Below are 40816 nucleotides of genomic sequence, written 5' to 3'. Positions count from 1 at the left end.
AAAGAAAAACTAAAAGGACTTAGTCCTGTTCAGTACAGAACTAAATCCTTTCAATAATATTTTTTGTCTAACTTTTTGGGGTCAGTACATATCTAATATTCTTTTCTAACAATAAGTATCAATAAACTATAATTAAATAAAGATTAAAAAAATTAACAGTTGTTGTAATTATAACACATGTTTTTATAATTTAGAATATCTTTTTATATAAAATTAAACTAATGTTAATGTAAATGTGATTCTAAAATCTATATGATTATTAGTATATATAATACAGAGGACGAGCTATGACTGATATACTAGAAAACATTAGCAATCAAATCAGAGAAATAAGAATACGCAAAAGAATCACACAACAAGAATTAGCAGATTTAACAAATATGAGTGTTCCATATATTAGCCAAATCGAAAATAATCACAGAAAAATTTCACTAGATACTTTCATTAAAATTGTAACTGCACTTGAAGTACCTTTGAGTGATTTCTTCTTACCATACTCAGTTAGTCAAGATAAAGAAGTAATTGAATTACTTTTAAAAATTCAGCATCAACCGCACCATAGAGAGATATTGAAAAAATTCACAGAAATATTAGAACTTTCCCAAAAGGATTAAAACACCCAAAAAGCACCTAATTATAGCTCTCGCTCATAGTTAGGTGCTTTTATTCTATTTACAATGTTTTTCTATAAATTCCAATAAATTTATTTCTCGCCCGTATTTGACGGAAGCCCGCTTGTCTTTCTCCAAAATGAACTTGGTTAAATCTAGTTGATTCACCGCTGCCAAGGCTACAGCATAGTGAATAACGTCAGCTAATTCTTCTGCCAGACGAGCAGAGCTGTCGTCTTCACCATCCATCATCTTGCGGCCTGCACGCTTGTTCAGCAGCTCTGCCACTTCACCGATTTCTTCCACTAATTTCATAAAGAGACTTTGCTCTGGAACTGTCGTCCCATAGTGGTCACGCAAGTATTCTTCCAAAACACTCACCGTCAACTCCGCCATCTTCGTTTCTCTCCAAATCCTAAAATTGTAGTATAATGATTATACCATAAATGCACTGAAAGGAAGCCTATGCCAGCCAATCTCGCTCTTCGTATGCGGCCCAAATCCATTGATGAGGTCATCGGTCAGGAACACCTGGTCGGCCCTGGAAAGATTATCCGTCGCATGATTGATGCCAATATGCTGTCGTCTATGATTCTCTACGGTCCACCGGGAATTGGCAAGACCTCGATTGCATCCGCTATTGCTGGTACGACCAAGTATGCCTTTCGGACCTTTAATGCCACGACCGACAACCAAAAACGCCTGCAGGAAATCGCTGAAGAAGCCAAGTTTTCTGGCGGTCTGGTTCTCATGCTCGATGAAATCCACCGCCTCAACAAGACCAAGCAGGACTTCCTGCTTCCTCTTTTGGAAAATGGCAATATCATCATGATTGGGGCAACGACGGAAAATCCATTTTTCTCAATCCTGCCTGCCATCCGCAGTCGGGTGCAGATTTTTGAATTGCAACCTTTGCAAACCAGCCATATCCGACAGGCCTTGGAACTGGCTCTGACAGACAGTGAACGTGGTTTTGACTTCCCAGTCACCATTGAGCCTGAGGCTCTGGACTTTCTGGCAAATGCGACCAATGGCGACCTCCGTGCCGCCTACAATTCGCTGGAACTAGCTGTACTTTCTACCAAGGAAAGCGAGGGCAGTCGCCACATTGACCTAGATGCTGTGGAAAATAGCCTACAGAAATCCTACATCAGCATGGACAAGAACGGCGATGCCCACTACGACATCCTCTCCGCCCTGCAAAAATCCATTCGGGGTAGCGATGTCAATGCCAGCCTCCACTACGCCGCTCGTTTGATTGAGGCGGAAGACCTGCCTAGTCTGGCCCGTCGCTTGACCGTCATTGCCTATGAAGACATCGGCTTGGCCAATCCAGAGGCACAAATCCATACGGTGACCGCCCTTGAAGCTGCCCAGAAAATCGGCTTTCCAGAGGCACGAATTTTGATTGCCAATGTGGTCGTTGATTTGGCCCTTTCTCCCAAGTCCAATTCTGCCTATCTGGCTATGGATGCAGCTCTGGCTGATTTGCGGAAAAACGGTCATCTGCCTATTCCAAATCATCTTCGGGATGGTCATTATGCTGGTAGTAAGGAGCTGGGAAATGCCATTGGTTACCAGTATCCCCATGCCTATCCTGAAAAATGGGTGGACCAGCAATATCTGCCCGATAAGTTACTAAATGCGGACTACTTCACCGCCAACGACACCGGCAAATACGAGCGTGCCTTGGGCATGACCCAAGAAAAAATCAAGCAGCTAAAACAAAACAAGAAAAAAAGTTGATAACGTTTTCATTTTTTGCCGATTTTCTCTTGATTTTTTTTAAAAATGTGGTAATATTAAATCATAAATAAGAACTGCTGTGGTATACGAATTCATACCTATGTGTTGACCGACTATTTTTGTATTACTAGGGAGACAAAGATCTTTTGGCAGTATGCAGGCTGGTACACCCAGAAGCAACTAAGTCAGAAACACGTCACCCACCTGCTTCTAGCGTGCGGGATCAATACAATTCATGAATAACCGGTACCAATACAGCATTTTTATTTTGCCCTTCCTTAGCTCAGCTGGCAGAGCAGCGGACTCTTAATCCGTGGGTCGTAGGTTCGATCCCTACAGGGAGGATTGGTTGATATGAGGAAAGTCTTGATTTATCAAGGCTTTTTCTCGTTTTTTGAGTGAATTTGGTCAAAATTTGGTCAAAGACTGATTTTCTTATATCTTTCTCCAGTATTCAACAATTCTCTAATTTCTTTATGTCCTTCTTTTTCAATCTCTTGTAATAAATGACCGTAAGTTTCAATCAGTTGTGAAATATCTTTATGACCAAGTATTTTTGATACCACCCAAATATCAATTTTTTCAGCCAACAAGTAACTTCCATAACTATGCCTTCCACTATAAGCTGTCAATTTATAGTCATAACCAATATCTTTTAATAGGCTTTTTAAGTATTTACTTACTGCAGTACTTGTAGGGACTCCATGTAGCCAGTCAAAAAAGACTAAATTCTCAGAATTAATAACACCTTTTTCAGCGAGTATTCTTTCCTGATTATTTTGGAGATACTTTAAAATTGTTGCCAAATCATCACTCATCGGAGCAGATCTAACCGCCCATTTATTTTTCGGAGGATAAAATTTATTTTTATCGCCAGAATATCTGCGATAGGTTTTTATTTCCATATTTTCAAAATCAATATCTGGCCAACAAACTGCTGCTCCTTCACCAGGGCGAAATCCCGTTGTAAAATATAAATACAATAAACAAGGTGTTACAGAATCAGATTCAAAAATACGTTTCTTCAAAGCAATCAATAAATTCTCATAAGCAACTATGCTCCCAATATGCTTATCTTCTGGCTTTTTTCTACTCGTTTCGCCTTCAAATTTAATACCTTCTGTAAAATCAGCAATTAGAGCCCCATCACGTTGAGCCATTAAAATTACTTCTTTGACCACTTTATTAAATCGTCTTACTTGGTCTACTAAAACTCTACTACAATAATCATTGATAAATTGTTGATATTTACTATGTGATATTTTTGTTACTACTACATCATCAAAATATTCTTTTATCACCTTACCTCTTTGAACGTGCTTATCTTTAGAAGATTGTGATAACTTGCTCGGAACAATTATTAACTCATACCATTTTTCCCATAATTCGTACAGGGTTGCTTTTGGAGTAAATACATTACTTAAAAGTAGCTTGCGTTCAACATCAGTAGCCTCATAGCTGGCTTCTTTCTTTGTTTTAAAACCTGAATTACTAGCAATGACTATTCCGTTTTTATCAAATACCCTATAATCCCACGTCTTATTTTTTCCTCTTTTTCTATACGATATTGACATTTTTCTCCTTTCTTAATCAAGGAGTTTATCCCTGATAGTATATCATATTTACTTAAACAATAATATTGACGCAAAATTTTCTTCAAAATATTTCCGAGTTTTACTTGCCAAAAATCTATATGGACTGCCTTTACCTGATGGATATAAGACGAATCCATCTTTATTTTGTTCAATATCTATCTCACTTTTAAACCTTGGATTTAACAGAATATCGTTAATCAATGTACTCCGACTAACCGATAATAGTTCTAACACATCATCAACAACCCACCATTTTCCCTCTTCAGTTTTTGAAAGTAACTGTAAATACTCATCTTTATCAACTACTACCAAATTTTCTGGAACAGGAATTGAAACATTAAAAACTTGACTCTGTTTTACATCTCTTCTCTCTAATAACGCTACCATTTATTACTCCTTTTAATTTCCGAACAAATTTTTCTCAGGAATGCCCAATTCGGCAAATAAATCCGAACCATTTTTCTTCTGCAGTCCCAGGAAACAAGTTGTTTATCCGAACTTTTAGTTTTAATAAAAAAATAGCAGGCCATGTGACCTGCTTATTATTTTTCTCCTTTATCAGCTACTTTTTTTAACTCCTTTAGAACATTCTTAATCTCTTTTCGCTTCACAAAAAGCATAATCACCAATAATACAAAACCAAAGGCAGTTAAAATTTCTGCTCGCTCACCAGTATTTGGCAGAAGCTTCACTTCTCCTGAACTAGACTTGACGGTCACGTTCCCTTCAGTATCTTTTACAGCTCCTACTTCTTCCAATGTTTTTGATTGTACCTGGCCAACTTCATCTTGAACCAAAATTGATTCACCTTGAACTCCTACGACTGTATAACCTGTGTCTGACACGAATGTATCTTCAATATAGACTGGTTGTGATGGTTCCTGTGGAACTGGAGTAGAAGGTGCAGTAGGTGTAGTAGGTGAAACTGGATCTGCTTCTTTAGGTTCGGTTGGTGTTTCTGACGGAACTGTTGGTGTAGCAGGTTCTTCTACTGGTGTAGTCGGAGTTGTTGGTTCTTCTACTGAATCGGTTGGTGTTTCAATTGGAGTTGTTGGTTCTTCAATCGGTGTTACTGGATCAGGTACCGTTGGAACTTCAATCGGTTCAGTAGGCGTTTCAACTGGTGTAGTCGGTTCCTCAATCGGTGTTGACGGTTCTTCCACTGGTACCTCAATTGGTTGTTCCACAACTTCAATCGGAGTTATTACAGTATCAACTACTTCATCTGCCAATACAGATGGACTCAATAGCAAAGTGGATAATAGCAAACCACTCAATACAAATTTCTTATTCATTATTTTTCATTTTCCTTTCTTATTTTCCAATAACATATGTAAATGTTTTTGCTGATGCAGCATCTAAAATACGATAATTAATTACTCCCAATCCCTCAACATTACTTTCTGAAATTAAAACAGAACCATCTGCCTTAACTTCCTCTACAAATACGACGTGACCATATTTTGGATCTGATATAGATTCCCCTGGACTAAATGAAATAGCAGAATGCTTCGTTGGAATATTAGTAATCGTATAACCAGGTTTACTTTTCCAATCAGCCCCATTTCCCATATAAGGATCAAAGTTAATACCAAATTCTTTCGCTCGGTTGAATACAAACCAAGTACACTGACCCCAGGGATACGATTGTGCAATGTAACCAGTCGTATTTATAGGTTTATCAAGTGTATAACCAATTGGTACATCTGCAGACAATACACCCGGACTAGCACTGCCATTACCAGTAACAGGATTTAAAACACTTGCAGGTGGTGGTGGTGTACCCCCATGAGCATCTATCCAGTTGTCTAGTTTCAACATCACGTCTGCACGTACTCGTCCAGATCCACTTGTATCAGTGAAATAAACTCCACCATCAATTGCGACGTTCAATATGCCTAGTGCATATTTCCTAGCTTTCTCATCTTGGATTTGAAATGTTTCATTTTTGTTCGCTTTTAATGTTTGTTTTGCTAAAGCAACTACTGCTGTCTCATCGTTAAAATTTGAGGCATTCTCAGGATTAGAATCAAATGCACCAAATCCAAACATGTTAGCTCCTGGCATGGTTGCGACACCTGCTGTCCCATAAGATGATTCCATTTGAGCTATGGCCACAATAGCCCTTACATCAACTCCTGATGCTTGCTCCCACTGTAGTAATAATTTGCCATTGATACGACTCTTATCATAGGCAATCCCTGTTGAATCTAAAAAACCATCCAATTGTTCGGCAGTGATACCAAATCGTTTGACAAATAGATTATGTGTATATGGATCACCAGTTGACCAATGTTCTGCATAAAGTGTTGAACCACCTGAACTAGAACTACTTGTCTGCATGGACTGTGGGCCTGAAATAACAAATAGCACAAATAAGAAAAAGAAAACAGGAAAAAGAAGAGGGAGAAGAAACAGAATGATCCATCTCTTCTTTATCTTAATCAATTTCCATTTCTTCTTCTCCATAATGGTTTCCTTCCATTTGTCGTATTCAAAACATTTTTACTGTTTCTTGGGCGAGCAACTGTGGCAGACTTCTCACGAAAATCTACTATCTTCTCGCTTTGTTTCTCTACTCGAATATCCTTAACAACACTAGTTGACTTTTGAACCACCGTCTCGACTACTGGTTGTTTTACAACTGTAGAAGCCTTTTTCACGACATTTTGAACGGACTTTTGAGTAACTGGTTCATGTACGGTTGTTGTCTGATGTTCGGTTGTTTCTGTCTGAACAGGTTTACGAATGACTCTTGGAGTTTTTCGGATAACTGTTTGCAACGAAGATTGATTCACTGGTTTTTGTGTAACTTGTGAACTACGTGACAAAGTAGAATGGTTGAGTTTTTGAGAAATAGTCGTTTCAACTTCTTTAGGCATATCTTTCACTATTTTATGATTTTGACCAACTGTAGAAATTGAACTTAAAGGACTATTAACCTTTCCTCTTTTCTTGAAATCAACAAAGATTGGATCAGAGCCTGAAGGCTTAGGCACCTCTTGTTTTTGCACATGCTTATCAATTGCTTGATTCAACACATTTACCTTTTGACGAGAACCTTCTTTTGACACTCTTAGTGCATTCAATTTATTTTTCGACTGGAGAGATTTTGAAGCATGTTCTGCTTGTTTCTCACTATCAAGACCGACATACCCCTTCTCCATCAAATCATGGTACAAGGCACGAGTCTTATGTTTCATCGTTGATAAAGTCTGCATTGGTTGTTTCCGTCGGATACGTTTTTCTTCGATACCTTTAGCAGTCTCTAAAGTAGCCACCTCGAAGCTTTCGCCATTTCCCATACGTCTTTGAACAGACTTGTTAAAGCGTGTATCAGATACACCTTGTTTCATACGTTCCAGACCAGGCTTAACTTTACCACCAACAGTCCTTAGAGCACCATTCGCAAGCAAGAGTGAACCCATTGCTGGTTTTTGCACTCTTTCCAGACTATTGTTAATAATTGTCTTGCCATTGTCCCCAAAACGATTGAGGATTCGAGTTGCCTGGGGCATAGAACGTGAGACAAGGAAGTTTATTATCTGGTGTCTACACAACCATATCAACCAATAAACAAAAGCCTTGAAAATAAAGACCAGGACTATGTCATTGGTAAACACTGCCATGAACAAATCCTGCAAGGCACTGTTAAACATCATAAACAAGGATGAAAACACACCTGTCATACCAGATAAAGCTGTCAAGGATAACAGGCCCTTCCCTGTATTGAATAACATGTTTGAGAAGAATGGAAAGATAGATAATACCAACAAGATAGGCAGGAAATAAAATGCAAAGATAATCAGTACCTTCAGGAAAAATCCAAAAATTGAAAATGCAACAATCACTATTCCTAAAACAATAGTTTCAAGCAACATAATCAAAACGTAAGGAAATTTGCCACCCAATTCCCATAAGTTGGTTACTTTAGGTTCATCTTTAGTTCCAGCAACATCTTTTATTTTTTTCCCGTCTAATTCAATATCGTTCGTTTTCTCCCCATCTTGAAATTCCAATAGGTCAAGAAGGGCTTTGTCTGATAAGTTAAAACTACCATCATCCTGCAAGTCTGCATTCATCCCCTGGTAAGGAAGCCACATGGCATTTTTAAAATAAGTAGCCATCGCATTGGTACTACTATCATTGGATAGACCTTTCGATGCTGAATCCGCCACATCATCCACTATTTTAGAAACAGATGTATATAGCCTAGACACACCTGTCTGACCCGATGAGTCTGGCATGTAGATACCACGAATCAGACCCATTGTCAGAAAACCTAGCAAGATAATTTTAAGAGCAGAGCCTTGTCGTCTGACCTGCATAGTTAAAGCATAGAGCAAAAGAGCAATAAAGGCATAGGGTGCAACTGTCTTGAACAAGGTCTGAAAGAAGGCTGCATTCACATTTATCACTTCTATCACCATACTATCTACACTGTCACTACCATTTCCTAGAAATTCATAGGTTTTGACAAAAATACCAAATAGAAATTTTGATAGCCATACTATCATATTGAAAAAGAGATTGATAAACAAAGGAATATAGGACATTGGATTAGTGATACTGCCTTCCACAAGTAGCTTAGAACCAATATCTGCTAACTTAACTAGTTTTGTTTCTCCTTCTAATAAGTAATAGAATTGACCGTCTTTAAATTCAAACAAGACATCACCCCCAACTTACTTCTTCATCTTTCGTCTTAACCTTGACTGTATCAAATAATCTACTTAATTCTGGCCAGATAGTACCATCTACTGTCATTCGTTCTTTACGTCCAAACGTATCATAATAGATACATTGTGCCATTGTCATGTTTCCAAGCCATTCACGTGTTTCTTTAGTAATTGGTACTTTTAGGTATTCAATCACTCGATCTGGATTTTTCTCTTCATAGAAGGCAAATACCGTACCAAAGCCTGTATCATCACCCTTACTATCAATATCTTCAACCGATTGAGTACCAACCAAGAGAAAGTTATTCTGTGAACGACCTAGACGTTTGATATCGTTCAATATCTTTTTACCTGCATTCGTCGCCTTAAATTGCCACAATTCGTCCATTGTGATTAAAGTTTCTTCAGTATGATCTTCCGAACCAAACTTCTTAATGAAATAGCCTATAGCATAAAGTAGAACAAGACCATTTTTTTCTGCATCCGTAACTTCTGCTACATGCCCCTCACTAGGTAATTCAAGATTTTTAATCCCAACAACTGTAATCTTATCATTGGTATTGATACCTTTATGCTGACCACGTGAAAAAGCAACTGATAGCACAGAATCTGTAGACTTTGCATACATAGATTGACCAAAGTCTGCAATTTCTTCCACAGATGATTCTTTGAGAATGTCAAAGACATCAAGCATTCCTCTTTTCTCACCTGCTTCCTTTTCATCATAGACCATGTTCATCGCTTCTAGTAAGGCATTTTCTTGCTTGTCAGTCATAGAAGGCTTCAAGGTTTTAACCATAGTCAATGCTAGTCCCTTACCTTCGTTTCTGTTCAAGAAAACTAAGGGATCAAGCATTCCTGCATTTTCTTCTTTACGTGGATCAAGAGATACAAAATTGATAGAACGGATATAGGCGACCAGTTCAGGATAAATACCTTGTTCTTCCAGCTCATCTGCCACTGATAAGAATTGACCCTTTATTTCATCTTTTGGATCAATATAGAGCGATTTTGTACGTAGTAAACTATGATAGACAAACAATAACTTCAGCAAGAAGGATTTACCAGAACCTGTATCACCAGTTACAGCGATATGTGGGTTATTCGTGACTTTACCATCAATATCTTGTTTGTTTGCTTCCAAGACATCCGCAAATATCAAATTGACCGAACTAGCCAGAGCCTCACGAAATTTACCTAACCAAGATGCACTTTGATTATCTACTCGACCCAGGTAAAAACCGATATCCGTACCGACTTTTTGACTAACAAAAAAGAGATTTTCTGCAAATCCCTCAACGGATATTTTCTGAATGAAATTCCTATCTGTAAACGATAAAGTCTCACCAATCATTGTTTTGTAAAGCAAATATAACTGATCCGCATTTGCTTCAAGTACTCCTACACCCAAAGTTGAAAGCGTAGTTCTAAGTACATTTCTACGAAACTGCAACTCTTCTAACGTATCTCCAGTGATGATTAAAACATGCAGGTAATTCAAGATTTTTTCCTTGGCAAGAGCACGTTCTTCCAAGTCTTTCAACAAGTAGTGGTCTACCATCTGTTTCTTGTTGGCTGTATCACCTTGTTGATCAGCTTCTTCAACTGCATTCTTAATTTTATCCTGGCTTCGTTTGGCATGTCCTAAAATAGAAAAATAGCCCTTTGTACGTGCGAATTTTACCTTTACTTTTGATTCGACTCCAAAATTCAATTTGTGAATTTCTTCCATCAAGTGCAAATATGATACATTCTTTGGAAGTGTTTCTATCGGATAAAAGCCAACGTATGAACTAGATTCTTGATTGCTTAAATTTAAAACCGAGACATTTTCCAGAGTAATAGAAACATCATCTACGTTTTCTACAGATGATTGAACATTCATAATCTCATAATCTCGGTTGTAAAAGACACCACGTAAATACTGAATACGGTTCATCAACATATTTTCACTTTCACTCAAACGTCTTGCATTTATCAACCCTAAACGCTTTTCTAACACCAAACGTTGTTCCTGGTAATTGACATACCAGTTTGCAGGCATATCTTCCACAATACCGAATCCTTGTAGAACCGTTTCTTTAGTATAACGATAAGCCTGTCTCACTACTTCTTTCAAGTCAACCGATACATGCAAGGACTTCAAAGGCACAATCAAATAATGACGATATTCAAATGGTTGACCAGTCGTTGAATAAATAGATTCCAGCACCTTGTTAAATAGGGTATTCGCCATCTCTTGATAGATTTCATTAGAATCCAAACGATCAAACAGAGCTTCCATCACACCAACTAAATCTTTCGGCATCGGAATATCATTGATTTCAAAATCACCATACGACTCCAGGTCGTTCAAGACTGCTTCAACAGTTTTCTTTGTCTTTTCCTTGCCTTCCATAGACATAGTATTAGCTACCATGGATGGAACCTGATAAATCGCAAAGACAGAACCATTCTTTAACAATATTAGATTTTCGTGAAATGCCCATATGTTGCTTTCAAATAATTTTGTTACTCTCATATTACCTCCTCAATCTTATCTAGTCGTCTGTAAACTTTACCTTTATTAATGAAAATCGTATCTGCACGATATCCATATGTAAAGTAATAGATAAGGTAATCTTTAAAATAAAAAATAAAAGGACGACCATCTACCTTCAAATCTTCCAATACACCTGCAATCGTCCAGCCAATAAATACCGAAAAGATAATATTGTAATTAATTGGCAAGAATGGAAGGAGCTTAAACAAACTAAATAAAAGCAGACTGACAAGTACACAATATACAAATCTTGAAAATTTGACTGCCGTAGAAAAATTGACAAATCTAAATATGCTTCTTATCCAGTTTGGTTGTTCCAGGGCTTCTTTATAGCTATATAACTTTTTATCTTCTTCCACGACAGCCCCCTTTTACCAAGTAAAGAAATCAATCAATGTTTTAATCACAGGCTCAATTGCCTTCAAGACAGTAAAGATATTATGCATCACATAGTAGACTCCGGCACCTGCCAAAATGATACCTACACCATACATAGGCTTTCTGTCCTTAAAGAAAAACTTACCCGCACCTAAAACTACTGCAATCGCCAAAATTGGGTTCCCAATGTTTGTCATAATACTGTTATATGTATCCATTAATTATTTACTCCTCTTTTTTCTCTTCTTGTTTTACTAAACCATGTTCCATTTTTTCAACCAGGAAACTATCATCACTCTTACTAATCGTTAGGGTGAAATGCTCGCTACGTGTCACACCTGCTGTTTCAAATGTCACTTGTGTTTGAACGACATACTTACCATCATTTTCCGTAACATATGACCAATCTTTTGTTTTGAACACTGTATTCGGTAAGATTTTCACACCCTTTGCAATCAAGTCTAGATTTTCTTGACTTGATACATAGTTGGCAAAGAATAAATCAATAAATTCATTCAGTGATTGATACGAGTCATTATCAGCCATGTTATCTGATTCAAACCTAAACTTTTCTGAGTCCTTATACTCTGTTAGCTGAGAATTTTCAACTGGCAAGAAATAAGGAAAATCAGATACATAATACTTATCATCATGTTTCTTATATGGAATCACAAATTCTGTTACTAAATCTTTATTTTGCTCTGTATCACCAACCTTTTGTGTAACTGCATACGATACAAGATAAGTTACGGTTGTATCCGTCACATTTAATAACCGATATGATTTTACACTTGACGGTTGTTTTACCTGACCTTGGTTCTGCGATACTAGGCCTTCAACATAGTATGCTGCTAACTTCTCAGCCTGGGCAGATTGTTCCTCTGGATCAGATGATAAGGTAAAATAGTAATAAACAAAATTATTCATGTAATTTTGTAACCTGTAATCTTCTGGTTCGTTTTTACTTTCCACAACTTGAACAGGTTGTGTTGGTGAAACATTTTTTATCACATTTGACAATATAGCCAAACTAGATAATGTAACAAACCCTACTAACCCACCCAAGAAAATACGATTATACACTTTTTGATTAAACCGTTTTGGAAGAATTTCTTTCTTCTCCTTCGGTTTAATCTTAGGTATCATTTTCAAATTCTCTTCTCCTCTACTTTAATTTACTTTGAAATAAAAACCTCTACTAGTATTTAATAAATCTCCACGATCAATAAAGGCATACATAAAATTGACCCAAGATTTTGTCTGAAAGAAGATTTTTACTAATACGTCGCTTTCATAATACTTAGAAATTTTCGACATTGTTTCCACCTCGTCTTTTGATAGAAAAGTATACCGATTGGTCATAATATCAGAAAAAGCCACTCGCTTCTTCAACAAGTAGCTTACTAGGTATTCATCACCCTGATATACATCATTGACCAGTTGTAACAAACTATATGCTTGTTTCAAATTCAAATTACAATCAATATCCCAATCATCTATACGAACAATTATCAATGTAGAATGATAATCATGTCCGTACTCGACCATACGTTGGCGAATATCTTCTTCACTAAAATGTCCTAAATCAATCAATTTCGGAAGAGTATGCCCAATTCCTTTATCATGAAAGCGAATCTTAGCTAACATACCAATCCCCTAAAATGAGCGAATGTATTCTTCAACAACTTCATTGTAAGCAGGAATATCCCCTACCAGGTCAAATGCAGTCCCTTTTTCCAGAAATCCTGCATCAACCATTTCTTCCAAATCCTTATGCATTTCAGAACACATTTCAGCATAGGTTAACTCACGCAACGTTTCATGGTTCCTATCCATTGAATAGAAGCATTTTTCATCTGAACGAGCATAGTCTCTTTGATATAATTTCACAGCCATTTAACTACACCTCTCTATTGAACTTCTAAATAACCATACGAACTAAATCCACCTTGATTATTAATATCAAGGTCTCGTCCATAAGCTTCATAGTCAAAATACGACTCCAAAGTATCTTTAGATAGATTAGATATACCAATATCATCAACATAATGATGACCTAAATCACGTTGAGAGTTCACTTCCCGCAAAAGTATGCATTTGTCAAAGAAATCTTCGACTTCACGAACAAATTCTTTTGCATGATATCCTAACATCTCATGGACTGCATTCACAAGATCATCGTCAACATCAAGAATCATTTCAGCAAAATCATTAATCAGATCTAACGAATCATTTTCTTGTACCAAATTATCAGTCGAATCAATCACAATATATTCCAGCTCTTGACTGTCATTTAAGCCCATACGAGATTTTAGTTCCTCATAGCTAATCGGACATTCAACTGCCACAGTCGTCGAACGTTTCACATCACGAAACGTACAAGTCAATTCCATATCAATTTCTCCTTATCAAAAGCAAAAGAGATAGGTTTAAACCTACCTCTTTCAATGTCTTACTTAAACTCTTCCAATTTATGACCGATGGCTGACATAGCCTTATGAGCCTTAGTAACCTGATTATTTTGCCAATAAAAGTCTTTCAAATGCTTAGCAATCATATCTAGCATGTAACCTGGCAATGTATACTCATCACGATTTTTTAGTAAGCCATTCAATTCACCAGCCTTTGTCCACGCATCATCATATTTATGACTAGTCAATGCCTGGGACAATTCCTGAGATACTGCCAACAACTTCTTATCTGCGTCTGTACGATTATTTGCCATTATTCTTTACCTTTTTCTTTCTTGTTATTTGTTATTTTATTGTTCAATCATCATCTATCATTTAGCCTGTTGGACTACGAATCAACTGCATACACTTTCTCCTCAAAAATAAGTTCTCAATCTTTTTAACAAACGATACTGCCGAATCAAATTCATCATACAAGCACATTTAACTTCCAATGTTTCCTGCAACAACTCGTCATTCAACGCTTTACGTTTTTCACTTGCTAGAATTGATAATTGCTCATTATATTTTGACAAAGCTTCAGCATATCTATGTTGAGTACCTCTATCATTCTTAAAAGCCCAAAAATTCAACTTGGCTCTATACGAATCAAGATCATATCTCAACTCCATTAGCTCGCCTTGATTGATTTCTGGCTTGTAAAAGTAAGAATCCGGCAATAAAAAAATGACTTGCTCAATAATCAAGTCAATGTTATCTAAATTCCTCACAAGATATTGTTCAATAGTATTCATAATTTAAAAATTCACTTGTTGATAATCTCTATTGGAATACGCTAGTGCTTCCAAGGTTGCCTTAGCCTTGTCTGTCAACTCTCCTGCACTTAATATCATCTGCAAATATTGAGTATTCAAAATCTTATCCGCTTCATCAACCAACAATAAACTATTCGATACCTGGTAAATCAACCACTTGACCGTTGATTCAATATCGTATGGTTCTGGTCTGACTGATAAAGTTAAAGGCTCAACACCACCAAACAACTTCTGCCACTTTTCATCTGGCACATAACCACCGTATTCATTGGTACCATCAAACACCTCTAAGCGACTATTTATTAAGCCACGTGCAATCTCCGCCAAATCAACACCCCCAGTAAATTCTTCTACAACAGCTTCAGCTTTCTCACGTGCCAAACGTATTTCATAACGGTTCCATACACCAAACACTCCCAAAGACTCTGAAACAGTCATATCTTCTCTCCTAGCCAGCTCATATCTTTTTTCGTAAAAGTTAAAATACATATTGGACTGCCTGCTACCGAAATATAGCGAAAGCCCTTGATTAGCACTACCATCTAACTTGCCACCGTCAACTGCATTCCAGGTTTTCATTTTTTCGTAATAAAGTTCCTTACTATACAACTTACGAATTAAATCTGACAGATTGACTTGTTCATGCTCTTTATCAATGCCCTGATAAAGTTCGTCCATCGCAATATCTAAACGTCGCACTCGCATATCCTTACGTTCAAACAGCATTCTTTGAAAAAACTCACACCAGGTTATCCCCTCACGTTCCATAATCAACTCCATCTGCCTGCAACCTTTTCCTGATAGTTGCAAAGTCATCTGGTAATTATCAGTCCTAGACTTATCTGCGTAATCAAATATCCAAATGTCTCCTCGCTTCCAAAGATGAGTATACATCATCAACCTTGTTTCGTTCGAATCAAATTCTGACAAAGGGCAATACAAATAACGTTCAACAAAGTACTCTAAGTCCCTCACATCCATAAACGTAATTCTCACATAGTCAATCAATACCTCTAAGCGATTCGACTCATTATTCAAATAACCTAATTGCTCTTTCATCTCTAAGAATTTCTCAGTCGTTAACATCCTTCTATTCGATTCGTATGATTTTATGGTGTTGACTGATAAGCCTACCATTGACGAAAAGTCATTTTGACTGACACCAATACGCTCTTTTCTAAATTTTTTCAAGTATCGACCATTTACTACTCTATCCTTTACCATGTATCTGCCTTATTATTTTAGGTGTACGCTTTTTTAGCAAAAAGTGTACACTTTCAAAATCTTCTAACTCCGCTACCTGCCTGGCATTTCGGAGGTTTTTCTGACGGTTTTCGTCTTTCTTTACCCCCCTATTAGAATTTTAGAGAAATTTGATAAATAAAGCCTGTTAAATCAACGTTTCCATGATTTTTGCACCAATTTTGGTAGCTATTTTGGTAGCCTTTCGCTAAATAAGGTGCTCAATTTGCTAGTAACTTCTAAATCAGCGTTGGGGTACAAGTGACTATAAACACTCAAAGTTGTTTTCACATCTGAATGCCCTAACCTTTTTTGAATATAGAGTGCGTTCAAGTTATATTCGTTTATCAGCAGACTAGCATGAGAATGTCGTAACCCTTTCGGCTGAATAACTCGTACACCTGCTCGAGTTGCGTATTTTTTCAGCTGATCCAGGATACTACGTTTCGGATATGGATAGCCCTCTGGAGATAGAATAAAATCAATTTTTGAGTGTGTCGCTTGTCGCTCTTTCCAAGATTTCAGAACTTGAATAGTGTTATCATCTAACCCAATTATTCGACGTGAGCTTTCAGTTTTCAGCTTATCACTTCTAACCCAATTTTCACGATTTATATACTGCAGGTTATGACTGATAGATAAAGTCTTTTTTTCAAAATCTACATCTTCCCAGTATAAAGCTGTCGCTTCATTGACACGCATACCTGTAAAGTAATAAAGCCAAAACATAGTGAAAACAAAATGCTCAAAGTAGCTATCTGTATTTAAGCTAAAAATAAATTGCTCAAATTCTTCCTTTGTCCAAAAATCAATTTTCTTTTTTTCCAGAGAAATAGGTGGTACTTTTTCTGTTGGGATTTCATAGAATATCAAGCCATGGTTTTTTGCACTTTTCAAGACTAATTTCAAAATCATCATCTTCTGTTTAGCATAGCTTGGAGAATGACGATTGACAACATCTGTCCGATATAAACTAACATCGGTCACAGTAATATTTCTTGGCTTTTTCCGTCCAAAGCGTTCTATCAACTCCCTAAAAATCGGCTCTCGTCTTTTTATAATATCTTCACGGACAGAAGAGTAGTATTCAGGTATGAAAATCTTGTCCATAAACTCCCTAAACGTTAATTGAGTATCTTTAAATTCCCCTTTCAAAACATCTTCTAAAGCAAAACTAGAATTTGTCATAATACCTTTAAGATCAAAAGCAAACTCTTTAATAGCATTCATATGCCAATCATGATTAACCGTCCATGTATAGACATCATAACCTGTCGTAAGTGCTTTTCTTAAAGACTCTCTACGAACAGCAAGTGATAGTACAACATTTCTTTGACCATTATCAAAGGACTTAGCTGCTGTCAACATAGCATCACTATATTCCATCGATAGCAATTCAAATTGCATAGTTGGTGCAAGATAGTCCATATCCTTAAATTCTTCCCAGTGGAAAGACTGCCAGCCAACTTTATCTGATAATCCATAGTGATTGACCATACTTACTAACTTTTCCTTTTGTTCATAAGTAAATGGCATTTTTAACTCAACATGTAACTTATCAATCCGTTCTTCTTCTGAAGCGTATTGTAATAGCTGTTCAAAAGTGGAAATTTTTGTTCCCTTAAAATCTTGACCTTTAGAAATACCAAAATCATACTGTTGTAATTCCTCAAAGGTGGAATTAGAAATACTTACAATTTTTTCTAATTCTGAACCATCATTATTACGAGCAACAATATTTATAAAATCATCATGATTCAAAACTGGCACATTGTCTTTTGTAAAATATAAATCTGTTTCCAACTCTTTAAAACCATCTTCAACAGCTCGCTCAAAAGCAACCATATTGTTTTCAGGAGCAACCTCATTATATCCACGATGACTAATCATTGAAAATGAGGGCATTTCTTCTTCAATAGTCTGCTTCTCATTTTCCAAAACTGATTGTTGCAATTTCAAATTCTCAATTTCTGCTTGAAATGAACTAATTTCAGTTGAAACCGTTGCAATTTCTTCTTCTGTTTCTGAAAGTAATGATGTATCTGTTGCAATTTCTTCTTCAACTACTGCTCGATCAACCGTTGTTTCTAAAAGTAATGATGTATCTTCGGAATTAGAATTGAATGTTTCAACATTATCTAAAACTTCTAATTTAGACGATTGATTTTCTATAACAGTAGCTGGAACCTCTACTGCAATAGAATTTGATGTTCCCATCTCCTCTGCATGAACAGTAGAAGTAGCTAACATGACACCAAATGTTGCAACAGCAACCGCACATGCTACCAAAACTTTACCAACTTTACGATAACCAAAATTATACTTTTTCATATATTATCCTTTCACTAAATTTCCTAAAATTTTCCAACAAAAAAGAGCAGTTAAACTGCCCTGATGGAGAACGACTCCTCTTTAACATAGCTTTCCTTTCTATACTATTGCCATCATATTATGAATATTATCAATTTCCTGCTTATAGAAAATATAAAAACGCCCTGAAACAAGACCTGATTTCAAGTGCTTTTTAGACACTTGTTCAAGCTTATTCAAAACGTTTAAATATAACTTTTCTCTATAAACAGGATGGCTCCCAAATAATTTCATACTAAACAAAAAACTGTCATAAATACGTTTATACTCTCTACGACAATACTCAACATCTCTTACAGTTAATTTTGAATACATCACTTCCTACCTTTCGGATATTTTGAACCAACATGACAAACAGCCCAACACATAAAAGCTGTAAATAATAAAATAAAAACACAAAATACTTTCCAAACCATTGGTCTAAAGCTCCTCAATTAGTTTTTCTAATAGATTTAATACATCCTCTTTGAAAACATATTTTACAGTAGAACCTTCTACAAAAATACGTTTTTCAAACGGCTGCTTATCAATGACTTGCTTAATTAAACCATGTGCTAACTGGCCATTCAATCCTAAGTCAACCAAATCCCTAAAGGAATAGACCTGGGAACGATTAAAAACCGAAGTTTGCACATCATCTCTGCATAGTAAATAATCTAGTGATACCTGGTAATAAATCGCTAACTTAACATAACTTTCAATGCTAGCTTGTCTTGTTTCTGATTCATAACGACCATAGGCATCTACAGTCACTCCAAGATAAGTTGCAACCTCTTCCCTGGTTTTATTATTATCAATCCGTAAAGTTCTTAATCTTTCTCCTAACATATATCTCCTTCCAAAATAAAGTTGCTACATAATCAGTAACCCTCTATCAAACCATCTATCCTTAAACTCTTCCTTCTTCCTGGTATCAAAACCTAATAGGTAATTAGTAAACCACATCTGGTGTAAGTCAAAAAAGCTCGCTAACTCTTCATAATACAAGTTAACAAACTCTTCTAATACTTCTCTACTGCTTGCATAAGGATAAACAGGGTGTGAAATTCCTTCACTTCTAATCACTTCAAGTCCATAAATATACGAATTTACATAGCCACGTGTATCTAATACTCCCTTTCTTAGTACTCTCAACTCACAAATGATAATCCCTTCTTTCTAACTTCCTGCTCTAAAACTTCTGCATTGTTCTCATTAACTACCTCATTTTCTATGATTCCTTTCGCTCGTTCGATTAGATCACACATTTCAAAGATGACACGTTTGTTCTTATAGATAATAATTGGACTTCCATTTGAATTCTGTGCTATACCGAATAGTTCGCCTGTAACCGTATGTTCTGCCTTGCCTAAATAATAGCCAGGTATATTGTCTGTTCTAGTTAAAATTCGTCCAAGCATAATGTTCCTTTCATTTTTTAAATTTAATAAATAATCTCAATCGTTTATTTATTTAAATAGGGTAGCAATGATCTGGTGTTAAAGGGGAAGGTTTTATGTCACAAACTGGAAAAATGAATTGCTACCCTATTTAAACAAATAAAAGCCATCACCTGCAAGGACGAAACCTATATCAGCAAGCAATGACTTTTTCCTGTTGTTTAAATAAAAAAGACGACTTGCGTTTACAAATCGTCTGTATAAGAAATGTTGCGTGCTCGTATCTTCGCACACTAAGCCTTATTCTTAACTTGGTAAAGTTTCAGGTTGTTTCACAACAACTTTCCTTCTTTACCTCGGATAAGTCACAGATTTCTAGTGGTATCAGCACCTCGTCCTCAACACCTTATCCATTAGCAAGTCACAACCGTGACTCACACACCGCCCGCTTTGTCTCCTTTTCCGAATAAAGATAGAAAATTCGACCACGCCTCCACCTACTAACTTCGGTAGCAGTTCTCCTTTTTCGCTCTACACAGGTAAAGGAGCATAAACCTTAGTTTGTCAGTTTACAGAAAAGATTGACAAGACCCCGACACTAATGTATAATAAAATTACCACATTTTTTATACGTGTGTTAGTTCAGCCAGTCTTGTACAGGTTGTCTGACGCACTTTTTATTTACTTTTCAATGAACTGAATTTGCATACCCAAAGGTAGTTGGAAGAATAATTAAAGTCATAAAAATCAAATTTTTACTTAACCACACATCTATCATAAGCATTCTTATTATGTAATGATAGTTTGTGTTGATTAAAAGATTAAAATATAGGAACTTTAATCGAATTCAAGCAACATTCTTCTAGTATGAAATTATCAGTAGCCCATCACTAGGCTGTACTAGCTTAATAGCTAGAATCATACAACCAAGTGAATGGTGTTGATTGCATGATTTTAACTATTAATGAAGAGGTTGTATATGAACTTAGATGATTTTTCTTTCGAACTTTTATTTTACTTAGAAGATAACTTTACCAGTAAATACCGACCATTAATTAGACAATCTACTATTGATGGGAACTTGTCAGATTTTGAAAATGTGTTTCGAAGCCTTTTCTCAAAATCTGACGGAATTGCAGTTGCCATCAGTAGTATAACTAATGAAAATGAATCGATATTCAATTCTTCTGAACTTGTCAAAAACAAAGTCCAAGAATTAGAGAAAAAGTATTACCAGATATTCTATAATCGCATTGTTTATCATAAGCCTAATGCAATTAATTCTGATTTCATCAATCTCACTAATGATATCCTCAGAATTACTAGAAAATCCATAATCTCTTATAGAAGTTCATCAAATCTTAAGGAAAAGATGGATCTTCAGAATCGAAACTAAGTTCTGATTAGTAGAAAGTCACCACACTTTTTACTACAATCTTTCAACTTTTTCCTTTATGTTATTCGATACATATTTCATATATGTTATAATTGTTTTTATTTTATAGTCGTTCGACTATATTTGTATTATACAGTCATTTGACTATATTGTCAACACATTTTCTATATTTTTTAAAAAAATTTTTGAAAGGCATTATTTATGTTTGCTGAACGCCTTAAACAACTACGAAAAGAAGCAGGTTTAACACAAAAATCAATTGCTGATCACTTTAATATTAAACAACCAACATATTCTCAATGGGAACAAGGCAAAAGAGGGCCTTCTGACGAAACTTTACAACGCTTTGCATCTTTCTTTAATGTTTCTACTGATTATCTATTAGGAAATTCTGATATTCGCAATCCTGAAGAAGACATCAACTTATCCGATTTTGAAATTCTCTACCGCAACACTTCCAAGGGATTGTCAGATAACGAACAGGCACAGCTTGAGATTGACCTCAAAAACTTCCTGATCGAGCGACAAAAAGTTATCCAAGAAAGACAAAAGGCAAAATCAAGTGACAAGCTATCATAAGATCACACAGATTGCTCAAAGTCACATCTACAAATACATGAAAATGAATGATATTAAAGCAAGTAATTACTCGTATCATTCATTTTTTGATTATATGACTGATAAGCTAGAAATTGCAGTACTACCTCACAACCTGCATAATGATATAGCTGGGCTTTCTATCAAAGACAAACATGGACATTCTTCTATTTCATACCAGAGTACGCATCACCTGCATAGACAAAACTTTACCAAGTGTCATGAACTTGGGCATTTCTTATTAGAGCACCAGGGAAGTATTTTTACCTATTCAGAGGAAAATATCCCACAGGAAATTGAAGCCAACATCTTTGCAGGGCAACTACTAGCTCCTGACATTGTCCTATACGGTAAGATTGTCATTGAAAAAAGAACTTTTCAAGACATCATAAAAGACCTCGGAATTTCATACGAAGCCTTAAAAATCAGACTAAAACAAATACTAGCTGACAAAAGCAACCTTTCTATCAATGAAATAGAATCGATCATCCTAGACTACCTCACACGTAAAAATAACGACCTTAAAGACTGTTTAGAGCAATTATCTAACCGTTTTATCCAGGACTTTAAAATGGTTGAAATTAACCCTATTGAGCACATAGAATACCTATTAGAGCATAATGACATTGTTACTAGTCTACAAGTCCCTGCACTAGAAAACAATGATTTTAGAAATCAACTTCCAACCCAATACTCAGTTGGTTGGCAATTTGGTAGAGGAGTGGAATTTTACTACGCCTGGAACAAGAAACAAATATCACAAGAGCAAGCACAGGAACTTAGCAATGATACCTGGTTTAGATTAGCATATTAAGGAGAATTTATGAAAAGAATTTTTGGTATTCTATGGGATAAAATTAAAAGATTTTTCATTGATGTAATATTTTTAATATACTCTGTAATAGCTGTATCTGTAATCGTGCTTCTTCTTTCATTTTTCACAACTGATGACTGGGAAGTATATTTACTTTTATTTGCAATTTTTTCAACTCTTTTTTCCACAAGAGGTATTAACTCATTATTAGAAAATCACTATGAGATCATAAATTATGAAGAATGGATGAAATTAGAGAATAGTTTTCAACTTATCGGTAATATTATTATCTTTTCAATTTATCTTTCAAAAAAATTATTACCTACACCATTTTTAGAATATAAGTTTAAAATTATTAACTATCTTCTATTGGGTTTGGCTCAATTTATATTTGCTGAAGTAATTGTACTTTTTTCACTTATTCTTATTGGTTTTTTCAAAGATCATTTTATCGCAAAATTAGTCGATTTAAAAATTGTAGGAAAAAGTGACAATAAAACGATCCATACAGATATATCAGAATAATCTTTTCAAACTAAAAAATCAAGGAGTTTATTTTTCTCCTTGATTTTTTTCTACTTCTGCTTGAATTTCCTTATATTTATCAGAACCTACTTTTACATAAGTCTTATCATCATATGCCAATACATCATTTTCGAATGTATAGGTAAATTCTTTATTAAACTGACTAAACCCTTCTTTATTGAGATAAGTGATAACTTTCTTCTCAGTATCAATGGTAAAATCAGCATCTTCGTATAGATCTTTTCCTTTGTTATCGGAAATCTCTAAACCATATTCTTGCTCTCCAATAAGTAAATTGCCTTTATTCGATTTCTCAACATACTCTACATAATCACCATCCAAAGTTGTTGTAACAGTTGTTGAACCACATGCTGCTAACATAACTGACACTATCAATAATGAAACCAAACCAATAATCTTTTTCATCTTAAAGCTCCCTATCCCTAATAAACTCTTTCAATCGAGCAACATCCCTATCACTCAACTTGCCAATAATTTTGATATTGAATCCTTTATTTTCAATATCATAATACTGTATTGTATCTATCCAAGATGGTTTTTTCAATTTTGCTTTAGCCCAATCTATGATTTCTAAATACCGACTCTTAATATATTCTGACTTATTTTCGTATTGACTAGTCAGTCTATAAGTTCGAATTATTTCATTATTAAACTTGATAACAACCCCTGGACGAATTTTTGAACCTGTACCATCTGCATAATTATATCGTGAAACCAGTACAGAGTAAACTTCCATCTGACTCATTTAAAATATTCCTCATATTCAGAAAAATCTTCATTTCCAAAGAATTTTTCAATACTTCCAGGATTATCTGCACTAACTAAGATACCCTTTGATTTTAATTCTACCAATTTTTGAAATTCTTCATCAGATACAACTGAATTATTCTTAATTTCAAATGGAATACTTTGTGTCTTAACAGATTGGATAAGGAACATCTTCACAGCCGTACTCATATCCAACCCTAAAGATTGAAACAAGTCAACAGCATCCTCTTTTAGTTTATCATCTACTCTTACTACAACAGTTGACATAATATATACCTCTTTGTTACATATTGTATATATATTGTATCACATTTTGGTTTGTTATTCAAGAAAGACGACTATTTTTATTGGTTTTTCAATATCTGCTCTTTTTAAAACATAACAAAAAGAACTAGTCAAACTAATTCTCTTTGGTATATTCTAAATTTGGTCAAAATTTGGTCAAAAAAAATATTTTTTCAATAAAAATCTAATAAAAAAATAAATTGATAAACCCTTGATTTCATTAGTTATTTAACATTTAATAATCTAATCCAATCAACCCCAAAAGACTACAGGGAGGATTGGTTGATATGAGGAAAGTCTTGATTTATCAAGGCTTTTTCTTGTTTTAAAGTTGATTTGTTCTACATTTGTTCAAAAAAGAGACTGGGCAAAAAGCCCAACCTCGCTTCTCAGGGTTCGTGTCAACATCTCAGCGCAGTGGTTGATTGGCAGATTTGTTCGTGTTTTACACTCCAAATCTGACCTAATCAACTGTGCGGGGGGCGGGAAGACGAACTCTTTTTTGACCAGTCGAGTTCTTTCCCGCTCCCTCCCACTCACCTTTACCAAGCTCGTCCCTTGAGGTCAATATCTCCTTCTGGAAAATCTTTTTTGTCTTTCTTAGCCGATGCAATCATAATGGTAGCCGAAATCTGCTGTTGCTCCTTGCCTGTCAGCCGGTCAACATGAGTCTCCACACGAGTGATTCGAGAAAACCCACAAACCTCATAGTAAGGAACCACTTCTTCTCGGCAGCCCAAATAAGAAAAATCAACTGCTAAAGTTTGCGTATTTTCCTCTAACAAGCGGGTCATTATATCTCTCCCCAATCCTTTCCCACGAAATTCTGGCGCTATTAAAACTCCTCCAATTCCCGCAATAAGACACTCTTCAGCTCCTACAGAAATAGTACGAACCTGACTGCCCATATGACCCACCAAGTCCTCGCCTAGATAGGCTAACAAATGATAGTCTTGCGGCGCGTAGCCATAGGGCTGCTTCAAATTCCACTCTCCGTAGTCATCTCTATATTCTCTATCAAACAAATGTTTGATTGCTTGAACCTGCTTAGCGGTCAAATCTTCTGTTGACGAAAATAGAAAATTCAGTTTTGTCATTTCTGTAACCTTTCCCAGATAACCACCTGTCCTTGTTTGAGGGACTGCTGGACATCAATAATGCGTTGGTTGGAAGAGCCCCTAAATTGCAACATGAGGTTGCGTTTGCTTTTGTCATAGCGACCATCTACGAGAATGTCCAACTGGCTGAGCAGTTCTAATTTGTCTGGCGTTTCCAGCATCAATTCTTCCCATGTGTAGCCTGTCCAGGACCAAATATCCTTGTCTGGCAATTCCGTCCGAACTCGCTTGACGAGAGGGAGGACGGTCCCTGTATTGAGAAAGGGCTCTCCGCCCAAGAGGGTCAGACCCTGCACATAGGGCTGGGCCAGGTCTGCTAAAATGCGGTCTTCCAGCTCCTTGGTGTAGGGAATGCCGGCCTTGAAGGACCAGGTGGCAACATTGTAGCAACCGGGGCAGTGAAAGGGGCAGCCGCTGACATAGAGGGAACAGCGAACGCCTTCGCCGTCCACAAAATTAAAGGCCTTGTAGTCCATTATCCGTCCCTGACTGAGTTCCTCACTCTTCCACTCGCCCGGCTTGGGATTGTTCCAAGTCTCTTCCGTCATAGCTGCCTCCTTCACTTAGTCAATCCAGTAACGTTCTACTCCTTCGCGGGTGTCTTCTAGACTACCGCCACAAGCCACAATCGTGCGACGACTGGCTTGATTGTCTGTCGAGCAGGTCACGAGGACTTTGGAAATATTTTTACTAGCCGCCTCCTGCAAACCAAGTCGAAGTTGTTCCTTGGCATAACCCTTTCCTCGCTCGGTCGGGCGAATGGAATATCCGATGTGACCGCCTTTATTGAGCAGGAAATCGTTGAGCCGTAGGCGTAGACTGAGAAAACCAAGGGCTCGACCAGTCTGGTCAAATGACACATATTGAATGGAAGGAACAAAGCCGTCTGGTAGATTGAGACCTGCCTCATAATCTTTGTTTCTCAAAATCCATTCTTCAAAGTCGACATCTTTAGAGATAAAGCCTCCGTCCATAGCTGAGCCTGCCGCTTCAAACTCTGCTAGCATATCCAGAATCATTTCCCTATCTGCTGGTGTCGGTCGTCGTAATTCCATACTAGTCTCCATATTGTCTCTTGAAAAATTCACTGATGATGTCTATATCCAGTCCCAAGTCCTGCACAATTTCTGCCTTGTGGAAATCATCATAGTTGTCCTTACCGCTCCAAACAAAAGAATTAGTCACAATCTGATAGATCTTATCTGGCTCAACAGCTCTGCCATTGGCCAAAAGATCCTCACCACTTTGGACAATGCCCCACATCTGAGGGTGGAGGCCTGTCTTGAGGCTAGCTACTAAATCCCTACCCTTGATAGCAACCAAGAGCACGCGCTTAGAAAAGGGTAGAACCTTGACCAAGTCCGAATAGTAAATCGGTCCCGCCGACAAGGAAGCCCGAATGCCGAAGCCGTTGATGACCGCTCCATCCGCCTGCAAGCCCAACTGGACAGCCCGCTCAAAAAGAGCCTGACAGATGACAGGAGCTAGACTGGACACCCCTTGACGAATGCTGTCCCGCTCTCCGTCTAGTGCCTGCGGCAGAGTCGCTATCGGTTGGGAAAAAGCTGCGTCCCGTTCCGACTTCATCTGGTCGATAATGGCTTTGACCGCCCTATCCTCATCGGTCAGCTGCTCCACCTCAATCAAGTCATAGTTCAGGACCTCATGCCGTCCATCTGCAAAACACCGCAGAGATAGATGACCGACAAAGCGACCGTACTGACCTGCTTGACAAATACTGACACCGTCCACCTGACTAGGTTCTCTCAAAATCGTGTGGGTGTGTCCGCCCAAGATGACATTTACTTCTGGAAATTCCTTGGCCAGATTCACATCTTCATCATAGCCCAGATGACTGAGCAAAACCACATGAGCCTGTGGATCCTTGGCAAGAACCTGATTCACCATTCTTCGTAGAGCTTGTTTATGGTCTTCAAAAATCACATTCTCCGACGGTGAAGCAACCTCCTGGGTTTCCAAGGTAGTCAAACCGAGGACATACAAGGACTGCCCATTCATATCAAATTCTAGGACATCCTCCAGCGGCACCAATTCATCTGCTGCCTCCTCGTCACGGTAGCGGAGATTGGAGGACACGATTGGAAACTGGGCAAAGTCATCCAAGCGACTGAGCAGTTCATCTCCGTGATCAAACTCATGATTGCCCAAGGTCATGGCCTGGCAACCGATTCGGTTCATCAACTCGATTTCCTTGACCCCTCGGTACATATTGAAAAAGATATTGCCCGAAAAGAGATCGCCGCTGTCAAAAACAAAGGTTGGAATCCCCTTTTTCTCATTGTCAGCTCGAATATCCGCAATCAGCTGGGCTTTCTTTGGAAAATTCTCCATGTAGGAATGCATATCATTGGTATGGAGAATGCTGATATCTGTAAAGTCCATACTATTTCTTCTTATTCTTGGCTTGCTTGAGCAATTCCTGCACACGCGCCTTCTTGTCCTGCTTCACACTGGAATTCTTCTCGTGATAGCGTGTCACCAAGGCCTTGCCCTTATCGTCTAGTTGGTATTTTCCCATTGATTTTCTCCTTTGTTGAACATAGCAGAGCTATTATATTTTCCCTCTATTATAACAAACTTCCGTAGTTCCTCAAAACCACGGAAGCCCTCATGTCCATTCTTTATAAACTAGACCCATTCATGTGTTTGACACGAGAAATAATTTCCTTGTGGCGTCCGTTGACCATAGGTCTGGCCTGCGGATTTCCTAGGTAACCACAGGTCCGCTTGACAACATCAACTGTTTTGGGGTCGCTATTGCCACAGTTTGGACACTTGAAGCCACGCTCCATTGGCTCAAAATCCCCTTCAAAATCACAGGAATAGCAATGGTCAATCGGGGTATTGGTCCCCAGATAGCCTACACGGTCATAGGCATAGTCCCAAACAGCCTCCAAGGCCTTTGGATTTTGTTGCAGTACAGGGTATTCACAGTAGTGGATAAAGCCACCGCTGGCACCCGCCTCCACATAGACCTTTTCAAAATCCAATTTTTCAAAGGGAGTCGGATTTTTCCGCACATCATAGTGGAAGGAATTGGTGTAATACTGCTTGTCGGTGATGTTTTCGACCAGACCAAACTTGTCCGTATCCATGCGGCAGAAGCGGTCTGTCAGACTTTCCGATGGGGTCGAATAAACAGAGAAATGATAACCATATTCATCCGACCAATCTTCAACCAAGTTTTTCATTTTCTTGATAATATCCACCGTGAAATCTTTTGCCTCTGGATTATCCTCCCACTGACCACCGTAGAAAACAGCTGCTACTTCATAAAGTCCGATATAGCCCAACGAAATGGTCGCTCTGCGATGTTTGAAAACCTCATCCACCGCATCGGTCTTGGCCAGTCGCTTGCCAAAAGCCCCGTACTGATACAAAATCGGTGCATTGGCAGGGGTCGCCTCCTTGACCCGCTCCACACGGTAAACTAAGGCATCCTTGGCAATAGCCATGCGTTCTGCAAAGATTTCCCAGAACTTATCCATATCTCCTGCAGACTCCATGGCAATCCGTGGCAGATTGACGGTCACGACACCCAAGTTCATCCGCCCGGATGTCACATCCTGACCGTTTTCATCCTGCCAACCTTGTAAGAAGGAACGGCAACCCATTGGCACCTTGAAAGAACCTGTCAACTCGACAATCTTGTCATAAGACAGCATATCTGGGTACATCCGCTTGGTGGCACATTCCACCGCCAGCTGCTTGATGTCGTAGTTAGGCGAATCAGGCTCCAAGTTCAAGCCTCGTTTAACTGTGAAAATCAGCTTGGGAAAAATGGCTGTCCGACCTTCGCGTCCCAGACCCTTGATACGAATATTCAAAATGGCCTTTTGAATTTCCCGTTCAAACCAGGAGGTCCCCAGACCAAAACCCAGTGATGTAAAAGGCGTTTGTCCGTTGGATGTGAAGAGGGTGTTAATCTCATACTCCAAGGACTGCATGGCATCGTAGATATCCTTTTGCGTCTTGGCACGGGCGTAGTCTTCCTGCTTGTCTGGCAAGACCCAGTCTTTCGCTTCCTTCAAATGCTTCTGATAATTAAGTTCAGCATAAGGAGCCAACACCTCATCAATCCGATCTGCTGAGCAGCCCCCGTACTGACTAGAGGATACATTGGCAATGATCTGCGAAATTTGTGCCGTAGCCGTCTGAATCGATTTGGGACTTTCCACATCCGCATTCCCAATCTTAAATCCCTGAGCCAACATCCCCTTAAAATCAATCAAACAACAGTTAGTCATGGGAGTATAAGGGCTGTAATCCAAGTCGTGATAATGGATGTCCCCCTTTTGATGGGCATTGGCCACATGAGCTGGCAAGAGTTTGAGACCGATAGACTTTCCGACAATACCTGCTGTCAGGTCCCGTTGAGTATTGAAAACATCCGCATCCTTGTTGGCATTTTCGTTGACCAAGGCCTGATCCTTGCTCAATAGCTTGTGGATTTCAAAGTTAATATCCGTCGCCTGATGACGTCGAAAATCCCGCTGGGTCCGGTATTGGATATACCGCTCTGCCAGCTCATACAAATGAGCCTTGAGCAACTCCTGCTCCACAATAGTCTGGATTTCATAAATCTGAATATCGCCTGTAAAACGGCGGCCAATCTCTTGCAAGCTTGCCTCCAAAACCAGTCGCAGACCAGCCTCTGACACAGGGTGTTCCAATTCCTGATTGGCCCGCGAAAGAGCAGAAAAAATCTTTTGCTCGTCAAAAGACACCATTCGACCGTCCCGTTTCAAGACGACTAAATTCAGTTTTTCTACATCATTTTCTCGCTTCTTCATCTGACTGGCCTCCATTTTTTCACTGCTACTAGTGTAACATTTCACAAATTAAAAATCAATATCTTGTGTCAAAAAATATAAAAATAGAAAATTTGCACTAAATATAGACTTCGTTTCTGAAAAAAAATGAAAACAAGAGCCTAATCTGACTCTTGTTTTCTGGTCCATAAAAAGTACAAATTGATGGCACATGCCACTAAAATCACAGCAGGCCAAAGCAAGTTGATGACAGGAATTCTGCCAACATTCATCGCAAGAAAGAGGATATTCCACACCACTCCCAAGCTATAGACAATTGTCAAAATAATTTTCATAAAACACTCCAACAAAATGATAGTGCTATTATACTACAAACGACCGTTGATGTCCTTGATTTGCCGTTCCATTTTCCGATAGTTTAGGAAAAATAGCAGAGCGTATACCAAGACAAAGATGAGCCAGAAAAAGAGAAGGGCCCCAAGTTTCACGGGAAACCAGCCAGCCAAAATGCCCAGCGGTGTAAAGCCTAAAGCTGTGATGCAAAAATGCGTTGCCGTCATTCGCAAAAGGCTCCAGTCCTGTTCAAAAATCTTGTCTGCCAGCTGGAACAAGAGACCGATTGCTGCCCAAATGACTACACAAATCAGCATGACGGTTACTTGATTAAAGTTGCTCAGGTAGTAAGCCCCCATGGTTGAAAAGGGATTTAGAGGGAGGTAGGTTCCCTGTCCGAAGACGGCTGATGTGATAATGGAGATAATAGTTCCGATTGCAATGCCTAAACTGGCTGATAAGATGTATTTTTTCATAGTCCTAACCTTTCTTTGATAGTTTTTAGATAGCGACGGGATGAGTAGGTAACCGAGCCATTCTTCATGACCAGCTTGACCAGACCGTTGGCGGTCAGCTTGAGGTGGTCCAATTGCTTGATGTGAATAATTTCCGACTGGGAGATTTGTAAAAAGTTTGCCGGCAAGTCCTCCTTAACCTGATATAAACGCAGGTTGGAAGTATAGGTAGTTTCTACTGTTTCCACCTGTAAAACCTTACCTTCCAAGTAGAGTCTGACAATCTCATCATGCTCCACAAGATAAACCTGTTCCCCTTTTTTGACAGTAAGACTGGATCTCTGCTTATCCAAGTTTTGAATATAGGTCATCAAGTGACTAACCTGCTCAGACATAGCCTGTGCTTCAATAGTCACCAAATCTTCCAAAATTTCTGGTGAAATAGCTAGTTTTACTTTCATATTCTCTCCTTTCTCTTTCTGACCCTATTAAACACCATTTCTTTACAGGTTTCAAGGGCTTTTGGCTATGTGGTCGTTTTCCAGCACTAAACGGCAAAAAAGCCAGAACAGCTGTTCTGACCTTCATTGTATAGTCTTTTAGTTTGCTTTATTTCCAACCTCTAACTGTCTGGGGAACAGTTAGAGGTTGGAAATAAAGCGAACAAAGTTCGCATCAACAGCCGTAGACATAACTGGAGTACGGCAAAGTGAGTTAACGAAGTAATAAAGCAAACTAAATGACTATATTATAATTTCTTCTTCAGTTCTGCCACAGCCATCATAACTTCCATAGGGGTCATATTGTAGATGTCCAGTTTTTCTAATTCTTCGAGGACTGGGTGAGAAGGTGTGTCTGCGAAGAGGTCGATTTGACCAGACGGTTCTGCCACCACTGATGGAGCTGGTTTTGCTGGTGCAGTAGGGGCTTGGTTTTCAAGCGTCTGCAAAATCCTATCCGCCCGCTCTAGTAACTCCTCTGGCATTCCCGCAATCTTAGCCACATGAATTCCGTAGGACTTGTCGGCTGGGCCTTGGGCAATCTTGTGGAGGAAGGTCACTTGGCCGTCCTCCTCCCAGGTCGATACATGGACATTTTCAAGGCCTGACAGGGTCTGGCTGAGCTCGGTCAACTCGTGGTAGTGGGTAGCAAAGAGGGTTTTGGCACCAATCTTGTCGTGAATGTACTCGATGATAGACTGGGCCAGAGCCATGCCGTCGTAAGTGGCTGTTCCCCGACCCAGCTCATCAAAGAGAATTAGGGACTGGTCTGTTGCCAAGCGGACTGCCTTGTTGGCCTCCATCATCTCTACCATAAAGGTCGATTGACCGCTGACTAGGTCATCTGCTGCACCAATACGGGTGAAAATAGCATCAAAGACTGGTAGGGTCGCCTGGTCTGCTGGTACATAGGAACCCATCTGTGCCAGAATGACGATGACTGCCAGCTGACGCATATAGGTCGATTTACCACTCATGTTAGGCCCTGTAATCAGCTGCATGGTGGTAGCCTGGTCCAGCTGAATAGAGTTGGGAATATAGGTCTGCTTGCCCATGACCTTCTCCACCACAGCGTGACGACCACGCTCAATATCCAACAGCTTATCCGCATTGAACTGTGGGCAGACCCAGTGCTGCTGCTCCGCCACAACCGCAAAAGCCTGCAAGACATCAATGGTTGCAATGGTCCGAGCCAACTTCTGCAAGCGACTGATGTATTTTTCAACCTCTTGGCGAATCCGCATGAAAATCTCGTACTCTAGGTTAGACGACTTATCACGGGCTTCCAACATCTGCCCTTCGATTTTAGCCAACTCCTCCGTCCCAAACCGCTCCGAATTCTTCAAGGTTGCCTTGCGGAAGAAGTGACTTGGTACATTGGCCAGATTGGAATTGGTCACATGGAAGTAGTAACCGTCTTTTTTGTTGTAATCAATCTTGAGATTATTGATACCAGACGCTTCACGCTCCTTGGCCTCAATCTCCGCAATCCAGCCCGCACCCTCACGCATGACCAGACGGTACTGGTCCAAGGTTTCATCAAAGCCCGTGCGGATGATGTTTCCGTCTGTAATAGCTCCTTGGGCTTCTGGGTCAATAGCAGAGCTGATAAGGGCATGTAGTTCTGGGATTGGATCCAGACCTGCCACCAAGCTAGTCAAGGCAGACTGATCCATTTGTAGCAAGATATTCTTGATAGCAGGGACATTTCCAAGGGTCTGAGAAAGTTGTAGGAGATCCTTGGGCAAGGTCTTGCCAAAGGATACCCGACTGGACAAGCGTTCGATGTCATAGACACCTTTCAAGGCTTCTACCAAATCACTCCGCTCAAAGAAGTAATCCAGAAAAACCTGCACAACAGCCTGCCGGCTTTCAATCCGCTTGAGATCAATCAGTGGTCTGTCAATCCAAACCCGCAAGAGCCGCATGCCCATAGCTGTCTTAGTTTCATCCAACAACCAGTACAAGCTACCGTGCTTCTTGCCTGTCCGACCGTTTTCAAGCAAGTCTAGACTGGACTTGGTTGCATAGTCCATTTGCAGATAGTCCTTGATTTCATAGTGGACCACCTTTTGCAAGTGGCTCAAGTCCCGCATCTGTGTCCGATGTAGGTAGCTAAGAAGTTTGCCCGCCGCAGCCTTTTCCAAGTCTGTCAAGGAATTGTCAATCAGCTGGACATCTTCCGTCACCTCATCCTCAAAAGAGAGCAGGAGGTTCATCTGGTTTGAAAAGACCTGCTTTTCTTCCTCCGACAGAGCATAGCCGATGACCAATTCCCGCGCCCTCAAGTTACGAATTTCACCGCAAAGACTAGTAAAATCGTCCAAACTAGTCACAAAAAACTGACCTGTTGACACATCCATATAAGAAAGTGCGAACTGCACACCCTGACGGTCAATAGTGACCAGGTAGTTGCTATCGGCTCCCATTTTGGTAGAATCCATGACCGTACCAGGTGTGATGACCTGCACTACTTCCCGTTTGACCACGCCGACTGCCTGCTTGGGATCCTCCATCTGCTCAGCAATGGCCACCTTGTGCCCCAGTTCAACAAGCGTATCAATGTACTGCTGGGCTGCATGATAGGGAACACCTGCCATAGGAATGGGATTTTCCGCATTTTTATTCCGACTGGTCAAGGATAGTTCTAAAATCTGTGCAGCCTCTACTGCATCCTCGTAAAACAATTCATAAAAGTCACCCATGCGAAAGAGCAAAAAAGCATCTGGATAGTTTGCTTTGATATCCAGATACTGCTGCATGCCTGGAGAAATTTTCTCTACTGCCATTCTTCCTCTCAATTCTACTCCAAATAATGATTGATCTCAGCTTCGACCTGCTGGGCTGCCTCTTCATCACGACAGATAACCAACAGCGTATCTGCACCAGCCAAGGTTCCCAAAATAGACGATGGCTTCTCTGCATCAATAATATTAGCCATCAAGGCCGCTTCACCCAAGTCAGAATGAAGAACCAAAATAAAACTCGCTCGCTCAACCTTATAAGCATATTGGGCCAATAATTCAACGAAATTCACTCCCTCTTCTTCAATCGCTAAAGAATAGAAGGAACGACCATTCTCATGAATTTTGATGACACCCAATTCACGCAAATCACGAGACAAGGTTGTCTGAGTTACAATAATCCCCTGACTCTCAAGCCTTTTCTGAATATCCGTTTGGCGTCCAATCTTCTCTTGATGAATCATGTTTTTTATCAATTCATGTCGCCCTGCTTTATTCATCATCTTACCTCAGAATGTATATTTATAAAAATATTATAACACTTTTCACCGCTATTGACCTAGAAATGTGATAAAATAGAATCAATAACGTTGGAGGAAATCCTATATGAATCAAAAACAAGTGATTGCAGAAAGACTAGCCGCCATCCTTCCGAGTTTGGAAGTAGAAGCTATCTACAATCTGCTAGAAAAACCGAAATCATCAGAAATGGGTGACATCGCCTTCCCTGCCTTCTCACTTGCCAAAGTAGAACGAAAGGCTCCACAGGCTATCGCCGCAGACATCGTTGAAAAACTAGACACTACTGGCTTTGAAAAGGTTGTAGCTACCGGTCCTTACGTCAACTTCTTCTTGGACAAGGCTGCTATCTCCCACCAAGTCTTGACAGATGTTATTACTGAAAAAGACCAATACGGTAAACTCAACATCGGTCAAGGACGCAATGTAACCATCGACATGTCTAGCCCAAACATTGCCAAACCATTCTCAGTTGGACATTTGCGTTCAACCGTTATCGGCGATGCCCTTGCCAACATCCACGAAAAACTAGGCTACAAGCCAATCCGTATCAACCACTTGGGTGACTGGGGCAAACAATTTGGTATGTTGATTGTTGCCTACAAACTCTGGGGTGACAAGGCTGCGGTCGAAGCTGACCCAATCTCAGAACTTCTTAAACTCTATGTCCGTATCAATGCTGAGGCAGAAGAAAAACCTGAGTTGGACGACGAAGCACGCCAATGGTTCAAAAAATTGGAAGACGGCGACCCAGAAGCGCATGAATTGTGGCAATGGTTCCGTGATGAGAGCTTGGTCGAATTCAACCGCATTTACGACAAACTTGATGTAACATTCGACAGCTATAACGGTGAGGCCTTCTACAACGATAAGATGGACGAAGGTATCCAAATCTTAGAAGAAAAAGGACTTCTTCAAGAATCTAAAGGTGCGAGAATCGTTGACCTTGAAAGCTACAATCTTCCACCAGCCCTCATCATGAAGACAGATGGCGCTACCCTCTACATCACACGTGACATGGCAACAGCTATGTACCGCAAACGTACTTACGACTTCGTGAAAAGCATCTATGTCGTTGGTCAGGAGCAAATCAACCACTTCAAACAACTCAAGGCTGTCTTGAAAGAAATGGATTTCGACTGGAGCGACGATATGACCCATATCACCTTCGGTCTGGTTACCAAGGACAAGAAAAAACTCTCTACTCGTAAAGGAAATATCATCCTACTCGAGCCAACTCTTGACGAAGCTATTTCACGCGCCCTTACTCAAATTGAAGCTAAAAACCCTGACCTTGAAAACAAGGAAGAAGTGGCACACGCAGTTGGTGTCGGCGCTGTGAAGTTCTACGACCTCAAGACCGACCGTGACAACGGCTACGACTTCGACTTGGAAGCTATGGTTTCCTTCGAGGGTGAAACAGGTCCTTATGTACAATACGCATACGCCCGCATCCAGTCTATCCTACGCAAGGCAAACTTTGTACCAAACGCAGAAAATGACTACAAGCTAGCTGACGCAGAAAGCTGGGACATCATCAAGCACATCCAAAACTTCTCAAACCTTGTTGAACGTGCCGGTGATAAATTTGACCCATCACTTATCGCCAAATACGCTATCAACCTAGCTCAAGCCTTCAACAAGTACTACGCACACACGCGTATCTTGGATGAAAACCCAGAGCGTGACAGCCGCTTGGCACTTGCCTACGCAACTGGTGTCGTCCTAAAAGAAGCCCTTCGCCTCCTCGGCGTAAAAGCTCCAGAGAAAATGTAATACTAAACTATCCTCAATCCTACTGGTTGAGGATTTTTTATCATCAGCGACAAAAAAATTCTCAAAATTTATCAGACAAGTGCGAATAGAGGTAGCGAGGGGGAATAACCCCCTACAAAAAAATCATCAAAGGAGTCTGAATGACACAAACACCACTTACAGCAAATCAACCACGCTTTTCTATCCGCACTTATTCTCTCGGTGCCGCTTCTGTCCTACTAGCCCACGCCTGCCTGACTGCTGGACCAGTAGCTAGTGCAAATACGACAACTAGTCCATCTACAAGCCCAACTATAGCCCAAACAACAAGTAGCACTACTGAACAAAAAAACAATCAAGTTAGTCAATCTAGTACAAACCAAACAAACACTACACCATCTACTAAATCCAATACAGAACAAATATCGCAAGAAAAAAACGTTACGGGTACAGCAACATCAGCAATTAAGCCCATTCAAACAACCACTCCATCAACTAGTCCAGCTAGTCAAACGCGTTCTCAACAAACAGCACCTTCCTCACAGCAAGGTCAAAGTCAGACTAGACAAACAAGTACCAACCAAAGTCAAACTAATACTTCATCAACAAGTAGCCCTGCCATTTCCCAAAAATCAAACACCCAAACACAAACCAACACCACCAGAACTCGACTGACTACCCAAACTCGTACTGCCAGCACACGTTCCAGCTCCACCAGTGCCTTGGGGGATGATTATCCTTATACAGCGGTTGACGCTATTGACCCCTGGAGGCTCTACACCCGTCAATGTACTTCTTTTGTAGCCTTTCGCCTCAGTAAAGTCAACGGTTTTGAAATCCCACCAGCTTACGGTAATGCGGATGTCTGGGGATACCGAGCGCAGCGTGAAGGTTACCGCGTGGATATGAACCCTGCCGTGGGAGCAGTAGCTTGGTGGACCTCACCTATGCACGTTGCCTGGGTATCTAGCATCCAAGGTGACATGGTCGAAATTGAAGAATACAACTACGGTACTCGATACACCTACGGTCGTCGAATGATTCATAAAAACTCTGTCAGTGGCTACATTCACTTCAAGGATCTAGCTAGCTCCCCTGTCAGTCAAACTAGCACTGCACCTACTCAGGCAGCTGGCTTAGCAAACAGCGGTGTCTATACCTTCACCCAACAAGCGCCAATTAAAAATGAAGCCAAACAATCTAGCACAACCTTGGATTACTATTATGCCGGTGAGAGCGTACGTTACGACCGGGTTCTAACAGCTGATGGCTACCAGTGGATTAGCTACCTCAGCTATAGTGGTCAAAGACGCTACATTCCTATCAAACAAGTAGAAGTAAGTCCTGCACCACAGCAAGCAACTCAAACAAATAAAAACCTTCCAGCCTCCGGTACCTACACCTTCTCTAGCAAAGCCATTGTCCGCAATCGCCCTAGCCAGTCCGCAAGTGAAATCACCTACTACGGTGCTGGTTCTTCTGTCCGCTATGACCGGGTTGTCACAGCCGAAGGCCGTCAATGGATTAGCTATGTCAGCTTTTCTGGAGCCCGTCGCTACATTGCCATTCCATAAAAACAAAGAAACTGCAGGGTCACTATGCACCATGCAGTTTTTTGGATGATTAAATATCGGTAGAATTGATAGCTGTACTTGGCTGTTCCTTTGGCTTACGCAGATGGAAGAAAATGGTCACACCAAAGTAAATGGCAAATAAGACAATATTGATAATGTAAGCCCCTAGCATACCTGCTGCTGTCACATCACGCATTGTTGCATCTGAGTAGAGTTGCGCAATCCCCTTACCTGCTAGGTAGCTATAGGTATTCAGCAGTAAGGTTGAAAATAGATAGCCAATGTAGAGATAGGAAGCCAGCTCATTTTTCTTCATGAATAGGAAGACAATGACCGCAATCAATAGACCAAACAGGATTAGGGCTGCAATCTTTTGAATGATACCCGTCTGGAAATTGGCTGTTTCGCGCGAAACAAGAATTAACTCTTCCACATCAACCCCAACAGCTCCCTGCATGTATGTGCGAAGTTGCTCCTCGTTAAATGTCGAAACAAAGGCACTGAACAGCCTTAAAATACTGGCAATACTGGACAGTATCACAAAAATATATAAATGAATCGGTCTTTTCATATAGTACCTCCTAATTTTAGTCTTATTCTACTCCAAAAAACATGCTTTGTCAATGTGATTTTGTGAACAAGTTGAAATATATATATTAAAATGCTATAATAAAGAAAAGTAGCACGGAGGAAAACTCATGAAGAAATTGCCTACCTATATCGGAGTGATTATTTTTGTAGTTACGCTACTGATTAACTGGTTATTGCCAAGTCTTGCTAAAGTGCTGAATACATTTTTCTTTTGGACTATCATAGCCTGCCTCTGCTACACTATCTACTACTGGATTAGCTACTGGCTCTACGTCCGTAAGCAGAAGAAATAAGAAGAATCTCCTCTAAGCCTGACCTAGAGGAGATTCTTCTTATTTAGAGGCAAGATTTTGGAAAAAGTTGAAAAAACCAATCAATAATGGTGACTATCTAATCTTCAATCTCTATACTCTTTGCCAGTCTTTACAAAGAACACCAGCCTAGGCTGATGTTTCTGTCTTTTCTTGTTCTTTCGCTTTGACAATGGCATTCTCACGGCGGTAGGTCACTGTCAAATCAAGCAATTCCGCCTCAATGGCAGGGGTGAGCTGGTCGGCAGTCATCCTCCAAGTCCAGTTACCACCAAGTGTGTTTGGCAGGTTCATACGAGCTGACCCATCCAAGCCGAGCAAGTCCTGCATGGTAGCCACAGCCATAAAGGCTGGAGAACCGAAAAGCAGGCGGAACAGAGCATGGCTAACCCCTTCATCCTCACGACGATTGCTGTACTTGTCTAAGAATTCCTTACCCTCGTCAGACAGTTCGCTCTCATACCAACCCAGAATAGTATCATTATCATGGGTGCCAGTATAGGCTACGACATTGTTGCGGTGGTTGTGCGGCATTTCAATGCTGTCACCCTCAGGGTCGAAGGCAAACTGCAAGACTTTCATGCCTGGGAACCCAGTCCTTTCACGCAATTGAATAACCTTATCTGTCACAGTTCCCAAATCTTCCGCAATAATATTCAAATCGCCCAAGTGGTACTTGATGGTTTCAAAGAGTTCGAAACCTGGCGCTTCCACGCGGTAGCCATTGACCGCTGTTTCCTCCCCTGCTGGAATTTCCCAGAAAGAAGCAAAGCCGATAAAGTGGTCAATTCGAACCATGTCATAAATCTTAAAGGATTCACGCAAACGAGCCACCCACCAAGTAAAGCCATCCTGCTTCATAGCTTCCCAGTCATAAATTGGATTGCCCCAGAGCTGACCAATTTCTGAAAAGGCATCTGGTGGACAGCCGGCAACCACACTTGGCTTGCCTTCTTCGTCTGTCTTGAAGAAGTGTGGATTGGCCCACATATCCGCAGAATCAGCCGCGATATAAATCGGCATATCCCCAACAAACTCAACACCTTTGGCATTGGCGTAAGCCTTCAATGCATACCACTGACTGAAGAACAAATACTGGGTGATGCGGTGGTAATCCATCTGCTCCGCTAAGAGCTGACGGTAATACTCTAATGTATCATGATAGCGCAGGCGAGCTCCTTGATCCTCCCAATCAATCCAGGGCTTATTGTCAAAATGCTCTTTGATAGCCATGTACTCTGCAAAAGTGTGCAACCAAAAACCATTTTCCTCAGCAAAAGACCAGTAATCCGCCGGTACCCCCTCTGCCTTTATCGCCCTCACAGCCTTTTCCAAGACAGGACGTCGACCGTAAAAGACCTTGGCATAATCCACTTCTGTATCCTTGTCGCCAAAGTCAATTCCTGCTACATCTTCCTCGGTCAACCAGCCCTTTTCAATCAGAAAATCAAAGTCGATAAAGTGAGTATTGCCCGCAAAGGCAGAGAAAGACTGGTAAGGCGAGTCACCATAACTAGTCGTTCCTAAAGGCAAAATCTGCCAGTAGCGTTGCTTGGTTCTTTCTAAAAAATCAACAAAGTCATAGGCAGCCTGTCCCATAGAACCAATGCCGTATTTTCCAGGTAAAGATGAAATGTGCATAAGCACTCCACTTTGGCGTTCTTTCATAAAATCTTCCCCATATCTTTCTAATTAATCATAAATAGGATGCAAACGATTGCTTTTTATCATTATATAATGAAAACGGTAACAAATCAAGTTTTTTTCAAAATTAAATCAGACAATTTCAGCAATTTTACAGGTTTCTTCATTATATATCAAAAATTCTTTTATACAGTTTATATTGATCTAAAAATTTTTCCCGTGTTGTAAAATGAAGTGCAACAAAAAAGACATGTTCGTCTGATATACTAGAATTCCCCAACTCAGTATAGAAAGCAGATGAACAT

At 39.6% G+C, this 40816-nt stretch carries 46 protein-coding genes, 1 tRNA gene and 1 other RNA gene; 12 read left to right on the top strand and 36 right to left on the bottom strand.

Annotation, left to right across the window (positions count from 1 at the left end; all coding sequences use genetic code 11):
* Positions 1 to 57, top strand: a 57-nt coding sequence (locus RFK25_RS11755) for an IS3 family transposase (protein WP_443035555.1), incomplete at its 5' end; no start/stop codon positions are given.
* A 230-nt stretch (positions 58 to 287) separates the two neighbouring features.
* Complete coding sequence (locus RFK25_RS05905; RefSeq protein ID WP_105106738.1) at positions 288 to 614, top strand: helix-turn-helix domain-containing protein; 327 nt, start codon at positions 288 to 290, stop codon at positions 612 to 614.
* Positions 615 to 668: 54 nt separating this feature from the next.
* On the opposite strand, the gene RFK25_RS05900 is transcribed toward RFK25_RS05905, so the two are convergent.
* Entirely contained in the window at positions 669 to 1007 is a 339-nt protein-coding gene (locus tag RFK25_RS05900; RefSeq protein ID WP_332412252.1) for a MazG nucleotide pyrophosphohydrolase domain-containing protein, read from the bottom strand.
* A gap of 69 nt (positions 1008 to 1076) precedes the next feature.
* On the opposite strand from RFK25_RS05900, the gene RFK25_RS05895 reads away from it, so the two are divergent.
* The 3 genes from RFK25_RS05895 (at position 1077) to RFK25_RS05885 (ending at position 2702) form a co-directional block, all read left to right on the top strand.
* Positions 1077 to 2357, top strand: coding sequence for a replication-associated recombination protein A (locus RFK25_RS05895; RefSeq protein WP_332412250.1), 1281 nt, complete (start codon positions 1077 to 1079; stop codon positions 2355 to 2357).
* Between the two features lie 71 nt (positions 2358 to 2428).
* Positions 2429 to 2622, top strand: a non-coding RNA gene (ssrS, locus tag RFK25_RS05890) — 6S RNA.
* A 7-nt stretch (positions 2623 to 2629) separates the two neighbouring features.
* Positions 2630 to 2702, top strand: a tRNA-Lys gene (locus tag RFK25_RS05885).
* A gap of 74 nt (positions 2703 to 2776) precedes the next feature.
* Here the strand turns inward: RFK25_RS05885 and RFK25_RS05880 are convergent.
* The 19 genes from RFK25_RS05880 to RFK25_RS05790 form a co-directional block, all read right to left on the bottom strand.
* On the bottom strand, positions 2777 to 3931 hold the full coding sequence (locus tag RFK25_RS05880; protein ID WP_332412247.1) for a site-specific integrase: 1155 nt from the start codon (positions 3929 to 3931) through the stop codon (positions 2777 to 2779).
* 48 nt (positions 3932 to 3979) lie between these two features.
* Entirely contained in the window at positions 3980 to 4339 is a 360-nt protein-coding gene (locus RFK25_RS05875; RefSeq protein ID WP_332412246.1) for a DUF771 domain-containing protein, read from the bottom strand.
* Positions 4340 to 4494: 155 nt separating this feature from the next.
* Positions 4495 to 5247, bottom strand: coding sequence for an LPXTG cell wall anchor domain-containing protein (locus tag RFK25_RS05870; RefSeq protein ID WP_332412245.1), 753 nt, complete (start codon positions 5245 to 5247; stop codon positions 4495 to 4497).
* A gap of 19 nt (positions 5248 to 5266) precedes the next feature.
* Entirely contained in the window at positions 5267 to 6421 is a 1155-nt protein-coding gene (locus tag RFK25_RS05865; RefSeq protein WP_332412243.1) for a CHAP domain-containing protein, read from the bottom strand.
* Positions 6397 to 8622, bottom strand: a complete 2226-nt coding sequence (locus RFK25_RS05860) for a hypothetical protein (protein ID WP_332412242.1) — start codon at positions 8620 to 8622, stop codon at positions 6397 to 6399. Before RFK25_RS05860 ends, RFK25_RS05865 begins: the two co-directional genes overlap by 25 nt.
* Before the next feature lie 4 nt (positions 8623 to 8626).
* Entirely contained in the window at positions 8627 to 11152 is a 2526-nt protein-coding gene (locus RFK25_RS05855; protein WP_332412240.1) for an ATP-binding protein, read from the bottom strand.
* Entirely contained in the window at positions 11149 to 11532 is a 384-nt protein-coding gene (locus RFK25_RS05850) for a TcpE family conjugal transfer membrane protein (protein WP_332412239.1), read from the bottom strand. Before RFK25_RS05850 ends, RFK25_RS05855 begins: the two co-directional genes overlap by 4 nt.
* Before the next feature lie 12 nt (positions 11533 to 11544).
* On the bottom strand, positions 11545 to 11748 hold the full coding sequence (locus tag RFK25_RS05845) for a hypothetical protein (RefSeq protein ID WP_205029591.1): 204 nt from the start codon (positions 11746 to 11748) through the stop codon (positions 11545 to 11547).
* Positions 11749 to 11776: 28 nt separating this feature from the next.
* Positions 11777 to 12562 carry a conjugal transfer protein gene (locus RFK25_RS05840; RefSeq protein ID WP_332412233.1) on the bottom strand — a complete coding sequence of 262 codons (786 nt, stop codon included), beginning with the start codon at positions 12560 to 12562 and terminating at the stop codon, positions 11777 to 11779.
* A gap of 159 nt (positions 12563 to 12721) precedes the next feature.
* Positions 12722 to 13198 carry a hypothetical protein gene (locus tag RFK25_RS05835; RefSeq protein ID WP_332412232.1) on the bottom strand — a complete coding sequence of 159 codons (477 nt, stop codon included), beginning with the start codon at positions 13196 to 13198 and terminating at the stop codon, positions 12722 to 12724.
* Positions 13199 to 13207: 9 nt separating this feature from the next.
* A complete protein-coding gene (locus RFK25_RS05830) occupies positions 13208 to 13447 on the bottom strand; it encodes a hypothetical protein (RefSeq protein WP_332412231.1) in 240 nt (79 codons plus the stop codon).
* Positions 13448 to 13461: 14 nt separating this feature from the next.
* The gene (locus RFK25_RS05825; protein ID WP_332412228.1) at positions 13462 to 13944 is read right to left on the bottom strand and encodes an antirestriction protein ArdA; all 483 of its coding nucleotides are present in this window, start codon (positions 13942 to 13944) and stop codon (positions 13462 to 13464) included.
* A gap of 59 nt (positions 13945 to 14003) precedes the next feature.
* A complete protein-coding gene (locus RFK25_RS05820) occupies positions 14004 to 14276 on the bottom strand; it encodes a hypothetical protein (RefSeq protein WP_105211620.1) in 273 nt (90 codons plus the stop codon).
* A gap of 102 nt (positions 14277 to 14378) precedes the next feature.
* On the bottom strand, positions 14379 to 14756 hold the full coding sequence (locus RFK25_RS05815) for a hypothetical protein (protein ID WP_332412220.1): 378 nt from the start codon (positions 14754 to 14756) through the stop codon (positions 14379 to 14381).
* Between the two features lie 3 nt (positions 14757 to 14759).
* Positions 14760 to 16001, bottom strand: a complete 1242-nt coding sequence (locus RFK25_RS05810; RefSeq protein WP_332412218.1) for a replication initiation factor domain-containing protein — start codon at positions 15999 to 16001, stop codon at positions 14760 to 14762.
* A 207-nt stretch (positions 16002 to 16208) separates the two neighbouring features.
* Positions 16209 to 18350: a glycerophosphodiester phosphodiesterase family protein gene (locus RFK25_RS05805; protein ID WP_332412216.1), complete on the bottom strand. Its 2142-nt coding sequence runs from the start codon at positions 18348 to 18350 to the stop codon at positions 16209 to 16211.
* A gap of 99 nt (positions 18351 to 18449) precedes the next feature.
* Positions 18450 to 18704, bottom strand: a complete 255-nt coding sequence (locus RFK25_RS05800; RefSeq protein ID WP_332412214.1) for a hypothetical protein — start codon at positions 18702 to 18704, stop codon at positions 18450 to 18452.
* Positions 18705 to 18809: 105 nt separating this feature from the next.
* The gene (locus RFK25_RS05795; RefSeq protein WP_205029597.1) at positions 18810 to 19217 is read right to left on the bottom strand and encodes a helix-turn-helix domain-containing protein; all 408 of its coding nucleotides are present in this window, start codon (positions 19215 to 19217) and stop codon (positions 18810 to 18812) included.
* Positions 19218 to 19519: 302 nt separating this feature from the next.
* Positions 19520 to 19789 carry a hypothetical protein gene (locus RFK25_RS05790; protein WP_332412208.1) on the bottom strand — a complete coding sequence of 90 codons (270 nt, stop codon included), beginning with the start codon at positions 19787 to 19789 and terminating at the stop codon, positions 19520 to 19522.
* A gap of 958 nt (positions 19790 to 20747) precedes the next feature.
* Here RFK25_RS05790 and RFK25_RS05785 point away from each other — a divergent pair.
* From RFK25_RS05785 to RFK25_RS05770, 4 genes are all read left to right on the top strand, one after another.
* A complete protein-coding gene (locus RFK25_RS05785; RefSeq protein WP_332412205.1) occupies positions 20748 to 21164 on the top strand; it encodes a hypothetical protein in 417 nt (138 codons plus the stop codon).
* A gap of 201 nt (positions 21165 to 21365) precedes the next feature.
* The gene (locus tag RFK25_RS05780) at positions 21366 to 21743 is read left to right on the top strand and encodes a helix-turn-helix domain-containing protein (RefSeq protein WP_332412203.1); all 378 of its coding nucleotides are present in this window, start codon (positions 21366 to 21368) and stop codon (positions 21741 to 21743) included.
* Positions 21744 to 21780: 37 nt separating this feature from the next.
* On the top strand, positions 21781 to 22575 hold the full coding sequence (locus tag RFK25_RS05775) for an ImmA/IrrE family metallo-endopeptidase (RefSeq protein ID WP_332412202.1): 795 nt from the start codon (positions 21781 to 21783) through the stop codon (positions 22573 to 22575).
* A 9-nt stretch (positions 22576 to 22584) separates the two neighbouring features.
* The gene (locus RFK25_RS05770) at positions 22585 to 23100 is read left to right on the top strand and encodes a hypothetical protein (protein ID WP_332412201.1); all 516 of its coding nucleotides are present in this window, start codon (positions 22585 to 22587) and stop codon (positions 23098 to 23100) included.
* A gap of 27 nt (positions 23101 to 23127) precedes the next feature.
* On the opposite strand, the gene RFK25_RS05765 is transcribed toward RFK25_RS05770, so the two are convergent.
* The 14 genes from RFK25_RS05765 to argR form a co-directional block, all read right to left on the bottom strand.
* On the bottom strand, positions 23128 to 23526 hold the full coding sequence (locus tag RFK25_RS05765) for an LptM family lipoprotein (RefSeq protein WP_332412199.1): 399 nt from the start codon (positions 23524 to 23526) through the stop codon (positions 23128 to 23130).
* A 1-nt stretch (position 23527) separates the two neighbouring features.
* Entirely contained in the window at positions 23528 to 23866 is a 339-nt protein-coding gene (locus tag RFK25_RS05760; RefSeq protein ID WP_104931109.1) for a hypothetical protein, read from the bottom strand.
* Positions 23863 to 24156: a type II toxin-antitoxin system RelB/DinJ family antitoxin gene (locus RFK25_RS05755; protein WP_053864634.1), complete on the bottom strand. Its 294-nt coding sequence runs from the start codon at positions 24154 to 24156 to the stop codon at positions 23863 to 23865. The genes RFK25_RS05760 and RFK25_RS05755 overlap by 4 nt, the downstream gene beginning before the upstream one ends.
* A gap of 560 nt (positions 24157 to 24716) precedes the next feature.
* Positions 24717 to 25271: a GNAT family N-acetyltransferase gene (locus tag RFK25_RS05750; protein WP_332412195.1), complete on the bottom strand. Its 555-nt coding sequence runs from the start codon at positions 25269 to 25271 to the stop codon at positions 24717 to 24719.
* Entirely contained in the window at positions 25268 to 25840 is a 573-nt protein-coding gene (gene nrdG / locus RFK25_RS05745; protein ID WP_332412193.1) for an anaerobic ribonucleoside-triphosphate reductase activating protein, read from the bottom strand. Before nrdG ends, RFK25_RS05750 begins: the two co-directional genes overlap by 4 nt.
* 15 nt (positions 25841 to 25855) lie before the next feature.
* A complete protein-coding gene (locus tag RFK25_RS05740; RefSeq protein WP_332412192.1) occupies positions 25856 to 26347 on the bottom strand; it encodes a GNAT family N-acetyltransferase in 492 nt (163 codons plus the stop codon).
* Position 26348: 1 nt separating this feature from the next.
* Positions 26349 to 27695, bottom strand: a complete 1347-nt coding sequence (locus RFK25_RS05735) for a bifunctional metallophosphatase/5'-nucleotidase (RefSeq protein ID WP_332412190.1) — start codon at positions 27693 to 27695, stop codon at positions 26349 to 26351.
* A gap of 1 nt (position 27696) precedes the next feature.
* The gene (locus RFK25_RS05730) at positions 27697 to 27831 is read right to left on the bottom strand and encodes a hypothetical protein (RefSeq protein WP_332412189.1); all 135 of its coding nucleotides are present in this window, start codon (positions 27829 to 27831) and stop codon (positions 27697 to 27699) included.
* A 103-nt stretch (positions 27832 to 27934) separates the two neighbouring features.
* Complete coding sequence (gene nrdD, locus RFK25_RS05725; protein WP_332412188.1) at positions 27935 to 30106, bottom strand: anaerobic ribonucleoside-triphosphate reductase; 2172 nt, start codon at positions 30104 to 30106, stop codon at positions 27935 to 27937.
* A 140-nt stretch (positions 30107 to 30246) separates the two neighbouring features.
* The gene (locus RFK25_RS05720; RefSeq protein WP_332412186.1) at positions 30247 to 30420 is read right to left on the bottom strand and encodes a hypothetical protein; all 174 of its coding nucleotides are present in this window, start codon (positions 30418 to 30420) and stop codon (positions 30247 to 30249) included.
* A gap of 33 nt (positions 30421 to 30453) precedes the next feature.
* Positions 30454 to 30894, bottom strand: coding sequence for a DUF3021 domain-containing protein (locus tag RFK25_RS05715; RefSeq protein WP_332412185.1), 441 nt, complete (start codon positions 30892 to 30894; stop codon positions 30454 to 30456).
* On the bottom strand, positions 30891 to 31334 hold the full coding sequence (locus RFK25_RS05710; RefSeq protein WP_332412183.1) for a LytTR family DNA-binding domain-containing protein: 444 nt from the start codon (positions 31332 to 31334) through the stop codon (positions 30891 to 30893). Before RFK25_RS05710 ends, RFK25_RS05715 begins: the two co-directional genes overlap by 4 nt.
* Before the next feature lie 287 nt (positions 31335 to 31621).
* Positions 31622 to 34162: a DNA mismatch repair protein MutS gene (gene mutS / locus RFK25_RS05705; protein WP_332412181.1), complete on the bottom strand. Its 2541-nt coding sequence runs from the start codon at positions 34160 to 34162 to the stop codon at positions 31622 to 31624.
* A 14-nt stretch (positions 34163 to 34176) separates the two neighbouring features.
* Positions 34177 to 34617, bottom strand: coding sequence for an arginine repressor (gene argR, locus RFK25_RS05700; RefSeq protein ID WP_105125098.1), 441 nt, complete (start codon positions 34615 to 34617; stop codon positions 34177 to 34179).
* Between the two features lie 106 nt (positions 34618 to 34723).
* Here argR and argS point away from each other — a divergent pair, with 106 nt between their 5' ends.
* Together argS and RFK25_RS05690 are read left to right on the top strand one after the other, a co-directional pair.
* Positions 34724 to 36412 (top strand): arginine--tRNA ligase, encoded by a 1689-nt coding sequence (gene argS / locus RFK25_RS05695; RefSeq protein WP_332412178.1) that lies wholly within the window; start codon positions 34724 to 34726, stop codon positions 36410 to 36412.
* Between the two features lie 140 nt (positions 36413 to 36552).
* The gene (locus RFK25_RS05690; RefSeq protein ID WP_332412175.1) at positions 36553 to 37965 is read left to right on the top strand and encodes an SH3 domain-containing protein; all 1413 of its coding nucleotides are present in this window, start codon (positions 36553 to 36555) and stop codon (positions 37963 to 37965) included.
* Between the two features lie 49 nt (positions 37966 to 38014).
* Here RFK25_RS05690 and RFK25_RS05685 read toward each other — a convergent pair whose 3' ends face one another.
* Positions 38015 to 38536, bottom strand: a complete 522-nt coding sequence (locus RFK25_RS05685; RefSeq protein ID WP_332412174.1) for an ABC transporter permease — start codon at positions 38534 to 38536, stop codon at positions 38015 to 38017.
* A gap of 127 nt (positions 38537 to 38663) precedes the next feature.
* On the opposite strand from RFK25_RS05685, the gene RFK25_RS05680 reads away from it, so the two are divergent.
* Positions 38664 to 38849 (top strand): hypothetical protein, encoded by a 186-nt coding sequence (locus RFK25_RS05680; RefSeq protein ID WP_332412172.1) that lies wholly within the window; start codon positions 38664 to 38666, stop codon positions 38847 to 38849.
* A 147-nt stretch (positions 38850 to 38996) separates the two neighbouring features.
* Here the strand turns inward: RFK25_RS05680 and malQ are convergent, their stop codons facing one another.
* Positions 38997 to 40535, bottom strand: a complete 1539-nt coding sequence (gene malQ, locus RFK25_RS05675) for a 4-alpha-glucanotransferase (RefSeq protein WP_332412169.1) — start codon at positions 40533 to 40535, stop codon at positions 38997 to 38999.
* Between the last annotated feature and the right edge of the window lie 281 nt (positions 40536 to 40816).

This window comes from Streptococcus sp. SS-4456, assembly GCF_036680365.1.
Lineage (GTDB): Bacteria > Bacillota > Bacilli > Lactobacillales > Streptococcaceae > Streptococcus.
The sequence above is the reverse complement of the archived record's forward strand: the minus strand, read 5'-3'. Positions and strand labels throughout refer to the sequence as shown.

Bases quoted from the DNA above. Each gene is read 5' to 3' on its own strand.
- RFK25_RS05905 (WP_105106738.1), top strand. From the start codon at position 288: ATGACTGATATACTAGAAAACATTAGCAATCAAATCAGAGAAATAAGA.
- RFK25_RS05900 (WP_332412252.1), bottom strand. From the start codon at position 1,007: ATGGCGGAGTTGACGGTGAGTGTTTTGGAAGAATACTTGCGTGACCAC.
- RFK25_RS05895 (WP_332412250.1), top strand. From the start codon at position 1,077: ATGCCAGCCAATCTCGCTCTTCGTATGCGGCCCAAATCCATTGATGAG.
- RFK25_RS05880 (WP_332412247.1), bottom strand. From the start codon at position 3,931: ATGTCAATATCGTATAGAAAAAGAGGAAAAAATAAGACGTGGGATTAT.
- RFK25_RS05875 (WP_332412246.1), bottom strand. From the start codon at position 4,339: ATGGTAGCGTTATTAGAGAGAAGAGATGTAAAACAGAGTCAAGTTTTT.
- RFK25_RS05870 (WP_332412245.1), bottom strand. From the start codon at position 5,247: ATGAATAAGAAATTTGTATTGAGTGGTTTGCTATTATCCACTTTGCTA.
- RFK25_RS05865 (WP_332412243.1), bottom strand. From the start codon at position 6,421: ATGGAGAAGAAGAAATGGAAATTGATTAAGATAAAGAAGAGATGGATC.
- RFK25_RS05855 (WP_332412240.1), bottom strand. From the start codon at position 11,152: ATGAGAGTAACAAAATTATTTGAAAGCAACATATGGGCATTTCACGAA.
- RFK25_RS05845 (WP_205029591.1), bottom strand. From the start codon at position 11,748: ATGACAAACATTGGGAACCCAATTTTGGCGATTGCAGTAGTTTTAGGT.
- RFK25_RS05835 (WP_332412232.1), bottom strand. From the start codon at position 13,198: ATGTTAGCTAAGATTCGCTTTCATGATAAAGGAATTGGGCATACTCTT.
- RFK25_RS05830 (WP_332412231.1), bottom strand. From the start codon at position 13,447: ATGGCTGTGAAATTATATCAAAGAGACTATGCTCGTTCAGATGAAAAA.
- RFK25_RS05825 (WP_332412228.1), bottom strand. From the start codon at position 13,944: ATGGAATTGACTTGTACGTTTCGTGATGTGAAACGTTCGACGACTGTG.
- RFK25_RS05820 (WP_105211620.1), bottom strand. From the start codon at position 14,276: ATGGCAAATAATCGTACAGACGCAGATAAGAAGTTGTTGGCAGTATCT.
- RFK25_RS05815 (WP_332412220.1), bottom strand. From the start codon at position 14,756: ATGAATACTATTGAACAATATCTTGTGAGGAATTTAGATAACATTGAC.
- RFK25_RS05810 (WP_332412218.1), bottom strand. From the start codon at position 16,001: ATGGTAAAGGATAGAGTAGTAAATGGTCGATACTTGAAAAAATTTAGA.
- RFK25_RS05805 (WP_332412216.1), bottom strand. From the start codon at position 18,350: ATGAAAAAGTATAATTTTGGTTATCGTAAAGTTGGTAAAGTTTTGGTA.
- RFK25_RS05800 (WP_332412214.1), bottom strand. From the start codon at position 18,704: ATGTATTCAAAATTAACTGTAAGAGATGTTGAGTATTGTCGTAGAGAG.
- RFK25_RS05795 (WP_205029597.1), bottom strand. From the start codon at position 19,217: ATGTTAGGAGAAAGATTAAGAACTTTACGGATTGATAATAATAAAACC.
- RFK25_RS05790 (WP_332412208.1), bottom strand. From the start codon at position 19,789: ATGCTTGGACGAATTTTAACTAGAACAGACAATATACCTGGCTATTAT.
- RFK25_RS05785 (WP_332412205.1), top strand. From the start codon at position 20,748: ATGAACTTAGATGATTTTTCTTTCGAACTTTTATTTTACTTAGAAGAT.
- RFK25_RS05780 (WP_332412203.1), top strand. From the start codon at position 21,366: ATGTTTGCTGAACGCCTTAAACAACTACGAAAAGAAGCAGGTTTAACA.
- RFK25_RS05775 (WP_332412202.1), top strand. From the start codon at position 21,781: ATGAAAATGAATGATATTAAAGCAAGTAATTACTCGTATCATTCATTT.
- RFK25_RS05770 (WP_332412201.1), top strand. From the start codon at position 22,585: ATGAAAAGAATTTTTGGTATTCTATGGGATAAAATTAAAAGATTTTTC.
- RFK25_RS05765 (WP_332412199.1), bottom strand. From the start codon at position 23,526: ATGAAAAAGATTATTGGTTTGGTTTCATTATTGATAGTGTCAGTTATG.
- RFK25_RS05760 (WP_104931109.1), bottom strand. From the start codon at position 23,866: ATGAGTCAGATGGAAGTTTACTCTGTACTGGTTTCACGATATAATTAT.
- RFK25_RS05755 (WP_053864634.1), bottom strand. From the start codon at position 24,156: ATGTCAACTGTTGTAGTAAGAGTAGATGATAAACTAAAAGAGGATGCT.
- RFK25_RS05750 (WP_332412195.1), bottom strand. From the start codon at position 25,271: ATGACAAAACTGAATTTTCTATTTTCGTCAACAGAAGATTTGACCGCT.
- nrdG (WP_332412193.1), bottom strand. From the start codon at position 25,840: ATGACGGAAGAGACTTGGAACAATCCCAAGCCGGGCGAGTGGAAGAGT.
- RFK25_RS05740 (WP_332412192.1), bottom strand. From the start codon at position 26,347: ATGGAATTACGACGACCGACACCAGCAGATAGGGAAATGATTCTGGAT.
- RFK25_RS05735 (WP_332412190.1), bottom strand. From the start codon at position 27,695: ATGGACTTTACAGATATCAGCATTCTCCATACCAATGATATGCATTCC.
- RFK25_RS05730 (WP_332412189.1), bottom strand. From the start codon at position 27,831: ATGGGAAAATACCAACTAGACGATAAGGGCAAGGCCTTGGTGACACGC.
- nrdD (WP_332412188.1), bottom strand. From the start codon at position 30,106: ATGAAGAAGCGAGAAAATGATGTAGAAAAACTGAATTTAGTCGTCTTG.
- RFK25_RS05720 (WP_332412186.1), bottom strand. From the start codon at position 30,420: ATGAAAATTATTTTGACAATTGTCTATAGCTTGGGAGTGGTGTGGAAT.
- RFK25_RS05715 (WP_332412185.1), bottom strand. From the start codon at position 30,894: ATGAAAAAATACATCTTATCAGCCAGTTTAGGCATTGCAATCGGAACT.
- RFK25_RS05710 (WP_332412183.1), bottom strand. From the start codon at position 31,334: ATGAAAGTAAAACTAGCTATTTCACCAGAAATTTTGGAAGATTTGGTG.
- mutS (WP_332412181.1), bottom strand. From the start codon at position 34,162: ATGGCAGTAGAGAAAATTTCTCCAGGCATGCAGCAGTATCTGGATATC.
- argR (WP_105125098.1), bottom strand. From the start codon at position 34,617: ATGAATAAAGCAGGGCGACATGAATTGATAAAAAACATGATTCATCAA.
- argS (WP_332412178.1), top strand. From the start codon at position 34,724: ATGAATCAAAAACAAGTGATTGCAGAAAGACTAGCCGCCATCCTTCCG.
- RFK25_RS05690 (WP_332412175.1), top strand. From the start codon at position 36,553: ATGACACAAACACCACTTACAGCAAATCAACCACGCTTTTCTATCCGC.
- RFK25_RS05685 (WP_332412174.1), bottom strand. From the start codon at position 38,536: ATGAAAAGACCGATTCATTTATATATTTTTGTGATACTGTCCAGTATT.
- RFK25_RS05680 (WP_332412172.1), top strand. From the start codon at position 38,664: ATGAAGAAATTGCCTACCTATATCGGAGTGATTATTTTTGTAGTTACG.
- malQ (WP_332412169.1), bottom strand. From the start codon at position 40,535: ATGAAAGAACGCCAAAGTGGAGTGCTTATGCACATTTCATCTTTACCT.